This window comes from Corynebacterium sp. HMSC036D02, from assembly GCF_001836165.1.
Taxonomy (GTDB): Bacteria; Actinomycetota; Actinomycetes; order Mycobacteriales; family Mycobacteriaceae; genus Corynebacterium.
In genome coordinates this window covers 57,110-112,604 of record NZ_KV827683.1, presented here as the reverse complement: position 1 = coordinate 112,604, position 55,495 = coordinate 57,110, and the positions used below count along the sequence as shown (strand labels likewise).

The window sequence follows — 55,495 nt, the reverse complement described above, 5'->3', positions numbered from 1 at the left end:
TCGTCGGCTCCGAGCGCACACTGGTACTCGTGTTGCCTTACGGTGAGCGCGATTGGATGGGGCCGGCGCGCGCCGAAATCATCGAGGCCGCAACGACGCACGACAACGTCTATATCGCAGACTGGTGCGGAGTAGCACAGGAAAATCCTGCCATGCTTTACGACGACGGCGTCCACCCGTTACCCGAAGGTGCACACCTCTACGCGGACGCTCTGTACGATGCCCTCGAGCAGTACGCAGACGAGGAGAAAAGCCTCAACACAGTCTGCTCCAGCTAAGTAAATCGAACTTCGAGCCTGAGGATCAGGAAAGCCGCCCAGCTTCTGCTGGGCGGCTTTTGTCTAAGCATGTGCTCTAGACCGAGAATTCAGCCATCTTATCCCATGCCGTCTTACCTGGAATGGAAGTATTGATGATGTCCGGGGTCTCCACCAGGTACTTCGGCAGCTCCTCACAGGAGCGCTTGAAGTGCTCGGTGTTGACGTGGTCGACGTCAGTGCCGTCCTTGTAGGACTCAAGGAGCAGGAAGCGCTGCTTGTCTTCCGGATCGCGGAACCACTTGAAGTCGATGCAGCCGGGCTCTGCCTGGCAGGCCTTGGTGTACCAATCAATCTCTTCCAAGAAGGTATCGGCGTACTCGGGCTTAACGTGGAACTGTACGTTGATCAGAATCATGGGGCCCACTGTAACCCTCTGCGGGAAAACATGCAGAAGGCCCTGCCTAAAGCGGCAGGGCCTTGCTCAAGGGCGACTTTCAATGTGCCGCTCGGAGCTTTACTTATTGAAGAAGTACTCCGCAACATAGACGTGGGTGCCATCAAAAGCCTGGGCGACGCCGAAGCCAGTGCCATCGGCCTTGGTCACGGGCACGTCGCGGTTAAGCCAGTTCACGCGATCCTTAGCTTCCTGCTCAGTGAGCTTGTAAATGTTACCGCTGCCCTCCTCCAGGTGGGTCAGGCCATCGCCAACATTGCCGTGGAAGGTGACCTTGCCGGCCGCGGCCTGGTTTGCCCACTCCTGAGCAATGTTCTTGGCGTTGGCATCCTCGTGGTGGCCCTGCTTCAGCAGGTGGGCGTGGGTTGCACCAACGAGCTCATTCGCCACGGCCGGGGTCGGCTTTTTGATGAAACCTGGCAGCTGGACGTTGTACTGCTTGGCCAAGTCATAAGCCTGCGCGGGCAGCTCGATTTCAAAAGAGTTGATCTGCTCAGCAGCCTGGGAGGACAACTGGTTCAGTTCCTGCGGCTGTGCGGAGGAAAAGTTAGCCGGGGCGGCCTGGGCCGCAGACACCGACAAAGCGGCGCTAAGGGATGCTGCCACGGCTGCGGTAGCGGACAGGCGGGAAACACGACGGAAAGAATTCATGCCTTCCACCGTGCCATACAACGGCGAGCGCAGTGAAGGTCTGCCCGGCTCTATGGGATTTTCGATACCACTTTGTTATCCGCTGCTGGGGTTAGTACCCCGACATGAAAGAATGACCGGAGGCTAGCTTTAACGATTATTCGAAAGGTTGATCACTGTTGCTGGACGTCTTAACCGGCTTCGCCATCATTTTTGTGGTTATCGGCGTGGGCTTCTTCTTGGCTCACCGAGGCGTTATTGGCAAGGGTGAAGCCCGACTGCAATTCAACCGTACAGCATTCTGGGCAGCCACCCCAGCGCTGATTTTTTCCAGCGTGGCCACCTCAGATACTTCTGCCTTCACCTCTCCCGTTGTCGCTGTCATCGCGATTGCTTCAGTCACCACGATGGCATTGTATGGGTTGCTCAGCGCACTGTTCTTCCGGCGAAGCGGGGCAGAAACGATGGCCGGAGCGGCAGCGGCGAGCTATTACAACTCCGTCAACATTGGACTGCCGATTGCCACCTATGTGATCGGTGATGCCACTTTTGTGGTGCCAGCACTCGTACTCCAGATGGCGGTACTCTCCCCCTTCATCATCGCCGGCCTCAACGCACAGGGAACAAGCCTGCGTTCGATTACCAGCTCCGTGGTTTCCGGGCTTACGGCGCCTGTCGTCATAGCGGCCATCGCCGGCTTCATCGTTTCTGCGGCTGGCTGGCAGGTCCCCGACGTCATCATGGCGCCCCTTGAGATCCTCGGTGGGGCTTCCATTCCGATGATCCTCATGAGTTTCGGAGCCTCTCTCACCGGTAAAGGGTTGTTGGCCAATGACCGCCTGCCGACGATTACCGCCACGGTGCTCAAGCTCATTGCCATGCCGGCCATCGCCTTGGCGGCAGGACTAGCCTTGGGACTGAGCGGCAACGAGCTCTACGCAGCGCTTATCTTGTCCGCGCTTCCGACCGCACAGAACGTCTACAACTATGCCGCGACCTACCAGTCGGGAGAAACGGTGGCGCGCGATACGGTCTTCCTCACCACCTTCCTCTCCCTGCCGGCCATGCTGACTATCACTGGCTTCTTTGGGTAGGGCTGGGCCTAGTCCTCAAGCACTAGCCTTCGAGCTTCTCCCCCAGCTCCAGCCATTCCATCTCAAGTTCTTCACGCTCGGCGGCAACGGCCTTGAGCTCGGAGTCGAGCTTCGCTAGCTCACCACTGTCCCCCTCGCCAGAGGACATCTTCTCCGCGGCTTGTGCCATCTTTTCATTCAGCTTCGCAGTCTTGTCGTCGAGCTTGCTCATCTTGCGCTCCAACGCATTCATCTTCTTGGTCAGCTCGCGCTCCTCCTGGGAGCTCAAACGCTTGGCCGGGACGGCTTCCGCGCTCTTCTCGTCGGCGTCCTTGGAGGCTTCTCCTAAGTCGAGAACGCCGCGGGCAGTGGCGGCTTCCATCTCCTGACGGCGACGCAAGTATTCCTCAATGCCACCCGGCAGGTTGGTGAGCTTGCCATCCCCGAACAGCGCATAGGTGTTATCAGCGATGCGCTCGATGAGGTAGCGATCGTGCGAAATGACCACCAAGGTGCCGGGCCACGAGTCGAGAAGAGACTCCAGCTCCTGGAGGGTATCGATGTCGAGGTCGTTTGTGGGCTCGTCGAGAAGCAGAACATTCGGCTCTGCCATGAGCACGCGGGTCAGCTGCAGGCGACGGCGTTCACCACCGGAGAGATCGCCAACCGGCGTGCGCTGCCGTTTCGCGGAAAAGCCCAGGCGCTCCGCCAGCTGCGAGGCGGAGAGCTCTTTCTTTCCCAAATGGACGTAGGTGGCGACGTCCTCCACGGCATCGAGAAGCCGGCGCTGTGGATCCAGGTCATCGAGTTCTTGGCGCAACCAGCCCAGGCGCACGGTCTTGCCCTCGATGCGCTTGCCCGCGGCAAGCTCTGATTCCCCAGCAAGGGCGCGCAGCAGCGTGGTCTTGCCCGAACCGTTAACGCCGACGAGACCGATACGCTCGCCCGGCGCCAACCGCCAGGTGAGGTGATCCACCAGTGTGCGACCATCCGGGGTGGTGACCTTTGCATCCTCAAGCTCAATGACAACTCGTCCCTGGCGCTGCTTAGAAAAGGCCATGAGCTCAACCTTGTCGCGCGGCGCAGGAACATCCGCGATGAGCGCCTCAGCCGCCTCAATGCGGTAGCGCGGCTTCGAGGTACGTGCCGGTGCCCCGCGGCGCAGCCAGGCCAGCTCCTTTCGCGCCAGGTTCTGCCGGCGCTGCTCGATGGCATCGGCTTGGCGCGCGCGCTCGGCGCGGGCAAAGGTCCAGTCGTTGTAGCCACCCTCATAGGCGTCGACGACACCGTCGTGCACCTCCCAAGTAGTGGTGGCAACGGTGTCGAGGAACCAGCGGTCGTGCGTGACGACGACGACCGCCAGCTTGCGTGAAAGCAGGTGGCTGGCTAGCCACTGCACGCCTTCGACGTCAAGGTGGTTGGTCGGCTCATCGAGCACCACGATGTCGAGGTCTTGAACGAGTGCGGCAGCCAGGTTGACGCGGCGCCGTTCACCACCAGAGAGCGATCCCACAGGGGTGTCTAGCCCTAGGTCAACGATGCCGAGGCCGCCGAGGACATCGCGCACCTTGGCATTAGAAGCCCACTCGAAGGTTTCCAAGCCCAGTGGTTCGATGATGACCTGGGCGATGGTGAGGGACTCCTCCAGCTCAAAGCGTTGGGTCACCACTGCCATGCGCAAATCCGAATTGTGGGATACACGGCCCGAGTCCGGGGATTCGATGCCGGTGAGAACTTCCAGCAGTGTAGTTTTGCCGCCGCCGTTGACGCCGACGATACCGATGCGATCACCGGTTTGAACGCCGAGGGAGACCCCATTCAGTAGGGTCTTGAGCCCGAAGGACTTGGTTACGTTTTCGAGGTTAATGAGGTTCGCCATATCGAGAGTTCATCTTAGTGCTTCAGCACGGTTACCCCCGCACCATTACCTTTATTGCTATTGATTTTCACTTCCAATACTGTGGCGCACTATGAAAAAAGAACGTCTCGCCTTGTGCGCCGCACTATCCGCCACCATTCTCACCATTACCTCTTGTTCCTCCCCTGACAGCGAAGAAGCTTCACCGCCCTCCAGCGCTGAAGCTAGCAACGCGCATGCCGAGCACGGCGAGGGGCACAGCCATGACGGTTTCGAAGCTTCTGCTGGTGAGACTGAGGTAGCCGAACTACCTCCCCGCATCCTCCTATCGCACAAGAATGGTCTCACCACTCTCGACGGCGAGACCGGTGAGGTCATCGACAACGAAGAACTGAAAGCATTTCTCCGGCTTAGCGATGCCGGCGATAACCGCCACATCATGGTGACCAAAGGTGACAGCTTCCTCACCTTCGACACCGGGCGCATCACGAAGCCGCACGGAGACCACAAGCACTATTACGCGGCACAGCCTCAGCTTGGGGACGCTTCCATCGACGCACCTCACGCCGGCCACGTGGTTCACCACGACGGCTTTACCGCGCTTTTCTCCGACGGCGACGGCGTGGCAAAGATCTACAAAACCGAGGACATCGGCAAAGAAGACGCCGCACCCGTCAACACCATCGAGACAGGTGCCGCCCACCACGGAGTAGCCGTCCCGCTGAAAGACGGCTCCGTAGTCACCACGAAGGGTACCGAAGACGAACGCCACACCATTCAGCACTTAGACCAGTCTGGCAAGGTTCTTGCGGAAACCACCGAGTGCCCAGGTGTCCACGGCGAAGCTGCCGCTGGTAATGGCTCCCTCTTCTTCGGATGCGAAGACGGGCCCGTTGTCTTCGACGGCACCGACTTCCATAAGATCGACGTATCCACTTATGCAGGCAAAGACGGCTACCAGCGCTCCGGCAACTCTGCAGGTTCGGAGGAATCCAACGTCATCCTGGCGGATAACAAGACCGACAAGGATGCTGAATTCGAGCGTCCCACCTCAGTGACCCTCATCAATACGGAGGACTACTCTGCCAAGAAGGTCGAGCTCGGCGAGTACTACTGGTTCCGTTCTCTGGCCCGCGGCCCTTTGGGCGAGGCACTGGTGCTCACGACCGACGGCAAACTCAACGTCATCGACCCGGATTCCGGCGAGGTAACAAAGCAGATTGACGCTATCTCCCCGTGGAAGGAAAACGAGGAGTGGCAACAGCCGGGACCAATTCTGAAGGCGGCAAACGGCTATGCCTATGTCACCGATGCCAACAAGCAGGAACTGGTGGTTCTTGATCTTCTCGGTGACCAGGAGCCGCAGCGCTACAAGCTCGACTTCAAGCCTGTGGAGATGGCCGTCCTCTAAAACCGCCGCCTAGTACAACGCGGGCGCTAGACCAGTATTTGGTGCTAGACCAGTGTTGCGCCGGTGGCTGGGCCGCGGGTCACCAATCCGCGAGTACCGCGGTTATCGGCGCAGACTTGGGCCACCACTTCCTGGGCGGTCTCCTCGTCTTCACAGAGGAAGGCGCAAGTCGGTCCAGAGCCGGAGACGATCCCTTTGAGGGCGCCGGCGGCTTCACCAGTATCAAGAATCTTGCGGAGGTCCGGGCGTAGCGAGAGGGCTGCCGGTTGGAGGTCGTTGTGCATCACCGCAGCGAGCTCGCGGGGGGTGCCACCCACGAGGGCTTGGCCCACCGCTTCAGTGTCGAGGTGCGGTGTGCTTCCGCGGCCGGCAGCCCGCAATTCGTCCAGCTTGCGGAAGACAGAGGGCGTTGACAAGCCCTCCGCATTGGTGATGATTGCCCAGATATAGCGCCCACGCGAGAGCATCGGCGTCAAGAGCTCACCGCGCCCGCGCCCCAAGGCCGTGCCACCCATGAGAGTAAAAGGAACATCGGATCCCAGCTCCGCGGCGAGCTCGTAGAGCTTCTCCATGCTGAGCGGCTCGCGGCCAAACTCGGTACTCAACGCCTGATTAGCTAGAAGCAGGGCCGCGGCAGCATCGGCAGAACCTCCAGCCATGCCGCCGGCAGCAGGGATGTTCTTTTCCATCGTGAGTGTCCCGGCAGCCGGCAGCATGAGGTTCTGTGCCACCAGCTCCACCGCGCGCCATGCCAGGTTCTCGGTTGATGCCGGAACGCCCTTCGCATGGTTACCGGTGACTTCCACGGTGCTTCCCTCGCCCCAGCGATAGCTCACACGATCGTGCACATCGAGGGACTGGAAGACGGTGGCCAGCTCGTGGAAACCATCCGCGCGGGCCTCACCGACGCCCAGGTGTAAGTTGACCTTGGCGTGGGCGCGCGCCTGCCAAAGCTGTGGGGACTCGTTTACTGGTTTGCTCATGAGACTTCCGCCAATCGGACGAAGTCCTCCACGCCCAACTTCTCGCCGCGCAGGCGCGGATCGATTTCCGCCGCGCGTAACGCCTCCTCGGCTGCCGCGGCGGAACCGAAAAAGCCCGCTAAGGCGGCGCGAAGCGTCTTCCGGCGTTGGGCAAAGGCGGCGTCGATCAGCGCAAAGAGCCGTGGTCGCAGCTCCTCGTCGAAGGGGCGGGTGCAGTCGATACGCACCAGGCCTGACTCGATCTTGGGTGCCGGCCAAAACACGTTCTTGCCAATTGTCCCGGCCTGGCGGACCGGGCCATAGAAAGAAGCTTTCACACTAGGAATGCCATAGACCTTGCTGCCCGGCGCGGCGGCGAGGCGCTCCGCTACCTCAAGCTGCACCATGACCAGGACACGGCGAATCGATGGGTAGACCTCCAGCAGGTGGAGCAGCACCGGCACCGCCACGTTATAGGGCAAGTTGGCCACCAAGGCGGTCGGTTCCCCCAGCTCCCCTACCTCAACGGTGAGAGCATCCTTCTCCACCACGGTGAGACGATCCGCAAAGTCGGCTGCCCGTGCGGCCACGGTGTCCGGGAGCTTGCCGGCTAGACGCGGGTCAATCTCCACGGCCGTGACGTGCTCGACCTCTCCCAGCAACCCCAAGGTCAGCGAACCCAGACCAGGGCCGACTTCCACCACGCGATCCTCCGGACTCAGGTCCGCAGCGGCAACAATGCGCCGGATGGTGTTGGGGTCATGGAGAAAATTCTGGCCCAGCTTCTTCGTCGGCGTCACGTCGAGCTCAGCGGCGAGCTCGCGGATCTCCACCGGGCCCAGCAGGAGAGGTTGTGTCATGACATCCAGACTAATACGCGCAGCGCTGAAGCTTTAGCGCAGGCCAAGCTTCGAGGTGCAGGCAGGCCATGCGCCCCAACCCTGTGCAGCCTGAACCTTCTGCGCCACGGCAATTTGCTGCTCGCGGGAGGCCTGCCAAGCCTGCGGGGCGTACTCGGTGCCGCCAAAAGCAGCCCAGGTCGACGGGGTGAACTGCAGACCACCGGAGAAACCATTACCGGTGTTGATGGACCAGTTGCCAGTGGCCTCACACTGCGCCAGGGCATCCCACACGGAACCCTCAGCGACGGCTGGGGCGGTGGACTTGGGCTTGGTGCCGCGCGCGATCACTGCGGCGACGGCCTCATTGCGGACGTCTTCCTTGATGATCTCGTTGGACTCCTCCTTACCGTTGACCTTCACAATCTTGCGGGTCACGGTACGGGAACCAGGTGTGCCTTCCTCGCGAACTTCCTCGGTCCCCTCTTCTAGCTCGGGATCATCGACGAAGTTGGCGGGGGCGTCGAAGTCTTCCGTCTTTTCTTCCTCGGAAATCTCGACACGGTCCACAGTGATGGCCGTGCCGACCTTAACCGGGGTATCCAGTGCTGGGGACACTCGGTCATCCTTATCTACGGTGATCCCGCGGGCTTCCAGCACGTCTTCCACGGTTTTAGCGGCAACGCTGGCGTAGGAGACGGAACCGCCGTCAGAAAGCTTGATGATCTTCGGGGACGTAACCTCAAGGTTCATGCCCTCAGTCACCGTTTCATCCTCCTTCACGGTCTTGGAGCCGGAAGTGATGGCAGCTCCCGGGACGATACCATCGAGGCCGCCCAACAAGTCAGAGACCGTGAGATCAGTGGAGGAAAGCTGCTTTTCAACACCATCGATGGTCACCGCAACCGGCTTAGCGGTACGAACGGTGATCGAATCACCGTCGGAAACCTGCTCTGACAGCGCGGGGTAAACAACGTCTTCTCCCCCAACGTTGACGCCCGCAGCCTCGAGAGCGGCGTTGACATCGCCAGCGAAGGTAGCGAGCTCGGTGGTCTCACCGTTGACGTCGAGCGTGATGTCCTTCTGGGCACCAACGGCAACAACACCGCCCACGGCAAGGGTGCCGAGCACACCGCCAGTGGCCATGCGCAGCGGCAGGGAGCGGGAGTTATTGATTCGCTTGATCTGCTTCTTCGGGGACATAAACCTTTACTCGTCTCTGCGATGCTTCGTGCCCGAAAGGTGGATTCCCACCCTCGGCACCTGTCATGGCGCGCTGCAGGCGCGCCGGCCGGCAACATCAAGGCCGGACTAACTTTGAATAACGATACGGTAACAGAACTAAACATTCGAGACGCATTTACACGCCACGACCACTAGCAACACACTTGTCACAACAAGCACGCGCGCCACCCATGAGCAGCGGATTTGCACTTAGTGAAGATCATCACACCCCGAAGACCTGCGCGAAGGTATCAGCAACCTCCGCAGCCAAGTCCTCTACTTCCTGGCCACGCGCCTGGGCCACGCAGCGATACGTGTGCCCGATAAGGGAAGGTTCGTTGCGTGCACCGCGGAAAGGCTCCGGTGTCATGTACGGCGCATCCGTCTCAATAAGCAGCTGGCCGGCTGGGGCAAGCGCTGCGGCCTGGCGCATCTCTTCGTTACGCTTAAACGTCACGTTGCCGGCAAAGGACAGAATATATCCGCGCTCAAGGGCTTCCTTGGCCACATCAAGTGGTGAGGAGAAACAGTGCAGCATCACCTTCGGTACTTCAGAGCACTCCCCCAACACACGCATGAGATCCTCATCGGCCTCACGGTTGTGGATCATGAGCGTCTTCCCCACCTTCGCTGCCAACTCAGCGTGCCAACGAAGAGCCTCTTCCTGCACCTCGAGGGGCGCGGTGGTTTCCGGCTCGTGGTGAATCCAATAGGTATCCAGGCCCGTTTCACCAATAGCCACGCAGCGTGGGTCCGCCGCCATCTCGCTCAGGCGCGAACGGGCGGCCTCATCCAGCTCATGAGCCTTTGTCGGGTGAATCGCACACGCGGCATACACGTTGTCGAATTCGTGTGCCGCGGCCAAAGCTTTCTCCGCCTCCGCTAGGCCATCACCCACGGTAACGATGCGCTCAACACCAGCAGCACGAGCGCGCTCAACGAGGTCGGCATCAGCATCACGGCAGGAGGCGAGGTGCGTGTGGGCGTCGATAAGCTGGCTCAAACCTTCGGCGGGAACGGGCGTGGGGCGTGGCTTCTTCTTAGACATGGCTGTGAGTGTAGTCTTGCGCGCATGATTATCCGTGAAGCGACGGACGCCGACGTCCCCGCGATGACCGCCACCCTGAATTGGGCCATCCGAGAGACCCACTTCATTTTTCGCAGCGAACCCGCCACCGTGGAGGAACGCACCGAGTACCTTCATCAACTACGCCGCGACAATTGTCCCTGTTTCGTGGCCTTCGCTGACGACGGCACGTACTTAGGCTGGGCACTCTACCGTCCCTACCGCGATCCTAAGGTGTGGCTGGGCTGCTACGAGACAACAATCTACGTTGATCCCACCGCCCACGGCCGCGGGGTAGGCACGCGCTTGCTCGGTGCTGTCGTTCAGCATGCCCGTGAGTCGGAGCAGGTCCATACGCTGCTGGCGCTCATCGTGGCGGACAACGCCGCATCCATCAAGTTGCATGAAAAGTTCGGCTTTGCCACTGTAGGAACGTTAAAAGAAGTCAGTCGCAAAGCTGGGCGCTGGATAGACCTCACCCACTTGCAACTCATGGTTTAAGGAACATCATGCACGTTCGTCCCGCAGAGCTTGCCGACGCCCCCACAATCTCCGCCATCTACAACTCCGCCTCCGCCGCGAAACCGGCCACCAACCTGGTGACCTGGCAAGAATCCGTAGAAGACCGAGAAGAGTGGCTGGCACAGATGGACAAGGAAGGCTATCCGGTCTATGTCGCCGTGGACGACGATGAGATCGTTGGCTGGGCCGCCTACTTCCAGTTTGTCACCCCGGCTATCTACTACGGCACAGCGGAGGACTCCATTTATATTGCGGAGTCCGCACGGGGCAAGGGCGTGGGCAGCGAGCTCATGGACACGCTCATGGATCACGCGAAGGAAAATGACTACGTGGAGACGATGATTACCTATATCGTGGACACCAACGAGTCCTCCATCGCCCTGCACAAGAAGTTTGGCTTCGTGGAGACCGGCCGCATGCCCAATATCCACACCAAGGACGGCGTGCGCCTCGGCTTGGTCCACTTGCAGCGCGACTTCGACCGCTCCTAAAGCGGCTTACTGGCCACTAACTAAGCCGACGCAGCTTGAAGCGGCACAATATCGTCCAACTCAGCAAGAATTTTGTCTTCTGCGACATCCAAGTCGTAGTGAGTCTGCAGCCCCAGCCAGAACTGTGGGGACATCCCAAAGTACTTGGCGAGGCGAAGAGCCGTATCGGCAGTAATAGCCCGCTTTCCGTGGACGATTTCGTTAATACGCCGAGGCGGGACCCCTATCGAAACAGCGAGTTTGTGTTGGGTAATCCCCATGTCCTTGAGAAAATCTTCCATAAGGATTTCACCTGGGTGTACCGGGGGGAGCTTGTTAGTGGTAGTCAACGATTTCAACCTCCTCTGGCCCTAAAGCGGTCCACCGGAAGCAGATCCGCCATTGGTCATTGATACGAATACTATATTGACCCCGCCGATCGCCCTTCAAAGCTTCGAGCCTATTTCCCGGAGGAATCCGAAGCTCATCAAGCCTCTGCACACAGCCCAATTGCCTCAGCTTGCGGAGGGCTACCGAGTGAATACGTGAATCAATCGAGAGCACCCTCTCTCGATTCCATAGACGCTCAGTGGTCCTATCCGCGAACGACTGAATCATAAACGCACCATACCCCCCATAACGCAACGCGTCAATAACGTGAGACGTTAATTCTACCTAACGCTGTAATACAAAACTACCGCAACTATCGAGAACCAGCTATGCAGCAAGCTCGTCGTCAATGTAGACACGCGTCGTCGCACGCAGGCCCGCGACCAGCATGCAGAAGCTAAGCACCATAAGACCAATGAGCACAGCGGTCCAATTGCCGGTGGCGTCCCGCACCACTCCCACGGACAGCGGCACGAGGCCCGCCAAGACGTAGCCACCAGGCTGAACAAAGCCAGACAGGCGCGCGGTCGTCAGCGCACTTCGCGTGCGCGCGGTGAGCAAAGCGAGCGCCAACGGGAAGCACATGCCACCGATCCCCATCAAAGAGGCCCAGGCCAACGGGGCGGCGTCGGCAGCCACGAGCACTCCACCCCACCCGGCGCACGTGCACAGCGCCAGCACCACGGGCACGGGGGCAAGACGGTCCAGTCGCGAGATAAGCCACGGCATGACCACGCCGCCGACAATGTTGAAGAAACCGATGACAGCAAGTGCCACACTGGCGGTATTTTCGCTCACGCCCTTCTCCACCAGCATGCGCGGCAGCCACCCCATCTGGACATAGGCCATCGTAGATTGCAGCCCAAAGAAAAAGAGCATGGCCACCGCCGTGGGCGAGGTGTACATGGGGCGCTGCACGCCCGCACCGGCAATCGTGCCGTGAGCGACATCCTTGCCAGCCTGCGGAAGGACCACTATCCAGGCCACCAGCTGTGCGACGGCCGGCAGGCACCAGATCCACAGAGCACCTTGCCACGTACTCTGCGTCACCGCGGACAGGGGGCCGAGAGCGCTGGAAACACCCAGCATCGTGGTGTAGGTGGTCATCAATGCCACCAGTGCGCGGCCTGAACCATGCTGCTTGATCCATGCGGGAAGCAGCACGTTCGCCAATGCGATGCCGGCGACAACGCACAAGGTCAGTGCCACAAAGAGGGGGAAACTATCGACCCACGGCCGCAGTGCCAGCCCCACCGCCAAGGCCAGCGTACCGCCGGCCAAGGTACGGCTCAGCCCAACCCGCCGAGCAATGGGTACGGCGGCCAACCCCATGGCAGCAAAACACAGGCCAGGAAGCGCGGTCAACAAACCTGCCTGTCCAGAACTAATCCCAAAGAAATTCTGGATCTGGCCCAGCACCGGTGCCACCGAAGCGATACCGGATCGCAGGTTCAGCGCGGTGAGGCAAACAACGGAAAAGAGCAGGAAGGGCGCAAGCGAGCGCCGAAACGCCGAGCCCACGCCTTTACTTCTGAACCGGGGCCCACTCCGGGCCGGTCTCACCGAGCTCCGGGTCAAGCTTAGCCACCAGTGGCTTCGGCTTCTGCAGCGCGGTGCCCGGCGTAATGTCGAAACGCTTCCACGCAGCCTGCTGCGCGGAGTAGTCACCGGTGATGATCGGGTACGGGTGGTTTTCCGGCGGGAGGTCTACACCAACGAGCTCGACCGGCATATCATCCACCACCTCTTCGACTCGCGGCTGTGCGGCCCACACGCCCTCACGGCCCAGAGTTTCGTGCACCTTCTGCGCGGTAAAGGGCAGGAACGGCGTGAGCATCACGTTGCAATCGGAGACCACCTGCAGCGCGGTCCACAGCACGGTGGCCAGACGCTCCCGCTGGGTCTCATCCTTGGCCAGCTTCCACGGCTCCATCGCCGCGACATAAGCATTGGCCTCGCCGACGACGTGCATGATGGCCGTCATGGCCTGCTTGAACTTGGACTGTTCGAGGAATTCCGCGGCGGTAGCGAAGGTTTCCTCTGCGAGGGAAAGAATATCCTTATCCGCCTGCTCCAACGCTGCAGGAGCCGGGACCTCGCCGAAGTTCTTGTGGGCCATCGACACGGTGCGGTTGACCAGGTTGCCCCAGCCGTTAGCGAGCTCGTTGTTGATGCGGCGCACGAACTCGTCCCAGGTGAAGTCGGTGTCGTTGTTCTCCGGGCCAGCCACGGCGATGAAGTAGCGCAGCGCATCCGGCCCAAACTCCTCCAGGAAGTCCTTGACGTAGATAACAACGCCCTTGGAGGAGGAGAACTTGGAACCGGACATGGTCAGGTACTCCGAGGACACGATTTCCGTCGGCAGGTTGAGATCACCATAGGTGTGCAGCTCACCGCCCTTGGAGCCCTTGCCCGCGTAACCCAAAAGCTCAGCCGGCCAGATCTGGGAGTGGAAGGTGATGTTGTCCTTGCCCTGGAAGTAGTAGTGGCGCGCCTGCGGGTTCTGCCAGTAGTCTTTCCACGCATCCGGGTTACCGGTGCGGTGGGCCCACTCGATGGAGGAAGACAGGTAACCAATCACCGCATCGAACCATACGTAGAGCTTCTTCGCGCCGTTATCCTCCCAGCCTTCGACCGGAATGGGAATGCCCCAGTCGATATCGCGGGTCATGGTGCGTGGGCGCATATCCTCCAGCAGGTTGAGGGAGAACTTGAGAACGTTGGGACGCCAGTCCTCGCGCGTCTTCAGCCACTCTTCGAGGACATCCTTGACCGCAGGAAGGTCCAGCAGGAAGTGCTCTGTATCGATGAACTTCGGGGTTTCGCCGTTGATCTTGGATACCGGGTTGATGAGATCCACCGGATCGAGTTGGTTGCCGCAGTTATCGCACTGGTCACCGCGCGCGCCATCGGCGCCACACAGCGGGCAGGTGCCCTCGATGTAGCGGTCGGGCAAAGTGCGCCCTGTGGACGGCGAGATTGCGCCCTGAGTGGTCTCCTTAATCATGTAGCCGTTCTCGTACAGGCCCTTGAACAGCTCCTGCACCACCGCGTAGTGGTTGCGGGTGGTGGTGCGGGTAAAGAGATCATAAGACAGGCCGAGACCAGCCAGATCAGTGACAATCTGACGGTTGTAGCGATCCGCCAATTCACGAACCGTCACGCCTTCCTTGTCCGCCTGTACCAGCAACGGGGTGCCGTGCTCGTCGGTACCGGAAACCATGAGGACGTCGTTGCCACGCATTCGCTGGAAGCGGGCGAACACGTCGGAAGGAACGCCGAAACCCGCCACGTGTCCGATGTGGCGGGGTCCGTTGGCATAGGGCCAAGCAACATTAACGACAACTGTCTCAGTCATGGCCCCTACTCTATCGAACACCCCCTCACCGGCAATGCAGTGAGGGGGTGTAAGGAAGAAATGCTCGCGCACCAGAGCAAGATGCTAACTAGTGCTTGTGACTGTGCTGGCGACGGCGGGCCTTGTAGGCCTGCTCGCGCTGGAACTCGCGGTGCAGGCGACGCTCACGCGCCAACTTGCGCTGGAAGGCCTGGGACTCACGGTACTCGCGGTAAATCACATCGTTGCTCAAGTCCTTAAAAATAGCGAACATGAGCCCGATGAGGATGAAGAGGAATGGCAGCGCCGCCACAATGGTGACGTTCTGCAGGTTCGACAGGGAATCCTCACTCGACAGAAGCAGGGTCAGGCCGACGGCTGCGGTGAGCACACCCCACGCCGCGGATAGCCACGGCTTCGCGGTGGTTGCACCGGACTGGGACATCGAGCCCATGACTGTCGACGCCGAGTCGGCCGACGTAATAAAGAACGTAGCCAGCAGCAGGGCGGCAACGATGCCCGCAATGAAACCACCAGGCAGGCTCTGCAGAAGATTGAATAGCTCCTGCTCGGCAGACTCACCGGAGATGGAGTTACCCTTCTGCTCCATGTGGATAGCGGTACCGCCGAAGATGGCGAACCACACAGTGGAGACACCCGCCGGGACGAGAAGCACGCCAACGCAGAACTCGCGGACGGAACGGCCACGGGAGATGCGGGCGAGGAACATACCCACGAACGGCGACCAGGAAACCCACCAAGCCCAGTAGAAAATCGTCCACGTCGACAGCCACTCGCCGGCAGTTCCGTTATCGGACTCAGCGGTACGAGCAATCATCTCGGTGAAGTTCGCCAGGTAGTTACCAATGGAACCCGGAATCTGGTTCAGGATCGACACCGTGGGGCCAAAGATGAACACGAAGATGGCCAGCAGAGCCGCCAGAATCATGTTGGCATTGGAAAGGTACTGAATGCCCTTGCCCACCCCAGACATGGCCGACAGGATGAAGGCCAAGGTCAGCACGAGAACGATGCCGATGACGACGTTCTGCGTGGGGTTCTCAATAATTCCGGAGGCCTGCAGGCCTGCCTGAATCTGCATGGCACCCAGACCCAACGAACAAGCAGTACCAAAAACAGTGGCAAAGATGGCCAAGATGTCAATGATCTTGCCCACGGCACCGTCCGCAGCGCGCTGGCCAATGAGCGGCACGAAAGCCTGGCTCAACAACTGCTTGCGGCCAATACGGAAGGGGGAATAAGCGATGGCAAGCCCCACGATGGCGTACACGGCCCATGGGTGCAGGGTCCAGTGGAACATGGCCGTGGCCATTGAGGTTCCTACCTCATTCTCACCATGGCCCGGAACGCCGTTCTTAAAGTAGTTGAGCGGCTCGGAAGCGCCGTAGAACATCAGGCCGATGCCCATGCCGGCAGCGAACATCATCGCGATCCAAGAGACCGTGGAGAATTCCGGTTCTTCGTTGATCTTGCCCAAGCGGATAGTGCCAAACTTAGAGGCAGCAATGCAGATGACAAAAATAACGAAGACTGTTCCGAAGAGGACATAGGCCCAACCAAAGTTATTCACCACGAAGCTCAGAGCATTGCTGGAGAAGGTGGCAAAGCTCTCTGGAGCGGCCAAGCCCCATGCCACAAAGGCGGCAACGAGCAGGCCGGCGATTCCCACGATGGTCCAGTCGATCGGCGAATCGATGCCACCGGGCCCGTACTCGTCGTTTTCTTGTTCCTCAACTGGTGCAGGTTCAGCCGCAGGATCGAACGCCTTGTTGGTGAGCATGTCCTGGAGCTGGCTCGTGGCTGAAGATGCCTCGAGGCGCTCGTCGACAGTGCGGTATTCTTCCACCGCAGCCGGCGAGCTCTGTCCTTGAGAGGCAGCCGAGGACACCTCCGTGTCCTTCACATTGTCTGAATTAGTCGAGTCTGTCATACCTACCGACCTTGGTGCTGTCTCATCAACTAGTCAAACTAAATCAGAAACAAAAAGACTATTCGCCACATGTATTTCGGGCATATAGCGTTCCTCAACCGGCTGTCACGAGCTTCTTGGTGCGACCGTTATTCCACTACAGCTGCTAAACGTGTACCGCAACTGTGCAGCTTGCCAGCTTGTTCGGAGGCTTTTCGGAGGTATAGCTCCCCTACTGCGCATGCCACGGCCACACCGAGCGACATAACGATGCCATAACGATTGCCACAAAAGAGACGGTCATCACTTTTTCTTATTCATGCAGCTCAGCCACGGGCAGCAAGGTAGGCATCATAAAGCTCACGATTAGACCACGCCGTTCCCGCGGCGGCCTGCTTGCAGGCATCCTTGGCCCGCACGCCCCGTTTTACCTCTGCGCGGACCTGCTCCACAAGGGTCTCCAACGACACGGGTGCGGCATCACCGCCCTCGATGACTACGGTGATTTCACCCCGCGCATTCTCTTGCGCCCATTCGGCAAGCTCGCCCAAGCAACCGCGCTTAATCTCCTCGTATGTCTTCGTCAGCTCGCGGCAGACTGCAGCGCGACGGTCGGCGCCGAGGATCTCAGAGGCGTCGCCAAGCGTCTGCGCCAAGCGGTGCGGGGACTCAAAGAAAGCAATAGCGCGCTGCTCCCCCACCAAGGACTCCAGCCACGCCTTACGCGGGCCGGGCTTGCGCGGTGGGAAGGCATCGAAGAGAAAGTGGCCTACTCCTAAGCCCGACAGGGCGAGAGCAGTCGGCACCGCCGAGGGCCCGGGGAAACACGTCACCGGCACGCCCGCCTCCACGGCGGCGGTCACGATGGAGTGTCCCGGATCAGAAACCAGCGGCATACCGGCATCCGACACGACAAGTACAGTTCCTGTCCGGGCAGCGGCAACCAGCGTGCGCGAGCGCTCTTCTTCGTTGTGGTCAAAGTTGGAGACCACCTTGCCGCGGATTTCTACTCCTAATGCCTGGGCCAGATTGCGTACACGGCGAGTATCTTCCGCGGCAATCACATCTGCGTGGCCCAAAGCCTGCATGAGACGGGCGGAAGCATCACCGGGATTTCCCAGCGGCGTGGCGGCGAGGATGACACCGCGAGGCAGGGGTTCAAGCTGAAGACTCATACTCCCCAGCATTGCACATGCAAGCTAGACTCTTCCGGGTGAGTATCGCAACCCCTACAGATCGATCTGGGCGCCGCAAGCGCACGCGCCTCTCCGCCGCGCGTGGCGCCCATACCCGGCCGGCTCCGCCTGCCCCGCGGCCCTACACCTGGACCCGGGCCGACACGATCAGCACCGCGATCATTGGTGTCTTAGCTTTTCTCACACGATTCATTGGTCTAACTGCACCGGTTTCTGAAGGCACACCCGTCTTCGATGAGAAACACTACGTGCCGCAGGCCTGGGACATGGTCACCAGCTGGCACAACCTTTTCCTAGGCGGTATTGAATCTAATCCGGGCTACGGCTTGGTTGTCCATCCGCCGCTGGCCAAGCAAATCATTGCGATATCAGAAGCGCTTTTCGGCTATACCCCACTGGGATGGCGGGCCATGGCCGCGCTTTTTGGTGTGGGCACAGTAATGCTCACCATGGCGCTGGCCCGCCGCTTGTCTGGTTCGTGGCAGGTGGGATTCCTGGCTGGCCTGCTCGCCGTGTGCGATGGTGTACTGCTCGTGGCCTCCAAATTCGGAATGCTCGACATCTTCCAAGTCTTCTTTGTCGTCGCCGCCGCGTGGGCTTTGGCGCGCGATCACCAGCAGATGCGTGAGCGTCTCCACTCCGCTTTCGTGTCGGGCACGATGGGTGACTCCGACTTCGGGCCCCGCTTTGGTTTCCGGTGGTGGCGTTTTGCGGCCGGTGTTTTCTTGGGGCTGACGCTTGCTGTGAAGTGGTCCGGCCTGTACTACATCATGTTCTTCGGTCTGATGAGCGTTTTCTCGGATCTCGCGCTGCGCCGTCTCTACGGCGTGCGCCGCTACATTGTCGGCACGCTGGTACGCGATACACCAGCGGCCCTCGCCTCCATCGTCGTGGTTCCCGTTGCCCTGTACACCTGGTCCTGGCGTGCGTGGTTCGCTGACGAAACAGCCGTTTACCGCCACGCCAAAGTGGACGGAACCATTGAGGAGGGCTCTTGGTTGCTTCACCTCCCCGAGCCACTCGCCGGCTGGTTCTACTACCACTCTTCAGTGCTGGAGTTTCATGCTTCTTTGACCACCTCCGGTGGGCACAGCCACCCCTGGGATTCCAAGCCGTGGGCCTGGCTGGTGGCCGCACGCCCTATCCTCTATTACTCCTCCACGGACATCTCCTGCGGTGACGGCGGCTCCTGCCGCAAGATGCTGTACCTCTTCGGTACTCCCGCCATTTGGTGGCTGGTCGTCCCTGCAGTGTTGTGGGGACTGTGGTCCCTGCTTGTTCGCCGAAACCGGGCCTTCCTCATCCCACTCGTGGGTGCTGCCGCAGGATTCCTGCCCTGGCTGGCAGTCTTCGACCGCCAGATGTATTTCTTCTACGCCACGGCGTTCATCCCGTTCATCATCGTGCTGATTTCCTTGGCTTTGGGCCAAATGATCGGCCGCGGACGGCTACTGCAGTGGCGCAGGCTCACAGGACTCTTTGGTTCCGCGATGCCGTTGGGCACCTTCCTTACGGTGTGCTATGCCGCACTAGTTGTGGCAATGTTTGCCTACTTCTCCCCGATTCTTTATGGCTACCTCATCCCTGATTCGTGGTACAACTCCATGATGTGGCTGCCGTCCTGGTCCTAGCGTGGGCTAGCGGAAATCGCCCGAAAGACGTCGTGCAACAGGAATCCCCGGTCCGCTGCCCAAGCCCAGCCCAAGCTGACGGTGGCCAGGCCCGTCCCGATGAGGATATAAACCTGCCCCGCAGCGACGCTGCCTAAGGCAAAGTCGCGCATTGTAAAACCGCACAAGAACGCGAACATCGTACAAGCTACCGGCAGCAATCCAGGGGCCGAGGCTGGGCGCCATGCCGCAAAAGCCAAGCCACTTGCTAAACCGAAACGCAGCGCCGCAGCCTCCATCAGCAGGTGTGCGCGCCCTGGGTCAGCCCCTTCCGCGAGGGTTCCTTCGCTCGATAAGGTGGTCAAGCCTGAGGCACTAACGACGACCACGACCGCCCACACCAAAAACGCCAGAGCCAACACCCCCAGGGATACTCGCGCCAACGTCAGCGACGCCTGCCGCGTGCTGGAAGCGCGCTGCCATTCCGGCTCCACGCCGGCGAGGATGACCTCAGACAGGTCTTGCGGCGGAGCGCCAGCCGGTTCCACGAGGCTCAACGAGTGTGTTAGGGCTGCCGCCTTATCTCGGAAAGCCGCGCACTCGGGGCATCCCGACACGTGCGCTTCAATGACGTCCGGTGAGAGCTGCGGAGCTTCCCCATCGAGCTGTGCGGAAATCGCCGCCTGCACCTGCTCATGCGTCAGCACGGCTCAACACCCCATCCACACTGGCCCGGCCGGAGCCAAAGACGACAATCATGAGCAACGACACGATGAGAACCAGCGGATACTCGACGCCACCATCGGCTGCAAAAAGGCCATTGCCCATGTGCACGAAATACAATGCGCAGGCCATCAGGAGAGCCAAAGCACCCGCGACAAAGGTGGTGAGCAGGCCTACGACCAGCGCCGCCCCTCCCAGCATTTCCGCGAAAGCAGCCAAGTACGCCGATGTTTGTGGCTGTGGGACGCCCATGGCGGAGAACTGCCCGGTTACTTCGTCCATTCCGCTAAAAAACATCTTGTCTACACCGTGCGCCACGAAGATGACTCCCAGCACCGCGCGAAAGATGAGAAGCGCGGCATCGCGTACGGCGGGTCTATTCATGGTTCATAGACTACCCTGGATGGCCACCGCCCTCCGAAAGGACTCCCCTCCCAACATGCACATGTGGACCTCTCTGGACACTCCCCTCGGCCGTCTCACCCTCGTGGGATCTGCACAGGGTTTATCTCACGTATATTTCGACGGCGAATCTCCGGATCTCGGAAGCATGCAACGCCTCACGGATGTCACCGAACCTGGCTCTGCGGGCGCGGTGCTTGTCGACGCCTCTCAACAAATTGCCGAGTACTTTGCCGGTACCCGGAAGGAATTTGAGTTGCTTCTCGCCGTCCCGGCGACTCCTCGTGCCTTCCGCGACCGAGCACAACGCGCGCTTCGCGACATCCCCTTCGGCGAACGTTGGACCTATTCGGCTCTTGCCACCGCCGCCGGTAGCGCTCAAGCTGCCCGTGCCGCGGGTAGCGCCTGTGCCAGCAACCCGCTTCCCATTGTGGTGCCGTGCCATCGCGTCGTGCCAGCCAGCGGCGGCCTAGGCTCCTATCGCGGGGGTGTGGCCGCAAAACGGCTACTGCTGGAGCACGAAGCAGGGAACCAATAGCTAGATTTTGCAGTCTAAAAAGGCATGACTACTACACACATGGCAAACGATACGAAACTTGTATATGACTCTGCGGGCCTTGGCCGCCCCGCGTGGGCAATGACTTCTCCACTGCTCAAGGAGTATTACGACACCGAATGGGGCATGCCCGTCCATGAGGAATCCGCTCTGTTGGAACGGCTCTGTCTGGAAGGCTTCCAGGCCGGGCTGAGCTGGGAGCTCGTGTTGCGCAAACGCGAAGCCTTCCGCGCTGCTTTCGTCGGCTTTGATGCTGACCTTCTGGCCAGCTTTGGCGAGGAAGAAGTCGAACGCCTCATGAACAATCCAGAAATTATCCGCAACCGCCTTAAGATCAACGCGGTGCTCGCCAACGCCAAGGCCACGCTGGCCCTGCGCGAGCAAGGCGGGCTGGATGAATTCATTTGGAGCTTCTTGCCGGCAGAAACGATTGCGCCAGAAAGCGAAGAGGACATCCCGAAATACACAAAAGAAGCCTTGGACATGTCCAAGGCTTTGAAGAAGGCTGGGTTCAAGTTCGTCGGCCCAGTGACCTGCTTTTCACTCATGACGGCCATCGGGATGGTCGACGCCCACCTTATGGGCTCGCATCGCCGCGGTAGTTCGGGAGTGTGGTCGGCCTAGCGCTCAGCGCGCTTGAACGAAAGGCACATTCACGTGCTGCTTAACCGACTCGCCGTGCCGCGAGGTCATCACGCCGCTGGCGCGGGGAAGGATGCGGCCCATCGAAACCGCCGTCGGAATCATCCTCTGAGTACACCGGAAGGTAATCAAAGTCCGGGCTTTCATCATCGATTTCCAAGATGAGCGCGCCCGGGCGGCGCAGGTTCGGCGGCAGTGACTCAGCAGGGTTCTCCGCGTTGCGCACACCCAAGCGCGCACGGCGCAAGTGGTAGACGCGGCGACGAAGTAGCTCCTGCTCGCGGCGCACCTGGGCGCGCAGCGCCACCAGGTAGACCGTGGTCACAACACCAGCGATGCCCGCCAACCACCAGGTCCAACCGCCCACGACGATGCCCAGGCATACCGTTGCGACCACCGCCACGGCTAGGCCGATGAGCGTGCGCTGGCGGCGCTGGTACCGCGTGGCCGAAGCCTCCTTCTCCTTCACCGGATCCCAGCCGCCGCGGCCAAGACGGCGCTGCGCAAAGGCAAGCTCTTCCGCGGAGAGCTCGGTATCGCTGCCGTTGTTTTCAGCGTCCTCAGCGGAGTTCGTATCTGCGACATCAATGCTCTCGCCCTCAACCGCCGTGGTTTCTTCCTGCTCCAGAGCATCATAAGCGCCGTCTGCCTCCTCGGCGATGGTGTCCTCCGGAGTCTGGTCCACAGAGTCAATAGCACCCGGGTACATCAAATCGACCGGAGAGGTATAGGAGTCATCCAAGCTGTAAGCATCTTCTGCGACGCTAGCGTTGGCCGGAGCCGTGAAAACCTCAGCTGCGTTCGCTTCAACGCTCTCAATATCATTATCGAGGTCGTGCTCATTTTCGGTATCATGCTCAGGTTCCGCTGCTAGCTCGAAATCCTCTTCCGCATCTTCAGCCTCGAGAACTTCGCCGTCAATCGTGTCGGCGACATCTGGCTGCTCAGCAGCATCAGCCGCAGCGCGGCCGGATTGAGAATCCTCACTGACGCCTTCGGCCTCGACCAACTCGTAGCCTGCCTCCTCAGCATCAGCCTCCGCCCCTGCCTGGGAACTCAGGCGGACATCTTCCTTGCTCAAGCGCGGCTTAGGACGGCCCGGCACGGAGCCGGAATCGCCTTCGAAGAGCACGCGGGTCTCTTCAAAGGCCTCACCTGTATGGCTCATCGGGCGTTGCGAACGCAAAAGCAACGGGGCGAGGATGAAGAGCCACAACACGATTACGAGAATGATCGGCACGGCAGTCATCATGCGGCTGTGTCCCACTTTCAGGGGTCGACGAAAAAAGGGAATATAACTAGGCCCCTACTCTAGCCGCCCAACCCCAGCCTGTGGGCATCAACGAGACCATAAATTACAAGGTTGTTACTTAAGTGAAAGCAGAGGTAGTTGACCTAAAATATCTGCTGGAATATCTGCTGTCTCAGCATCGGCTAAGCACCGCTGAGGCGGCCCGTCGCGCGCAAGCGCTCCACCGCCCCGGAAGCAAAATCCTCACGATTCAGTGCCAAGAAGTGGTGGTCCCTCCACGCGCCGTCGATATGCAGGTTGCGACGCAGGAAGCCTTCATCCCGAAACCCGTTGCTGTGCAGTACCTTGCCTGAAGCAGGATTCTCCGGCAGATAGGTGGCTGTCACACGATGCAACCCTACACGGTAAAAAGCATGGTCCACGCCGAGAGCGCAGGCGGCAGTAGCCACGCCAGCTCCGTGCACCGCGGAATGAACCCAATAGCCAATCCAGCACTCGCTGACCCCACCATGCTGAATATTCCCTAAGGTCAACTGCCCGCGGAACTGACCATCGACGTCGATAACGAGCGGCACCACAGTTCCAGCGCGGGCCGAATCACGCAAAAACATCAGGTGATTCCACCATGCCGACTGCGAATGTGCCGCATCCCACGACGTCGGCAGAGTCGGCTCCACAGATTTAAGGAAATCCTTATCCTCGATGCGCTGCCGCCGCCACGACTCACCGTCCCGGCGCAACAGGGGGCGCAGGCGCACCGTCGCCCCGCGCGGGAAGACGCGAGACGCTCGCAACTGAACCGCAGGCGTAGCTTCTGGCCATCCAGGGTGGCCGGGGTTGACCTCGCCGCTGGCGGGAGTAGAAAAGCGCCCCGCGGCGGTACCGAAAGGATCAAGCATGATGTCGGCGGTGGCCAGCTAGCTGCGTTGGGTCAGGAACAGGACGTCCACCACGTCCCCGGGGCGGATCTCTGTCACTTCCTCCGGGATGCGAATCATCGCGTTGGCCTCGGATAGTCCGGCGAGCAAATGCGCCGGCGCGCCAGCCGCGCCGCCCAGTCCTTCCACCAGGTAGTCGGAGGTGTCTGCATCCCGCATCAGCCGGGCACGAATATAACCACGGCGCCCCGGGCGGGATTCCATGTGGTTAAGCACGCGTGCACGCACCACGCGGCGTTGGCCGCTGCGCTTGCCCAGGGAGAGCCGGATCAGCGGGCGCACAAAGACCTCGAAGATCACCAACGCGGATACCGGGTTCGAGGGCAACAGGAAGGTCGGGATGCGCTCCTCCCCCAACAGACCAAAGCCCTGGACCGAGCCTGGGTGCATCGCTACGCGTGAGGTATCCACATCTCCCAACTCATCGAGGACCTCACGGATTTCTTCCGAACCTGCGCCACCCACGGCGCCGGAGATCACCAGCACCTCGCTGCGCGCCAGATAGGTTTCCAAGGCCTCCCGCATGCGGCGCGGCTCGCCGGCTGCGATACCGACGCGATGCACATCGGCGCCGGCCTCCTTCGCGGCCGCCGCAAGCGAATAAGAGTTCACGTCGAAGACTTGACCCAGGCCGGGTTCACGGTCGACGTCGACAAGCTCCTTACCATAGGACACGATGGTCACGCGTGGACGCGGATACGCCAACACCTTTGAGCGTCCCACTGCCGCGAGCAGGCCAATTTGTGCGGGGCCCAAGATGGTTCCGGAAGACACGGCAACATCCCCGGGCTGAATGTCATCGCCCACGCGGCGCACGAAGTCGCCCGAACGCACCGGGCGGTGCGAGGTCACACGCTTGCGGCCGCGGTCCGTCCATTCGAGGGGAAGGACGGCGTCGGCAAGCGTCGGCAACGGCGCACCCGTGTAGACGCGCACCGCTTGCTTGGGCTGCAAACGCAAAGGCTGGCGCGAGCCTGCCGGAACCTCCCCTACCACCGGAAGCGAGCGCTCAATTTCAGTCTCCGAGGCAGGAGCATCAGCATCCTCGGAGTCGTGGCGCGAGCGTGCCTTGAGAGCTTTTTCTCCCCCGACGTCCACGGCACGCACGGCATAGCCATCAATGGCTGCTTGCGGAAACCCCGGGAGCGGCTGGTTTGCCTGCACCTCCTCCGCGCACTTGAGACCTAGGGCATTCGCGATGGCGATGCGTACCGGCTCGGGAGTCATCGCTGCATCAAGAATGAACGCCATCTGGTCATCGACCGAACGCATGTACCGCCTGCCTTTACTCTGGGGTATGTGGGGTCTAAAGGGGTGGAAGTTACTGGAGTAGAGCTTAGCGCGCTAGGCGTGTGAAGGCTTAGGCCTTCAGCCCTTTTTCTTCTTCGTAGTCCTCCACAATCTTCTTGATTGCCTTGTAGAGCGCGGGGCCGTACTTCTCATTGCGCAGACCAAAGTCAACGTTGGCTGGGATGTAGCCGCCCGGGTTGCCCAAGTCGTGACGCTTGCCTTGGTGGACTACGACGTGAACGGGGTGGCCTTCCTTAATGAGGAGCTCAATGGCGTCGGTCAGCTGCAGCTCCCCGCCCTTGCCTGGCTTGATGCGGCGAAGGGCATCAAAAATCTTCCTGTCGAGCAGATAGCGCCCAGTGGCCACGAGGTTCGAAGGCGCATCTTCCGGATCCGGCTTCTCCACCATGCCCACAACCTTCTTCACGCCCGGCGCGTTGGTGTCCTCGACATCGAAGACGCCGTAGTTATAGGTCTCTTCGCGCGATACCTCGAAGGCGCACAGCACGCTACCACCCAGCGCTGCACGAACGCGGGCCATCTCCCCCATGACGGTGGCCGGCAGGACAATATCATCCGGGAGCATGACGGCGAAGAATTCTTCGTCATCCTCCAGCACAGATTCCGCCAAGCCCACCGCGTGCCCCAGGCCCAGCGGCTTTTCCTGCTCCACGGAAATCGGGTGAATCAACTGGGCAGCGCGCTTGACCTTGGCTACTTGCTCATCTTTGCCGCGAGCGTCGAGGGTCTCAACAAGATCAGGGAACTCATCGAAGTGCCGCATCACTTCCTGCTTGTTCGGCGCGGTGATCACCGCGAGGCGCTGGGCGCCCACGGACGCGGCCTCTTCCGCGATGAGTTCAATGCCCGGCGTATCAACGACGGGGAGCAGCTCCTTCGGTACGGTCTTGGTGGCGGGCAAAAAGCGTGTGCCCATGCCAGCAGCGGGGACAACGACCGTAGCGATCCCGGTATGGGAATCCTCGTGTGCAATAGCCATAAGTTCCACTTTACAATGCATCCCCCGCGCTCCCGTGCTGCGCTACGCCGTCCCGCTATGATTAAAGCCTATGACGACCTCCCCCAAGGACGCCTTAAGATCCTTACTCCTGAACGCTCGGCGCGAGCGCAGCGCCGAGCAGCGCGCTGATGACAATGCTGCGTGGTGCGCCGGTGTGGGTGAGTTACTTACTCCCGCGATGCGGATTGCCGCCTACCACCCCCTGGGCACAGAGCCCGGCGGGCCCAACTTCGTAGAGACCGTGGCAGCGCTTTGCAAGGAGGTCTACCTGCCCATTTCCGGCAAAAACGGTGAGCTTTTATGGACGCTGTATGGCGGGCCAGAGGCCATGCGCCCGGGGGCATTAGGAATTGCAGAGCCCGTCGGGCAACGCCACAGTAGCAATGTCTTGGCGCGACTTGATCTCATCCTCGCGCCCGCGATGGCAGTGAGCGAATCTGGCATGCGCTTGGGCAAGGGAGCGGGGTACTACGACCGCGCGCTCACTCCCCTCCCCACTGGACGCCCGCCTGTCGTTGCCTTGGTGCATTCCAGCGAGGTCCGCGATGTCCCCTTCGATGAGCACGACCGCCCAGTCGATGGCGTCCTCACCGAGCGCGGGATGCGCTGGCTTTAATCGCTTTCGGGCCCCGCCCGGGAACCACGCGGCGCCACGCGCAGTCTAAGAAGGTATGGATTTTCTACATGTTCTGCGCACCCCGGGACATCGCCGCAGTGTGCTCCTGCGCCGCGTTATCGCAGCTGTCCTGCTCGTGACCGCCGCAGCCAGTGCGCTCGCTTCCACGCGTGAGCAGCCCCACGTCGTGGTCATGGCCCGGGACGTGGCGGCCGGGGAGACGCTAACGCTTGGCGATGTCTCCGTGGCCCGCGTCCCCTCCTCCGCTCTTCCCGCCACGGCGTTGGGAAATAACCCAGAGGATGCCGTGGGACGCGTGCTGGTAGCGGCCGCGAGCGCTGGCGAAATCTTGACCACCACTCGCCTACTCAGCTCAGATCTCGTCGCAGATTTCGGGATGGACAACGGCCACCTCATCCCGCTTACGCTGGCTGAGCCGGAGATTTCTCGTAACCTCCACCACGGCGATACGGTCAATATCGTCGGCACGGCCGAGGGTGGCCCCGACGGTACCGCCCCCGCACGCGGAACGACTATTGCCCGTGGCGCTCGCGTCGTGTCGGTGGGAACAGGCGAAGATGATACACGCACACAATCGCTGCTCGTTGCCCTCCCCGCCGAGGCGGCCGAGGACGTCGCTGCCGCTTCCCTTGCGCAACCGCTCACGGTCGTCATCGTGGGCGACCGTGCCCACAATTAAGATGACACTGTGAAGATCGCCGCGTTTGCGCATCAATGGTGCCGCGGGATGTTGCCACCACCAACAATCTCTGCCTAGTATGGGCGCATCCACTCAGGCGCTAATGTTTGTGCGTCTCTCCTGTCTCACAACGTCGTGGCAACGCATGCCGTAAGCGCTCAACAGTGGTCTTTTCTATTCCCCGCAAGTTTCCCCCGATGTTTCTTCCCGAGGAAGCACTCCTATGCTTCAAGACTCTCTCTCAATCGGGCTCCTTCAGGTTATAAACGTGCTAGGTGCCACCTCCCTGAACAGCGTTAGAGCACTCACCGCGCGCACTGCGACGCAGCCGCGCGCTACCGAAGAAGCAATTACTCCGCAGAAAAGGACATATTCCCATGCTTAAGGGCTTTAAAGATTTCATCTTGCGCGGCAACGTCATCGAGCTAGCCGTGGCCGTCATCATCGGTGCTGCATTCACCGCAATCGTCACCTCCATCACGGACCACCTCATCCAGCCGCTGATCAACTCCTTCGGTTCCCCGGACTTCGGTGGCCTGGGCTTCGCGATTACCGACAATCCCGAGACCTTCCTTGACTTTGGTGCGGTCATCACGGCACTCATCAACTTCCTGATCGTCGCCGCCGTCATCTACTTCGTCATTGTCGCTCCGCTCAACGCCGTCACCGAGCGCACTAAGCGCCGCCAGGGTGTTGACCCGGAGGAGCCGGCTCCGACCGCCGAGCAGCTGCTCGCTGAGATCCGCGACCTGCTCGCTGCTGAGAACGGTGGCACCACCACTGAGAAGCCAGGTTCCAGCTTCTAATTCACAAGCAAAACCTGCAATCCCGCAGAGCCTGCACAATGCTGAAGCTCTGCGGGATTTCCTTATGCGCTCTAGGCCCTCGACGCGCTACTGCGTAGTACCAAAGTGCGGCGGCATATTCTCGCGGTAGAAAGCCTCACCGGTGACATCATCGTCACCGTCGCCTCCGGGCACCTGTGTGTCCCCGTCGAAATTCACGGTGCGCAGTTCGTCGCTACCCGCAACAGCGGAAGCAGCATGGGGTACCGGCCCGCTGGGGACATCGAAACTGCGATCGTAATTCTCAGCGGTCGACGGACGCTGAGCTCGACGACGGCGCGGACGCGAGGAGCGTGGCGTGGGTTCGGCCATTAGACGCTGGATTTCTGCAGCTGATCAACGAGGTGGTGCACCAGCGGCGTCAAAGTGGCCATGCCATCGCGCACCGCCGCGCGGGACGACGCGACGTTAACGATGACCGTTGACCCAGACACTCCCGAAATACCGCGGGAGATGCACGCATCCACCGCGCCACAAGCCTGGCCGGAAGAGCGCAACGCTTGCGCTACGCCCGGAACCATTTGGTCCAGCACTGCGCGGGTTGCCTCCGGAGTCTTATCACGCGGGCCGACTCCCGTGCCGCCAATCGTGAGCACCAAGTCGACTCCCCCGACCACGCCGGTCTCGATAGCCTGCCGGATCTTGGACTTCTTGGAGCGGACAATCACTGCGCCGTCAACGGTGAACTCGGCTTCAGCCAGCAGTTCACCAGCCAAGCGCGATGTGTCCTGGGCCGCCTCATCCGGGTGATCGGTGACGATCACAACGAGCGCGCGGCGTGGCGCTTGAACGCTTTGTTCTTGTTCGCTGGCAATGAGGAAGGCGTCATCGGGTTCGGTAACGTCATCGAGTTCGCGTGAGGCATCGCGCCCCAACAGCTCGGTTGCGTCGGTGTTGTCTGCCACGGAGGTTCTCCTTAAAGGTGGGACGGAATCTTCCGGAAGTAGTTTCTTGAAAAGGTGTCTGGGTGCGAGGCTCACGCGGCGCTGGCGCACCGCCCAAGTATTTGTAAACTTACTCGCTTGCCAGCGTTACCTCTACCTTTCTCGCATCTTCACTATCGCGACTCTTCACCTCAAGGGTGACGGTTGCACCAAACTCCTGGGAACGTGTTGCCGCGATCAGGGCATCGGAGCTTTCAATGAGGCGCTCATTAACGCGGGTGACCACGTCACCGGACTTCAGTCCTGCCTTATCAGCTGGGCTATCAGGTTCCACGTCGACAATCTCTGCACCTTGGGTCTCGCTCTGCGCGCGAACCTTAACACCCAAGGTGGGGTGCTTGACCCTGCCGTTATTAATGAGCTCATCGGCCATGCGCTTAGCAAAGTTCGAAGGAATTGCGAATCCCAAGCCAATGGAACCGCCTTCGGAACTCGAGCCACTCGACAGCGAGGCGATCATCGAGTTCATGCCAATGATGTTGCCCTCCATGTCCACCAAGGGGCCGCCGGAATTACCGGGGTTTACGGCTGCGTCGGTCTGAATGGCGTCGATCAACGAGGACTCCCCACCTTCCTGCGAGGCACGAACAGGGCGGTTCTTGGCTGACACAATTCCCGACGTCACCGTTGCGTTCAGCCCCAGCGGGGAACCAACGGCGACTACTTCTTGCCCCACTGCGGTAGCGTCCGAATCACCAAACTGGAGATAGGGCAGGTCATTGACATCATCAATCTTGATGACGCCTACGTCCGTCGTCGCATCCGACGCAATGAATGTAGCGCTATGACGCGAGCCGTCATTCATTGTCACTTCCAGACGCCCTCCTTGGTCTGCACCGGCAACCACGTGGTGATTGGTCAGCACATAGCCATCCGGGGAAATGATGGACCCGGAGCCCTCGGCACCGCCCGAGCGAGTTATGGAGTAAATGGAGACCACCGCTGGGAGAACCTTCGACGCCACGTCCTCCACAGAACCATCAGCTGGCTCTTGGCCGGTGCTATTTGCCACCGGCTGACGTTCCAATACTTCGTTGACGGTCGAAGTGGAAGACTTATCCTTGCCCGCTGCGCCGACAACCGCACCGGTGACACCGCCAGCACCAACGGCTGCGACGAGCATCATTGCCAGCGCAGTGCCCAGACCTATCTTGCGCTTATTCTTCTGATCGGGGCCCGGCTGCACGCCGTGCACGCCCGCACCTTGTTGTCCTGCATAAGGCTGCGTTGGATTCTGCGACTGCGGGCTGCTCTGATTGGGTTGGCCGAAGCCGTAGCTCGCTCCGCTATAAGGCGCTTGCGCGCCGTAAGAAGCCTGGGAGGGCTGAGCACCAAATGAAGGTCGGCTCCCCTGCCCTGGCTGGCCCCCATAAGGTGCCTGCCCGCCAGACTCCCACGAGTTGGTGCGCGGTTGATTCCAACCATTCGATTCGCTTCCCGCCGAAAATACCTCGCCGCGCTGTTGCGCCTGTCCCCGCCCATCAGAGTTCTGCGGGTTATCCATGGGACTATCCATGTTCGAATTCCTCATATTCATGTCAGGTAGTGTGCTCTTTCAAGCTGGTGCGCATCTGTCTCTGCTCTGCCAGTGTGCTAGGAAAAGCTGGACGTTTCCTGTGTGCACTGAGCTGGGGTGATCCATCGCACGTTAACCTTGATTGAACCACCGCTCGGCAAAGATTTTGCCGCGGTCATTGTGGTTCCCCGAATGTTCTCCGGAAGTCTCCTGTGCCTGTCCCGTCGCTTGTTGCGCAGCGGTCGAATCGAACTGAAACTCATTCGGCTGCTCTTCCAGGCCGTCCACCATGGCATCGCCCTCGGTAGGATGTCCCGGCAGGATGACTTCCATGCGCGTTCCCCCATCTGCAGATTCCTTGATGGTGATGGCTCCGTTGTGCCGCTCGAGCACGGATTTCACGATGGCCAACCCCAACCCGGATCCCGGCATCGCCCGGGCTTCCGCGGAACGGTAGAAGCGCTCAAAGACCTTGTCTCGTTCCTCCGGGGCAATACCGGGGCCGGAGTCATCCACGCGCAGGCGCACCTTATCTTGGGCCACCTGCTTCATCGATACGCGCACGGTGCCCGTCGCTGGAGACCACTTCGCGGCATTGTCCATGAGATTGAGCGTGGCGCGGCCCAAGGCAAACGGATCCCCGTCAAGGACCCACGGGATAAACCGCACACGGAAGTCGACGTCCGGGCGGCGACGCTTAGCTCGGTTGAGGGAATGCTCCAAAACCTCGTGCAGCTCCACCGGCTCGGGTTCCTTTTCGGTGGCATCTTCACGCGCCAAATCCACGAGGTCACCAATCAAAGTCGACAGCTCGGACATCTGAGCCATCACATCCTCTTCCAAATCACGCCGGTCCTCCTCACTGATGCCAAAGCCGCCACCGGACTTATTCAGCATCATGAGGAGCTCAATGTTGGTTCGCATGGACGTCAGCGGTGTTTTCAGCTCATGGCCGGCATCGGCCACGAATTGTGATTGCTGCACGCGCGCGTGTTGGAGTGCGGACAGCATTCGGTTGAAGGACACCGTCAGCTGCGACATCTCGTCGTTGCTCTCGACCGCAATCGGGCGCAGATCATTGGTTTGCGTCACATAATCAACCGCGCGCTTCAAGCGAGCGATGGGCTCCATGCCAGTCTTGGACACCACCATGCCGGCGAAGACGGACAGCAAAACGCCAAAGGCCACGATGATGAGCAGGGCCGAGCCTACTGCGGAGACGATGTCTTCGGTAGGCCCCAAGTCCTTAGCTAGGACTACCGTCGCACCGCCTTCTTGATACTTAGCCAGTACGCGCTCACCACCCAAAGTGCGGATGGAGCTTTCCATCCTGTCCCCATCCGACTTGAAGTCACCACCCACGGGCAGTGCATCACCGTAAGAAAACGCAACTGCAGGCGGAGAGACGGAGACCCGAGTCGAGGGGTTATAGAGCTTAAATGTCGCGATCTCTTGATCGATATTCTCTACAAAGGCCGGGTCCTGAGCTTGCTGCATCAGCACATCCGCTTGCTGCATGATCTGCCTATCGACGCTCGCCGTCATCGACGCTGCAACCAACCAGTAGGTCACAAAAGTCATTACTGCTACCGCAACGGCGACAACGACACCGGTAACTAGAGAAAGGCGCCACCGAAGCGGCGCCCGCGAAGCCCAGCCGCGACGGCCTGAGAGGCCCAGCCACGCAGTAGTATCTAGGGCTTCAGAAGGCACCGCGTCAGGCGCGGGCCTCCGCAGAATCACGCGATAGCCTCCCTCATGACGTAGCCAACGCCACGCACGGTGTGAATAAGACGCGGCTCGCCATTTTCTTCCGTCTTCTTACGGAGGTAACCGATGTAGACCTCAAGAGCGTTGCCGGAGGTCGGGAAATCATAGCCCCATACCTCTTCCAAGATGGTATTGCGGGAGAGCACCTTGCGGGGGTTCTCCATGAGCAGGCGCAGCAGGGCAAACTCAGTACGGGTCAGAGAAATCTGACGCTCGCCGCGGGTCACCTCACGCGTATCGGCATCGAGCTTGAGGTCCTCAAAGCTCAACTGGGTTTCAACCGGCTGCTTCTTTGCAATCGACTCCGCAGCGGCGCGGCGGACCAAGGAACGCACGCGGGCTAGCAACTCTTCCAGAGCGAAGGGCTTGGGCAGATAGTCATCGGCGCCGGCGTCTAGACCTGCAACGCGGTCAGACACTCCGTCGCGAGCCGTCAATACCAAAATGGGGCGGTCCCAACCTTCGCTGCGCAGGGTGCGACAGACCTCCAGACCATCCATGTTCGGCATCATCACATCGAGGATGAGAAGCTCTGGGTGCTCGCTGTGCACCATTTCGACAGCCTGTACGCCATCAGCGGCCAATATGACCTCGTAGCCATTAAACTTCAGAGAGCGGCGGAGCGATTCGCGTACAGCCTGCTCGTCATCGACGACAAGAATCTTCATAGTCTCAATTATGTCCTATCGGGGTTGAATTCTCGAAGTAGAACCCAGCCTGTCGCCCCCCTAATATTCACCCTTTAAGCACCACAATGGTCTACACGCGCGCCAAACAATTGGCCTACGCTGCACAAACAGTGGACACGACAACAAAACGAAAAATTTTCACGGATAACAAAAATCCCCGCGAATTCACGCAGAAAAGCGAATTCGCGGGGCAACAGTGGCGGCCCTAAGACCTCAACGCTACAAGCGCCTCAGAACTTAGAACTGCTCGACGTCTACCAGGCCAAGCTTGGCAGCCTTAACCAGGCGGCGCGGAATGCGCACGGTCTGGCCATCGATGGTGACTTCCTGGAGGGCGACATTGTCAGCCTTCCACTGGGAACGGCGAGAGTGGGTGTTCGCGCGGGACTTCTTAAACTTAGGAGTTGCCATCTTCTTCTATCCTCCTTACGCGTTCTTCTTCTTGCGGCGAGCCATTGCACCGAAGCGCTGGTTGAACTTCTCAACACGGCCAGCGGTATCCATAACGCGCTGTGCACCGGTCCAGAACGGGTGGGACTCAGCAGTCACGTCAACGACGATGAGCGGGTACTCGTTGCCGTCTTCCCACTCAACGGTGCGATCGGAGGTAGCGGTGGACTTGGTCAGGAAGGAGTGGCCGGTACCGGCGTCCTTAAAGACCACCGGGTGGTAATCCGGGTGGATATCTTTCTTCATATGTCGATTCCCTCAGGGTTGAACTACGGGTCGGTTCCTTCCGCAACGCTTCCCTTTTCGTACTATCGCACACCGTCGCTATGACGGCACCCGATGGCATATGGGGGCGTGAAAGGATCGTGCCCGAGTTGGGTCTCTATACTTACAAAATTGTGCGGCTCGCGCCGACAACTCGAAATATCCTACAGGCCAGCGGCATTAAAATCGAAATCGCCGCAGGACGCAGCCCGCGGGGCTAGCTATAGGATTCCCTCTCCAACGCCCTCGCCTGCACCTTCACCATGGAACAGTCGTCGACTAGACACAGACAATAGGCGCCAAAGCCCGCCAATATTTCAACGGTGATTAGGTTCTACAGTCCGCGGCATGTAAGATTTCCCCTTGCTGTTGTCAAAGTAATCGTTTTACGCCCTCATCAACTGGTGTTCAACGGATATACGCCTCCTGCTCAACCTCACTTTTTCGAGCGCCGCGCCTCACCGCGGAATAGGCACTCCGTTAGTCGCTTTCGATGTGGGCGGCTAGGAGAAAGAAGACCCATGTCGGCTATTTGCCAGGTAACGGGCCGCAAGCCGGAATTCGGCAAGCAGGTCTCGCACTCGCACCGCCGCACCTCGCGCCGTTGGAACCCCAACGTGCAGCGTCGTCGGTACTACCTGCCCTCTGAGGGCCGTACCATCACCCTGACCGTTTCCACCAAGGGCATGAAGATCATCGACCGCGATGGCATCGAGTCCGTCGTGGCTAAGATTCGCGCACGTGGGGAGAAGATCTAAAGATGGCACGTAATGACATCCGTCCAATCATCAAACTGAAGTCCACTGCGGGCACCGGTTACACCTACGTGACCCGTAAGAACAAGCGCAACAACCCGGATCGCATCACCTTGAAGAAGTTCGATCCGATCGTCCGCAAGCACGTCGAATTCCGCGAGGAGCGATAATTTATGGCTAAGAAGTCAAAGATCGCCAAGAACGAGCAGCGCAAGGAAATCGTCGCCCGCTACGCGGAGCGTCGCGCTGAGCTCAAGGCAATCATCAAGAACCCGAACACCCCGGACGAAGAGCGCCTCGAGGCGCAGTTCGAGCTGAACCGTCAGCCGCGCGACGCCGCCCGCGTCCGCGTCCGTAACCGCGACTCCGCTGATGGACGTCCGCGCGGTTACCTCCGCAAGTTCGGTCTGTCCCGTGTCCGTATGCGCGGCATGGCTCACCGTGGTGAGCTGCCGGGCGTTCGCAAGTCCAGCTGGTAAAGGGGTACCCATACAATGGCTGTCAAGCGTAATAATCACAAGAAGTTCCGTATGGAGCAGACCCGCCGCCCGAAGAAGAACCCGCTCAAGGCCGAGGGCATTGAGAAGGTTGACTACAAGGAGATCAAGACCCTGCGTCTGTTCATCTCCGACCGCGGCAAGATCCGCTCCCGTCGCGTCACCGGTCTGACCCCGCAGCAGCAGCGTCAGGTTGCTACTGCCGTCAAGAACGCACGCGAAATGGCTCTCCTGCCGTTCACGTCCCGCTAAACACTAGCTGGTTTCAACAGCGCACTTTTGCCGCTGTACTCGTGACACACTAGGACAGGACAAAAGAGCTTTTAGCCGCCGCCTACCTCCCCTGCTAAAAAGGGGAAGGTAGGCGGCGGCTTTCGTTTTCCTACCAGCAACCTTGTGCGCCCGTATCCACCCTGTCATGTTCAGTGCGCCCGTCCAGAGTGATAGATTGAAGGGCTAGAACGCCCCTGATGGAAAGGGAAACAAGGACCTTATGCCACTGCACGAATCCCTCACCGATCTCAGTGAACTCGCCACCCATTGCCACTCCCCTGCCCATGCCCGTGGTCTGCTGGAGGAGGCACAGGACCTGCTGCGCAACGCCACGGCCCACCGCGGAGATGGAGTTGAGCTCGCTGCCTGGTTTTCTCGCGTGGTCACCGATATTGTCCGCTCTCCCGGTCTGGCGAGCCCTGTGCGGCTCACCGGCGCCGCTGCCCGCGGCGATCTTCTCCCCTCGCTCCCCATCACGTGGCTGGGCACAGACGAACAGCTGGAGCAGATCATCACTGAAGCCGGCCTATCCTGTGGTGCGGTGCAAGACCTAGCATCGACGCGTGCGGATGCCGGCCTTCCCTTAGGCACGGGCGGCGAGGAGGAACTCTATGCCGAGGCAGTGTCTCAGCGGCCGGCACCGCTGAAACTCGTCGACGGTCTCCCCGACCGCTCTGCCGACGTGTCCATTCGTCTCTCCTTGCTCGCACCGGTGTCTGCCATCGCCCGCTGGGCGGCGCCAGCACCCCGCCCCACTCCAGACCGCCTCGCCATTGGCGTCGAGCGTGAGCTTCTTACCTCCGCCGAAGCGGAGGGGCTGAGCTTAGCTTGGGGCACGGGCATCGCCCTAGAGTTGGGTCGGTGGTACGAGGGCGTCGATCAGCACAGCGTTGTGCTGGCTGATTTGCCGCCTTTGGACCGTACCGCCTACGGTTCGGCGTGCCGCACTGTCTCTGCTGCTATCGAATCCATCGTGGCTAGGCACGGTAGTGTGGTTAGCTGTAGTCAAAGCTAAGCCGTGACGATCGCCGTTCGCGGCAGGGTGTAGGATTACTGACTTGCCGTCAGTTATTACATGAATTTTATCGAAGGGAGTCCGCCTCATGGCAGGGAGCGTTGGCAGGCCACGGAAGAATAGCCCACGCCGCCGGGGAAACACCGCGCGCGAGGAAATCCTGGATGCTTCATCCGAGCTCTTCACCACCCAGGGCTTTGCTACAACCTCCACGCACCAGATTGCCGATGCCGTCGGCATTCGGCAGGCCTCGCTGTACTACCACTTTCCTTCGAAGACGGATATCTTCCTCACTCTGCTCAATTCCACCATCGAGCCTTCGCTGGAACTCGCGGATGAGCTCGCTGCCTCAGACGCTGCGCCGGCACAACGCTTGTGGTCTCTCGTAGCCGCAGAGTCCCGCCTGCTGTTGACCTCGGCGTGGAATGTAGGCCGCCTGTATCAACTGCCGGTGGCAAACTCTCCGGAATTCGGCGAGTATCACGACCAGCGTGACCGCTTGAAGGAGCATTTCCGCACTGCTGCCGCGGAGATTGTGGGAGAGGATGATCCGCGCCTCGAGCTGCCCTTCCACATCGCGCTTTCCGTCATCGAGATGCGCCCCAACGATGGCAACGCACCATTTGATGCTTCGCAGCGCGTGCCGGAGCAGTCTGCCATGCTTGCCGACGCCGCCCTCGCAGTCCTCGGCGCCACCCCGCCTGAGGACGCCGAAGCGACCACGTTGGAGCTGCTCAAGAACCGCAACGACTCTATTTCCTCCGCCGCCGCGGCCGCGGCAGATCGGAAGAAGTCGACCCGCTAGCGGCTGTGCCAGATGTCTTAGCGGCCGTGCCGGATGGCATAGTGCGCGAGGAAGGTCTTATAGGGCTTATACGCCTTTTCACCGTCTGCTCGGAGGCTGTCCACTAGGCGATCCATCTTGTGATTCGTCTTCTTTTCCGTCCACCCCAGCTCCTCGGCGATCTCGCGGACCGAAGGGATATCAGCATCGGTGGAGCCCGGCTTCTTGAGGTAGCTGGCTAGCAGGCGCAGCAACTCTTCTTGCTCATCATTGGGAACGTGGCGGGTGCGCGTGCGCTCCTCATCGACATCCTGCTCGCGCTTTGTACGGCGCGAGTAGTTGCTGTTTTCCACGTCGATGTACAGCTCATAGGGGCATTCGGGGGTCTCAAAGGTAATCCGCGACGGCCCCGGTGGTACGGCCGCTACTGAGCGCGGGCCCAAGTCGATGCGCGAAAACCCCGTGACACCGCGCAGCTCGATGCGCAGTGGGATATGGCTGCCCACGTTGCAAATCATCCAGCCCTGCCCGCCGTACCACAGCTGAAAGAGCTGGCGGTGCAGGCTGAGGTCCTCCTCGCCGACCCGGAAGTCACCGGCGCGGCCGACAATGATTTCTTGGCCTGGGGACATAACCATCACGCCGCCGATCAAATCATCAATGCGCAGCCGCGGCCCCTGAGGAGCATTCTGCGGTGGGAGTGGCTGTTGCTGGCTCATAGACACCTCCGGAGGGCTGGGAAACGTGCGCACATCGCCATCCATCCCGGCGAGGTGCCTTCAAACAGTGTCTTTCAGTGTAACGGCACTCACTTTAGTTCCGCTCGCTAAGTTACTCCCCCACCCCGCTGGCGCTAGGCCACGATAGCCCACGTCACCACGAAGATGAGAATGATGACAACGACGGTCACCGTAATGATGAGGGCGTTTGAATTGTCCTTCGCAGGCGGCCTGTGGTTTGCTCGCTGCGGCGTGGAGCGGCGTTGCACGGTGGACCCCGGCATCGCCGGCGTAACCGGTGTAGAGGGTGAGACAGTCCCCGGGGACGCGATCGGATTCGAGGGGGCGACGAAGCCAGTGGGCCTTGCCCGCTCCACGGACCCGAAGGACGCGGAGGGTTCCTGCCAGCGTTGGGAAGCTTGAGAATGTTGGCCAAACTGGCTCGGCTGCCCGGCGCTTCCGGCATTTCGCGGCTGCTCCGGCCGTGGCGAAGGCTGCGGCGTGGGCGCGATACGCGGAGCATCGGCGGCGGGGGCCGATGCACGCTGGGCGGGGTGGGACTGGGAGACGTCGCCAAGCGCGGCGATGAAGTCCTGGGCCCGCGCATAGCGCTGCATGGGCACGCTGTTGAGCGCTTTATTCAGTACGGTCTGTACTTGCGATACCACTCGGCTTGTGTCCCCTGCCAGGAATTCGGCGAAGGCATCACTAGACAGATCCGGGATGCGCCGCTGCCCTTCCCACTCGCTGCGCGGCATCGTGTCCTTGAGGTGATGAAGAGTGAGCATCTCGAAGGCGATGAGCGCCAAGGAGTAGTCGTCCGCGCGCGCCGACATATCATCATCGCCATAAGCATTGCCGTTGTTCTCCGGGGCCAAGTATTTCTCAGTACCCACAATGTGACCGATTTTGGTCAGGCGAGATTGGCCTTCCTCAATGCTGATTCCGAAGTCACTTAGCACAGCCGGTGGCAAGCTGCCGGGGTTCTTGCGCAGCAGAATATTAGCGGGCTTGATGTCCCGATGCACCCACCCGGGATGCAACTCATGGTGCATATAATCCAGCGCCGAGGCAATTGGTTTGAGGTAATACACAACCTCAGCCACGCTAAAACCCCGGCCTTGGTGGGCCCGCTCACGGATAGCATGCCCCAGGGTTTTGCCATCGATGAAGGCCATGACCATCACGTCATCTCCGCGCGGGGTGGACTCCTTGGAATAAAACTGAACTACCCCTGGGTGGCTGCCGATCTTGGTGAGCGCCTTCATTTCATTATGGAAACGGGCGCGAGAAGCTTCATCACGGACATCATCCAACAGCACCTTGACGGCGAGCTCACGGGAAAGGTCCGGATCCGTGGCATGAAAGACCTGCCCCATGCCGCCTTCACCCAGCAGGTACACGTTGGTGTAGCGCTTCTGCTGGGTCAGCCATTGCACGAAGTAGGAATTAGTCACTGCCCCATTGGACCATATGCACTGGGCAGCATGATGTTGCCATGTCCCATCGCCCCCAAATGGAGGGTACTTAAGCGCGGTTCCGTCCGGTATTGCAAGGCCGGTTATGCTACGTGTTGTTCTCTACTGTTTTCCAAGGACCCTATGACGACCCCAGGATTTAGCACTAACTATCACGAGCATAAGACCCCTACACCGGTGTCGGGTCAGTCTCGACAGCCCCAATCGGAACAACGCAACCTCGTTCCGTTCATCTGCGCGATCGCAATTCTCATTGCGCTGGTGATTGCAGGCCTCGTGATCTGGTACGACGTCCGCTCCACCAGCCAACAAACGTCCAGCACCAGCGACACCTCAGAGCAGACAGCCCCGCAGGAGGAGGCAACCACCCCGGAGGACTCTCCTGCACAGAAAGATGGAAAAGCAGACGAGACAGAAGCACCGAGCGAGCAGGCTCCAGAAACATCAGTGAGCACCGGGGCTGCCGACGTCCCAGAGGGGCTCACTGCTGCCGGTTGGTCCGATTATCCTGAGGCACGCTGCCAACAGGGTGAGGATATGATCTTCGCCGCGCATGGCACCGATCCCGATTCACACATTGTGGTCTGTGAGAAACAGGACTCCCTCTTCTACCGCGGTGTCTGGTCCAGCGGCGCTGCCTTTGGCCCGGCGCGTGGTGAAGGTGATTCCTTCAGCGCCACGATTCTTGATCCAACCAGCAGGAAAGACACCGGCTCCGTGCTGAACATCCGCGGCACGGACTATGACATCGACGGCGAGGCCGGCGAATTCGAGGATTACTGGCCGCGCTAGCGCCTTAACATCGCTCGTGCTTCTTAAACTGCCCCCTGCTGGCATCCCGCATCGGGCCACTCGACCTCTGCGGTGGCCAGCTGTGTGACCACACGGCTCAGCATCTGCTGTGCTTCGCCATAATCGCCGGAAGGCGCTGCGGCATAGATCGCCACCGCCACCGTGTGCCCGCCTAGGGTGATTAATCCCATCTGGCGGGCTTCATAGGAGCCGTCCTCGGCCGGCCCCCAGCCGCCTTTCATCACCGCGCCCTCTAAAGTCCGGAGACCATAGTTCTGCGCGGGATCCGGCTGCCCCATGGCTGCAAGGATTGGATCCGCGCCTTCTTGGCACCCCAGCGCTGCGATGAATTCTGCCTGCTCGGACACCGACCACTGGGTTTGACCGAAGGCGCTGAAACCGGGGCGCGGTGGCGTAGCGGGGACCGTGGTTGTGCCAATGATGGCCTGGGTGGCTTGTGCGGCCTGTTCTCCCCCACCGAGGGCCTCCCAGAGAGAATCCGCCGCGGCGTTATCGGAATACGTGATTGCCCGGGATACAGTATCTGGGTCCGCCACCCCGGCGCGTTCGGCGGCGATGGCCAACGGGACTTTCACGGTGGACCACGCAGGCAGCGGGCCGGTGTTGCCGGCCGCTGCGACGGTTCCTGAGCCGGCCACCGCGATTCCGGTACCGGGGTTGTCTGCGGCGATGGCGTCGACGGCTTCCTGAAGGTCGGTAGCTTTAATCACGGTTGGTTCCTTGTCAAGGGCTGAGTCAGCGGCGGGTCCATCAGATACCTCTGCCCCGGAATCAGGCAGCGTGGGCTGTGGGCTGCTCGCCGGAGCGCTGGGCTCAGGTGTGGAGACATCACCAATGGTGCAGGCGCTTAGCGACGCCCCCGCGATCCCCACCAGCGCTGCTAGTACTGCCCTCCGGCGCCGCGGCTGTGCAGGGCTGTGACGTCGCTGTGCTACCTGTTTCATTGTTGACCGCCTAAGCATTAGAGGATGAGCACAACCGCGTTGTTGCCGCCGGTACAGGTGACAAATTCACCGTTATCGGAGCAATCCATGGTGTAGGTGATCTTGGTAACTGGGCTGAAAGCCTTAATGGTGGCATCAAACTCGTGGGTTTCCACGTAGTGCTTGACGTACTCATCGCGCACAACGTTGGCAAAGGACTCCGTCGTCACCACAGTTCCACGGTAGACGCTGTTGAAGTTGCCGCCCGGTTCGTTGTTGCGTGCGGCGTCGTTTGCCGGAATCGCCCCCTCAGGCAAGTCAGGGTGCTCGGGGCGCTTTGGTGACTGCGAGGTCGTCGTGGGCTGCTCTGTCGTCTTTTCAGAGCTCTCCGCGTTCGACTCTTCTTCCTGTGCGCTCTCGTTCTGCTCGGTGAGTTGCGCGGTGGTCAGGGGCGAGCCGGCTTGGGAATTTGAGTCGGCATGTTTGAAGAAAAAGATGTAGGCCAGCGCAGCCATAACGAGGACGACCGCCAGGATCAGCACGGCGATAAGCACAAATTTGCCAGAGTTAGAAGAGCTGCCGCTTCCGCCACCCTCCTGAGAATAGCCAGCGGGGTACCCTGTTGGCTGCTGGTTATACTGTCCGCTACCGTCCTGCGGTATTTGCTGGGACGAGAATTGCTGCGTCTGGAACTGCTGTTGTTGGCCGTACTGGCCCGATGCGCCGGGGGCGACAAAGGGGTTCGAGTAATTGCGTTCTCCGGATTGCGCATAATTCTGATTGTTTCCCGTGTTCTGCGGGTAGCTCTGGGGCGGCAGGGGGCGCTGTTGCGTCGGCGGCGCTTCAAAATCCGCGGTTTCCGGGTGGGTATCTTTACGGGAAGGCTGCGGCTGGCCGCTATTTCCCTGCGGGTGCTGCGCGCCGAATCCATGGTTGCGATCTGAATCAGTCACCGAAGCCTCCGTAGATCTAGACGTTCTGGGTATGCCCTATAGGCGTTTTCTATCTTTCTTATCTTTGCACAGGTACTACGGTTGCGGTGAGGTTCGTGCATCGTTCTTCAGTCACGACGCCGTGTTTCCACGACTTTTTCGATTCTGGTGGGGACTATTCCCACGAGTTTGCATCTCTGCCCGCGCGGGCAGCGGTAGAGGGTTTAGATTATTAGAGGTATCTCAATGCTCTATCTCCCCTGTGCACGGAAAGGTTGTTATTCTCCCAGCCATGACGTTTCCTACCGGCCCTTCGGGCACTCCGCCACGCAATTCCGGTTCCTCCGGCTTCGGTTCACCCGCTCCGGGGTTTGGCCTCCCCGGCACCCCCGGCAGTGCTAACGGCCCGGGTGGCGGTTTTGGTGCTCCGTCCGGCCCACCCAGCCCGTCTGGGCCACAACAGTCCGGCCCGGGCGGTCCTCCGGGCGGGTTCGGCAACACTCCACCGTTTGGCGGGCAATCTGCTGGCCCCAGCTCGCAGCCTTTCGGCGGGAGTGCTCCAACTCCGCCGAGTCCGCCTCAACCCACAACGTACACCGCTCCGGAACCGCCGAAGGGCAAAGGTCGTTTCAGCGGTGCCATCGCCGAGCTGATTGCTCTGCTCGTCATCCTGGCGGTCATCCTCGGCGTCGGTGCATGGTTTATCTGGGGACGCGAGTCGTCCGACTCAAGCCACACCGGTGCATCCTCTGAACCGACCTCAACAGCTTCGCTTTCGGGATCTCCTCTTGCCACCAGCGGCCGTATCGATACCGACCTGGAAGCTGACGGCGTGGTCATTGCCCGCACCTTCTTCCCGGATTCCTATGTCTCGCGCTCCGGCAGCACCAACATCGCTGATGTACAGATGGCCGAAGGCCATAGCCAACTCAACGCGGTCTTTGGTTTCAGCGATGACCGGGAAAATACCGATGTTGCCAGCGCCACCGTTACCGTCAACGGTGCTGACGGTACTGAGTTGGCCTCCTTCGAGGTCCCGGCAGAGGAAGCTCTCGAGATGCCCATCAACATCGCAGACCACCAGGACCTGCGCTTTACTTTTACGTATAAGGACGCCAACGGCAATCCCGCGGACAACACTGGCTTCGCGGTGGCTTCCCTCCACGCGCAGTAGCGCCCCCGGCGGGCCTAAACGCAGTGGTGCCGAAGCTGCCCGAGTTGCCAAAGTTATAGCCGCTGACCGCCGCGTTGGCGGCGCATAACTTCGTCGTTTAGGGCAGTAGTTTTCCTCTAGGGACAGCTCCCATGTATGCGAAAGCCGCCTCCCGTTCCCACGCAGTGACGCGCGCGAATGAAGACGGCGGCAGTGCGCTGCACACGGCAGCGCCACATTTACGCTCTAGTGGAAGAAGTGGCGAGTACCGGTGAAGTACATCGTCACCCCGGCCTTCTTGGCGGCCTCGATGACTTCCTCATCGCGGATGGAGCCACCTGGCTGCACCACGGCCTTCACGCCGGCTTCGAGGAGAACCTCAAGGCCATCGGCAAACGGGAAGAAAGCATCGGAAGCAGCGAAGGAACCTTCGGTGCGGTTGGCGCCGTCGGCCAGCGTGTTAGCGCGCTCCACCGCGAGCTTGGCGGAATCGACGCGGTTGACCTGACCCATGCCGACACCCACGGTGGCGTTGTCCTTGGCCAGCAGGATGGCGTTGGACTTCACCGCGCGCACGGAGCGCCAGGCGAATTCGAGCTGCGCCAAGTCAGACTCGTTCAGTGCTTCACCGGCAGCCAGCGTCCAGTTGGCCGGGTTATCGCCCTCTGCCTGGTAGGTATCCGGCTCTTGGGTGAGCATGCCACCGGAGATAAACTTAACTTCCTCCTTAGGCGCTTCATGCTCTGCCTGCAGCACGCGCAGGTTCTTCTTGGCCTTGAGAACCTCGATGGCGCCTTCCTCGTAGGACGGAGCCACAATAACCTCGGTGAAAATCTCCTTGACCTGCTCGGCCATCTCCACGGTGACCTCGCGGTTCACAGCGATGACTCCGCCAAAGGCAGACATCGGGTCGCAGGCGTGGGCCGCGCGGTGAGCAGCAGCAATCGACTCCTCAGACACCGCGATGCCGCACGGGTTGGCGTGCTTGATGATGGCCACGCACGGGCGCTCGTGATCCCAGGCGGCGCGCCAAGCGGCGTCCGCATCCTGGTAGTTGTTGTAGCTCATCTCCTTGCCGTTGAACTGCTTCGCATTGGCCAAACCAGTGGTGCCGATGCGGGTCACGGTCGCGGACTGGTGGGAGTTCTCGCCGTAGCGGAGCGGGGTGGTCACCTCGCCCTCGCTGAGCTGCTCGACGAACCATGCGGACACCGCGGCGTCGTAATCAGCGGTGTGCAGGAAAGCATCGCGGGCGAGGCCACGACGCTCTTCCAAGGTGAAGCCGCCGTTGGCCACAGCGTCAGCCACATCGCCGTAGCGGGCTGGATCCACGACCACAGCAACAGACGGGTGGTTCTTGGCAGCCGCACGCACCATGGACGGTCCGCCGATATCGATCTGCTCCACGCAGCCATCAAAGTCTGCGCCGGAAGCCACAGTCTCGCGGAAGGGGTACAGGTTAACCACGACGAGCTGGAAGGGCTCTACCTCCAGCTCCTCCAACTGCTTCAGGTGGTCCTCCTTGCGGGTATCCGCGAGGATTCCTGCGTGCACGCGCGGGTGCAGGGTCTTCACACGGCCTTCGAGGCACTCCGGGAAGCCGGTGAGCTTCTCGACGGGCGTGACATCAATGCCCAAGTCCGCGATCTTCTTCGCGGTGGAACCGGTGGAAACAATCTCCACGCCAGCGTTATCAAGTGACCGGGCAAGGTCTTCCAGACCGGTCTTGTCATAAACACTAATTAGCGCGCGCTTGATGTTCTTAGGATCTTCGCTCATGGTACGGGGACTTAAGCCTTCCTTGCGGTAATGAGATAGTTAGAGCTGAATGCTGAGTTCCTCGCCCTTTACGCGCGTGGCGCGAAGGACGGCAACGATGAGTTCTCTTTCGACCACTTTGATGCGCTCGTGCAAACTGGCCTCATCATCCTCTGGCAGGACCCGGACGGGTTCCTGGGCAATGATGGAGCCGGTATCGACACCCGCATCAACGAAATGGACAGTCGAGCCTGTGACCTTGGCGCCATAAGCCAGCGCATCGCGCACGCCATGCGCGCCTTTGAAGGCAGGCAAGAGCGCAGGATGAGTATTGATGGTGCGACCTTCGAAGCGATCCAGAAAATCCTTCCCCAGGATCTTCATAAACCCTGCTGAAACAACAACGCCTGGTTGCGCAGTATCCACTGCAGCAACCAGACGCTTATTCCATTCGGTGCGGTCAGCACCCATCTCTACAACCTCGGTGGCGATTCCCGCCGCCTGTGCACGCTCAATGCCTTGGCAGGGCACGTCCGCGATGACTTTCACAACGCTGTAGTGCTCATCCTGGCCATCCAAGATGGCCTGCAATAAAGAGCCGGTTCCAGAAACCAGAACCACAACGTTGAGGCGGGCAGTAGCAACGGGCTGATGCGGTGTAGTCACGCGCTACAGCCTAGCCGCTACCGCCGCGAACCGGAGAATTTTCACTCTTTATTGGAGCCTTCGGGCTCTTCGCTCTCCTCTGTGTCTGGAGCATGCTCCGCATTGCCGTCCTCATCCGCTACTGCTTCGGCCTCGACTTCAGCTTGGGTGTCGACGTCAACATCGCTCGTCTCCACGATTTCTGCATCACGCACATCAGCCTCTGGCACAGCCTCCGATTCAGCGTCACCCTCGACTTCAAAATCGGCTTCCTCCGTATCAGCCTCCGCTTCGGCATCAGCTTCATCCTCGGCGTCAGTCTCATCCTCGGCGTCAGTATCGACCTGAGCCTCTGCGTCGGTGTCAGTCTCGGTGTCAGTTTCAGTATCGGCGTCGGCGGCTGTCTCGGCACCGGTGTCGTCGCCAAGCGCTGCCTGCTCCTGCTCGTGTTCTTCCTGAGCCGCGCTGGTGGAGTCTTCAGTGGCCTCCTCATCGCCCTCGGCTGCAGCCGATTCTTCCGGCTCAGCAACCGGGGCGGTGGCGCGGCGCGCACGCCACGCCGTCACTGCCTGTGCAGCGGCAAAGGCACATCCCACGACAAGGCACCACAGGGAGCTCAAGCCTACCGCGGTCCACACCTCAGGTCCTGTGTACCCGTACACTCCCAACGTGCCGGAAACACCGTAGATTGCCACGAGGGCGGTCACTGCCACCGTGATGGTTGCAACGAGCACGACCTGGAAAGACACCAGGGCGCGGCGCCGAGCAAATGCCGCCACGGCTGCGATTGCTGGAATCACCAACAGCACCGCGAACCAAGGGCTAATGGAAGGCGGAACCGCGGCGGCCAAAGGTAGCGGAGGAAGTGGAACTACATGGCCGCTAAAGAGGCTCACACTGGTTCCCTCACCAATGTGCATCTCCGAGCCGCTCAGCACTGCGCCGGCTGCCACCGCGGCGTTGGGAAGGTAGAAAATACTCACCAGAAACAGGCCGATTGTTCCCAGCGCATTGAGCACCGGATAGCTGGCAAGTATTTCGGACTGGCGCGACCAGCCGAATCCCCACAGAACCACCACGAGAATAAGCCCAGCTGCAACCAGGTACCCGAGGTAGCTCAGGCCGATGCGGGCGGCATCGACGAACACGTGCGGAACGCCGCTGCGCTTTGCCAAGGCCTTCCACAGGCGCGGGCCCATTCCGCCAATAAGGGCAACCGCATGCAGCAGGAGCATGCGGGGAAGAACGCGATAGAGCTCCGGAGGAGAAACGTCATAGACCTTCCCGGCATCCCACAACATCAACCACGCAATGAAAGTCAGGACGAGTGGCACCACCAGCACGCAGGCACTCAAGACAAGCAGGTCGTTGATGCTCACCTTATCCTTCACCGCCTCGCGCACGCGGCGGCCGACCAACCAGGCCAAGAGCAGCGCGGGGAGGGCCGGGATGAAACCCAGATCAATTCCGCCAGCGCGGATAGGCGCAAGATTGAACACCATCCAGGCCTCCCCGACGATGGTGTTTAGCCACGCCGACGGGGAGCTGGTGAGAAGAAGCGCTGCGATGGCAACCACCAGGATGCTGAGGACAACAACGAGGTGCGGAACACCGACGACGATGAGCATGCGGCGAATGCGCCCGCGCAGCGTCGTTGGGGCCTGTACGCGGCGGGCACGTGCCTTGTCAGACTCGATTCCTTTAATACGCTGCGCCGGATCCCGGCGATCCCGTCGGTGCCCTCGCTCAGAGTGCTCAGCGCCATCACCGCGTCCACGCACGTGCGCGCGTGGACGAGCAGACGACCTGGACTGGGGACTCGTGTTCTTATTCATTGGCGTCCACTTTGCCACGCGCACCTCCCCCACCGGGGGTGGCGCGACGAGGTCTGATTTAAAAGGTCGGGCACACCCCCGAACGGATACTCCTTATCAGCTTTATCCTTAGCTGCATCCGCTGATGAGAACTACCCACGCGCACTCCGCTACCGGAGATCTTAAGCACCGCCAGAGATTCACTTCATTCACAGGAATCAGCTACCGCATCAGAACAAGCACATCTGTCGACGTATCAAAAAGAAAAACCGCAATGCGGGTTGCTCCGCTCTCGCCGAGACGCTACTGTTACATCTCGTTGGTAACAGGAAGGTCACAATCGGATAACCAACCAGGTTTAGACGTAACGATTGTTCTGGCTGGACGATAGTGAATTAGGACGGAAGTAGAGTTCATGCGAAGCAAGACTCAGCGAAGCGCAGGTCGCCACCGCAAGATCACCACCTCGCAGACTGCAAAGGGGCGTTTGGCGGTAATGACCGTCGCCGCAGGCGCCGTATCTACCGCAGGTGTTGGCGGTGCAGCAGCCGGCACCATTCAATCCGCTGGCACTGGTGAGACCAAGGCGCAGTCCATCGACTACACCTTGCAGGCAGATACCGATCCGCTCAAGGACGCACAGGCCGCCGTCGAGGATGCCGCACCACAGATCCTCTCCATCGCTGAGACCAAGCCGGTCGCCGACCTGGCTACCCAGCTCGACAAGGCCATTCAGGCAGCCGATGCGCGCGCCGCCGCTGACGAAGCCAACCGTGCACCGTCCGTCGCCCGCCCGGCAGAAGGTACTTTCACCTCGGGCTTCGGCCCCCGCTGGGGCTCCTTCCACTCCGGCATCGACATCGCCAATGCTGTGGGCACCCCAATCCTCTCCGTCATGGACGGCACCGTCATCGATTCCGGCCCTGCTTCTGGCTACGGCCAGTGGATCCGCATCAAGCACGATGACGGTTCTATGAGCGTCTACGGCCACATGCAGACCCTCGACGTCGCTGTGGGCGAGCGCGTTCACGCTGGCCAGAAGATCGCTGGCATGGGCTCCTTGGGCTTCTCCACCGGCTCCCACCTGCACTTTGAAATCCACCCCACCGGTGAGGGCGCAGTTGACCCGATTCCGTGGCTTGCAGAGCGCGGCGTCAACATTTCTTAAGCCCTACTCTCAACCTAGCCTTCCAACAGCTTTCAGGCGGCATAGAGCACTTTTGCTCTGTGCCGCTTTTTGCATCTCACCCACTCCGCCCCGCCTTCGTGCACGCTCCACCGCATACCCCACACTGGGGTACATGGAGGGGGTACTGAAAGATTCCTTCCCGAAAACTCTTGACCACCCCAAAGGTTACCCGGTAACTTACCGGGTATGTACCGATTGTATCCTCCTCTTACCCTCCGAACAGGAGGTGACCATGTCCGTCAAACACTCCGTGCTTGCTCTGCTGAGTGAAGAGCCCGCCACGGCCAGCCACATCAAAACCCGCTTTGCTGAAACCTTTGATCACCTCTGGCCGCTCAACATGGGCCAAGTCGCCCAAACCTTAAGCCGCTTGGAACGCGATGGACTCATCGCCACTGACGGCGAGCTCACCGGCCCCACCGGGCGCCGCGCCACCAGCTATGCCATCACCAACGCAGGCCGTGAGGAACTCTCGCAGTGGTGGATGTCCACCTTGCACAACGACGCCATCGAGCGCGATGAGCTCGTACTCAAAGTGTCACTTGCAGCGCGACGCTCCGATATCGACGTCATCGCCGTCCTTGACGCCCAGCGCTTTGCCACCGTCCGCCAACTTCGGGAGCTCAACCGCCAAGCCTCGAAACTCCCCGCAGAGCGCAGCGCCCAGCGCTTGGCCGTCGAGCGCCAAATCTTCGACCTGGAATCTCTCTCACGCTGGCTCGACCGCGTGGAGTCCCTGTCCAACCCAGCCACCACCGCCACCGAGGAGGAAACCCGATGACCCCCGACTCTGTGCCCACGACCCAGAGCATTCCTTTCCCGCTCGAACTTGAGAACATCACCTGCGTCTTCGGTAGCGGCGCCCGCCAGGTCACTGCGCTGGATTCGGTCAACCTGCAGCTGCAACCGGGCGAGTTGGTCGCCGTTATGGGCCCCTCCGGCTCCGGCAAATCCACGCTGCTCAACGTCGCAGGTCTGCTCCAACCACCAACATCAGGACGCGTGCTTCTCGACGGCGCCGATGCCTCCCAGCTCTCCAAGGCCAAGGCAGCTATCGCTCGCCGCCGACACCTTGGTTTGGTATTTCAGCACTTCAACCTAGTGTCTTCCCTCACCGTCGGAGAGAATGTGTCCCTCCCTCTTGAGCTAGACGGACTCTCGCCTGCGCAATGCCGCGAAGCTGCTGAGCAAGCACTCAATGAGGTCGGTCTCGACGGCACCATCGACCGCTTCCCGGAGGAAATCTCCGGCGGCCAAGCCCAGCGCGTGGCCATTGCCCGCGCGCTCATCGGCCCGCGTAAGGTACTGCTCGCCGATGAACCTACCGGAGCCTTGGATACCTCGACGGGTGAGGAGATCATGAAGGTTCTACGCGCGCGTATCGACGCCGGCGCCTCCGGCATTTTGGTTACCCACGAGCCACGTTTCGCGGGCTGGGCCGACCGTGTCGTCATGGTTCGTGACGGACGCCTGACCGGCGAGGAGGTGCGTTAGCATGTCAGGCATTAATGCTGCCACCCGCCCAACGCGGCGCGACCTGTGGCGCCACCCGTGGCGCACGCTGGCCGCTGTCATGCTCATCGCGCTGCCAGTGGCCCTCGTGGTTGGAATGGCCCTCTTTGATAATTCCTCCGGTCGGCTCTCCGCGGCCTTGAGCTCACCCGAGCGAGCCCTGCAGGTCAGCGGCCCGGGCATTAGCAACGAAGACGTACCGCGCTTGGCTGCCGAGGTGCTTCCTTCGGGCCTCAGCGTCAGCCCAGTCACCACTTTTTCTAGCACGTCACTAATCCATAATGGGAAGTCAACCAACTCCTGGGTAGATCAGTTCGACGCAGAGAATCCGCCGGAGCCGGCGCAGGAGGCCGTCGACAAGTTCAATCTTGGCCCCAACCAGGCAGTTCTATCGCGCTCTACAGCACACAAGATCGACGCCTCCGTTGGAGACGTCATCACGGTGCGCACCAACGCCCTCAGCGGTGACCACCAAGCCACAGTCGCGGCCATTGCTCCCGAAAACTATGACTTCGTCACCTCCCCCACCCTCAATGACGCCCTCAGCGACCCGTCCTCTCAGATACACACCTCCTGGGCCATCGTGGGTGATACACCGCTGACCAAGGAGGATGCCGACCGTGCCCGTGAAGCTGGGCTGGAAATCTGGGCACCGGAACTGCGAGATACGGACCGGCCCGATTCTGAGCCTGATTCCATTGGCGGGACCTTGAGCAGCATTCTTTTCGTGCTCTTCTTCGTCGGCCTCTATGCCATCGCCGGATTGCTCATCCTTTTCCTTCTCGCCCCCGTCTTCACGCTGGCCACTGGACGCAATACCCGCCTGTACGCGCTGATGTCGAGCCAGGGTGCATTGCCACGCCACATCATGTTCGCGGTGATGGCTTATGGCCTGCTAATGGGGCTCATCGGCGCCACTATCGGCGTGGTTGTTGGCCTCACGGCTTCGTGGGTGTGGTGGACAGCCCGCTACCCGGACTTTGCTGCCCACCCGCCCTTCCTAGCTATTGGCCTCGCCTGGCTCGTGGCGGTGGCAGGCTGTGTCATTGTCTCCATCGTTCCTGCGTGGTTGGCGCAACGTGGTGCTTTAGCCACGGCGATCCAGGGCGCCGCACCCGACCGCCTCTTGCGCTTCCGGCGGTGGATGGCCGTCGGCCCCGCATTCCTGCTTCTGCTCGTGTTATTCAGCTTCACTCCCTGGGGAAAGTACATCCCTACGGTGCTGGCTCTCTTCGGAGTCATCGCGGTTGCCGCCTCAGCCCCGGCCTTGGTCTTCTTGTGCTCCCTGCTGTCTCGCCGGGGCCCTCTCTCGCTTCGCCTGGCCGGACGGGGCCTGACCCGGCGCAGCATGCATGCCTTGCCGACGTCCATCGCTCTCGTCTCAGTCACCTTCGTGACCACCCTGTTTGGCGTAGGCATCATGACGGATAGCGCAAAGACCACTGCCGAAGAAAAGCTCGTCATGCCGCCTACTTCTGCACTGATTGAGGAGACGACGTTTGAGCAACCATCGCAGGTGTCCACTCCGGAAGAACGCGCCGCGGTAGAGGCCGTCCTGCAGACCACCTCTGCCCGCACGTATCCCTTCTATGCTTTCCCCTCGTGGACGACGTCCTACAGCCTTCCGGAGGAAGGCACCTTCTATGAGCTCAGTACCGAGTTTGATTACCAGTGTGAACAGGTCGATCTCAGCAAACCAGTTGAGAAGGCAGTCTTTGTGGATAATCAGGGGCGACGCACCGATGAGTCCGAGGAGGCTCGCCAAGAATGCGCCCACGAGCTGATGACGTCATTTCCTTATAACCCGTTGATCTATCAAAGCAGGATGATTCAAACGGATTCTTCCCAGCTTGAGCTGTGGCAGTTCGACTCGGAGGAAGATCGCCGCGCAGCGGCGCAGACATTGGACGCCGGGGGCATCGTGCTTCCCCACAGCAGCCACGTCGGCGATAGCACGCACGGCACGGTGACTCTAAAGTCCTATAGCCGCATTGACAGCCAAGAACCGAGCGGGACACAGGAGTCGGATCTGCCAGTTGTGGAGGCACTACCCACCGCGGCCCGCGACGTGGTCTTGATTAGCCAGCAGGCAGCAGAAAAGCTAAACATGGAGCCCTTCTACGTGGGCCAAGCCCTCGCTTTCGACGAGCCACCGAGCGAGTCAGAGCGTGAGGAGCTGCAAGACCTGGCAGCGAGCGCCTCGCAATCGCAATACTCGCTAAACTTCGCAGTCTCTACTCCCGAGAGCTTCCGCTACTACCTAGGCCTCGGAATGGGGATTGTCTGCCTCATCGTGCTGGCGCTCATCATTGCCAACGCCGCTAGCAGCATGCGCCAGGAAAGCACCGTGCTGCAATCAATCGGCGCCCACCCTTCGCTGATGTCCAAGGTAGCGGCGTGGCAGACCTGGATGCTGGCCACCGCAAGCATGCTCTTCGGCGTGATTGCGGGCCATCTCGGCACGTACTTCTTTGCCGATAGCTCCGGATACGCCTACTCGACGCCGCCCTATGGTCTGCGCCTGCAGGACTATTTCACCCCAGATTGGTGGCAATTCCTCGCCGTGCTTATCGTGCCTCTCCTGGCCGCAGCACTAGCGGCTGCTGTGAATCGCAGCGATAAGACGGCTCCGCTTACCGCACGGGATCGCAGTGAATCACGTTCGCTGACTTAATCCCTTCTGACCTAGTACCTGCACTTCACAGTGCTCTCCTCCCCAGCGCTCTCGGCTGAATGATTGGCCGAGGGCGCTGCGCTTTTCACACCCCCATAACCTACCCCCATTCTTTAAACCTCTACTTTACCCCTGTAACAATTTTCACTTCTTTCACACATGTAACACGCTGGGCTGTTCGATGGGTTTTCGAACAATTCCTGTATTTACCTGCATTTTTAGAGATTGCGCAGGGCGATAGCTCGGGATAGTTTGTATCTCGTTGCCACAAAGCCTCAGCACGCAGACGCAACCACGCCGGCGTGTCGCAGGCTTCAAGGCGCATCGCGGCTGTTATGGCCGCGCCCTATCGCTCACAGGCTTCCTGCCGCCTTCGTCGGCGGAAGCGAGCCACAGCAGGACTTAAGGACGTGAAGTTATGAAGCGCACGCTCAGCGCACTCGCCGCCGTGGCGGTTACCACCGCTACCGTGACGGCCCCAGCGTTCGCCGCCGAACCGGCAGCAAGCGTGGATGTCTCCGACGGGTCCTCCCAGGGCCCTACCGCCGGCGACATCGAAGTCAAGGAAGACTCCAAGGCCGACCTCTTCAAAGCATTCTCCGGGCTAATCGTGTCCACGGCCGGAGCCCTCAACGGGGCCTCCACCCCGGAGATCAACTCCACGCAGGACGGCTTCGATATCGTCCTCGATCCCTCCAGCATTCCTGGTCTCGCCGAGGCCTTCGCCCCACAGGGCGATCACTCCGGTCTCACTCCTACACGCGGCCAGGATGCCAACGGTAATACCGTGGTCTTTCCGACCTCCGGAACCTTTACCTCTGGCTTTGGCCCGCGGTGGGGTTCCTTCCACAACGGCATCGACGTAGCGAACCCAATCGGCACGCCCATCTACGCCGTCATGGACGGAGAGGTCATCTCCTCCGGCGCAGCCCAAGGCTTCGGAAACTGGATCCGTATCCAGCACGACGACGGCACCATCACCGTCTACGGCCACATGCCCAGTGATCAGCTCTTGGTCAAAGTTGGTGACCATGTCTCGGCCGGCGACCAGATCTCCGTCATCGGCAACGAGGGCCACTCCACCGGCCCGCACCTGCACTTCGAAGTGCACCCGGGCGGCGGCGCGGCCGTTGATCCGGTGGATTGGTTCAGCGAGCGCGGCATCCTCATCTAAAGCTTTAAAGCTTTTCCATCGGCACACCGCCGATGAGCATGAGGCGGACCTTGCCCGCTGAACCAAAGTCCACGGTGACCGTCGCACGCGCGCCGGTACCGGAGGCTTCGATGACCGTGCCCAGCCCGTACTTCGCGTGGTTGACACGGTCCCCCACAACTAAATTGAGATGGTTATTCTTCGGCATCGATGTTGCCGAAGCTGGCTTGCGCGAGCGCTGCGAAGGGGAAGACGCAGCGCCCCGCGAGCCATAGCCGCCCCCACGGAAGAACCCACTATCTGAGCCGAAGGTTCGCCCGTATTGGTAGGAATCATCTCCACCCCACGCGCCGGACAGCGAGCTGTCTGGTTCTTCACGGCGCCAGTCGATGAGGTCCTCTGGGACCTCGGCGAGGAAGCGGCTGGCCGGGTTCGTCACCGGGTTGCCCCAGGACGAACGGAGAATCGCGCGCGTGAGGTAGAGCTGTTCCCTAGCGCGCGTAATACCCACGTAGGCAAGGCGGCGCTCCTCACTGAGCTCCTTCGGGTCCCCCAGGGAGCGCATGTGCGGGAATTGGCCATCCTCCCAGCCGGTGAGGAAGACAACTGGGAACTCCAGGCCCTTCGCGGTGTGCAGGGTCATCAGCGTGACTACTCCGGACTCATGATCCGGAATCTGGTCCGCATCAGCCACGAGCGAGACCTTTTCGAGGAAGGCTTGAAGCGAGCCCGGCGCGGCTTCACCTTCCGATAGCTCCGGGGCCTCCTCTGCGTCTGCACCCAAGAAGGCCATCTCATTGGCCGCCTCAGAGCTGAACTCGCGCGCCACCGATACCAACTCGTTGAGGTTGTCGAGGCGTGCCCCATCCTGCGGGTCATTGGAGTTTTCAAGCTCCGCGCGGTAGCCGGTGGCATCGAGAAGCGCGTTGAGCAACTCCCCCAAATCCGGCTGGCCCGTCACCTCATTGACCATGCCCGGAATCTGCGCGCGCACGCCCTCCATCATCTCGTTGAATTTGCTTACGGCATTCACTGCTCGTGTGCCAAGCCCGGCGACCTTGCCCGCTGCCGCATCGCGGAGAGCAGCCCCAAAGCTCACGCCAAGGTTCTCCGCGTGCAGGGCGATCTGTGCCTGTGCCTTGTCACCAATAGCGCGCTTCGGCACGTTGATAATGCGGCGCAAGCTCACCGTGTCATCCGGATTATCCATGATGCGCAGATAAGCCACCATGTCCCGGATCTCGCGGCGCTCGTAGAAACGCGTGCCACCGACCACCTTGTACGGGATGCCCGAGCGCACGAAAATATCCTCCAACGCGCGGGAGGCATTGTTGGTGCGGTACATCACCGCAATATCCGAATACGCCGTGCCTTTATCCGCCAGGGAATCAATCTCCGAGGCGATGTATCGCGCCTCGTCGTGCTCGTTATCCGCCACGTAGCCGACGATCTTTTCGCCTTGGCCGTGGGCAGTCCACAGATTCTTCTCGCGGCGACCCTCATTCTTCGCAATCACCGCATTCGCCGCGTTCAGAATGGTCTGCGTCGAACGGTAGTT

The 55,495-nt window shown here is 60.6% G+C and carries 58 protein-coding genes (2 of these 58 cut by a window edge); 24 read left to right on the top strand and 34 right to left on the bottom strand.

What is annotated here, in order from left to right; genetic code table 11:
• Positions 1-278, top strand: partial view of an acyltransferase family protein gene (locus HMPREF2743_RS12860; RefSeq protein ID WP_210383664.1) — the final stretch only. Its footprint begins 1,564 nt before the window's first position; the window shows 278 of its 1,842 coding nt (coding positions 1,565-1,842); the start codon falls outside the window, past its left edge; it ends in the stop codon at positions 276-278.
• A 76-nt stretch (positions 279-354) separates the two neighbouring features.
• Here HMPREF2743_RS12860 and HMPREF2743_RS07715 read toward each other — a convergent pair whose 3' ends face one another.
• Both HMPREF2743_RS07715 and HMPREF2743_RS07710 read right to left on the bottom strand, forming a co-directional pair.
• Positions 355-675, bottom strand: coding sequence for a putative quinol monooxygenase (locus HMPREF2743_RS07715; protein WP_070529295.1), 321 nt, complete (start codon positions 673-675; stop codon positions 355-357).
• A 99-nt stretch (positions 676-774) separates the two neighbouring features.
• Positions 775-1,365, bottom strand: a complete 591-nt coding sequence (locus HMPREF2743_RS07710) for a hypothetical protein (protein WP_246818782.1) — start codon at positions 1,363-1,365, stop codon at positions 775-777.
• 158 nt (positions 1,366-1,523) lie between these two features.
• On the opposite strand from HMPREF2743_RS07710, the gene HMPREF2743_RS07705 reads away from it, so the two are divergent.
• Positions 1,524-2,438 (top strand): AEC family transporter, encoded by a 915-nt coding sequence (locus tag HMPREF2743_RS07705; protein WP_070818520.1) that lies wholly within the window; start codon positions 1,524-1,526, stop codon positions 2,436-2,438.
• Between the two features lie 22 nt (positions 2,439-2,460).
• On the opposite strand, the gene HMPREF2743_RS07700 is transcribed toward HMPREF2743_RS07705, so the two are convergent.
• Positions 2,461-4,296: an ABC-F family ATP-binding cassette domain-containing protein gene (locus HMPREF2743_RS07700; RefSeq protein WP_070529297.1), complete on the bottom strand. Its 1,836-nt coding sequence runs from the start codon at positions 4,294-4,296 to the stop codon at positions 2,461-2,463.
• Between the two features lie 91 nt (positions 4,297-4,387).
• Here HMPREF2743_RS07700 and HMPREF2743_RS07695 point away from each other — a divergent pair, with 91 nt between their 5' ends.
• A complete protein-coding gene (locus tag HMPREF2743_RS07695) occupies positions 4,388-5,686 on the top strand; it encodes an NHL repeat-containing protein (RefSeq protein ID WP_070818519.1) in 1,299 nt (432 codons plus the stop codon).
• Between the two features lie 44 nt (positions 5,687-5,730).
• Here the strand turns inward: HMPREF2743_RS07695 and HMPREF2743_RS07690 are convergent, their stop codons facing one another.
• From HMPREF2743_RS07690 to HMPREF2743_RS07675, 4 genes are all read right to left on the bottom strand, one after another.
• Positions 5,731-6,669: a 4-(cytidine 5'-diphospho)-2-C-methyl-D-erythritol kinase gene (locus tag HMPREF2743_RS07690; RefSeq protein ID WP_070818518.1), complete on the bottom strand. Its 939-nt coding sequence runs from the start codon at positions 6,667-6,669 to the stop codon at positions 5,731-5,733.
• Positions 6,666-7,508 (bottom strand): 16S rRNA (adenine(1518)-N(6)/adenine(1519)-N(6))-dimethyltransferase RsmA, encoded by an 843-nt coding sequence (rsmA, locus tag HMPREF2743_RS07685; RefSeq protein WP_070818517.1) that lies wholly within the window; start codon positions 7,506-7,508, stop codon positions 6,666-6,668. Before rsmA ends, HMPREF2743_RS07690 begins: the two co-directional genes overlap by 4 nt.
• Before the next feature lie 33 nt (positions 7,509-7,541).
• A complete protein-coding gene (locus HMPREF2743_RS07680) occupies positions 7,542-8,690 on the bottom strand; it encodes a resuscitation-promoting factor (protein ID WP_070818516.1) in 1,149 nt (382 codons plus the stop codon).
• A gap of 244 nt (positions 8,691-8,934) precedes the next feature.
• The gene (locus HMPREF2743_RS07675) at positions 8,935-9,759 is read right to left on the bottom strand and encodes a TatD family hydrolase (protein WP_070529308.1); all 825 of its coding nucleotides are present in this window, start codon (positions 9,757-9,759) and stop codon (positions 8,935-8,937) included.
• A 24-nt stretch (positions 9,760-9,783) separates the two neighbouring features.
• Here HMPREF2743_RS07675 and HMPREF2743_RS07670 point away from each other — a divergent pair, with 24 nt between their 5' ends.
• Positions 9,784-10,278: a GNAT family N-acetyltransferase gene (locus HMPREF2743_RS07670; RefSeq protein ID WP_083299024.1), complete on the top strand. Its 495-nt coding sequence runs from the start codon at positions 9,784-9,786 to the stop codon at positions 10,276-10,278.
• An 8-nt stretch (positions 10,279-10,286) separates the two neighbouring features.
• Positions 10,287-10,790, top strand: coding sequence for a GNAT family N-acetyltransferase (locus tag HMPREF2743_RS07665; protein ID WP_070529310.1), 504 nt, complete (start codon positions 10,287-10,289; stop codon positions 10,788-10,790).
• Positions 10,791-10,810: 20 nt separating this feature from the next.
• Here HMPREF2743_RS07665 and HMPREF2743_RS07660 read toward each other — a convergent pair whose 3' ends face one another.
• From HMPREF2743_RS07660 to rsmI, 6 genes are all read right to left on the bottom strand, one after another.
• On the bottom strand, positions 10,811-11,071 hold the full coding sequence (locus tag HMPREF2743_RS07660; RefSeq protein WP_070520778.1) for a HigA family addiction module antitoxin: 261 nt from the start codon (positions 11,069-11,071) through the stop codon (positions 10,811-10,813).
• Between the two features lie 34 nt (positions 11,072-11,105).
• Positions 11,106-11,387, bottom strand: a complete 282-nt coding sequence (locus tag HMPREF2743_RS07655) for a type II toxin-antitoxin system RelE/ParE family toxin (protein ID WP_070818515.1) — start codon at positions 11,385-11,387, stop codon at positions 11,106-11,108.
• 99 nt (positions 11,388-11,486) lie between these two features.
• On the bottom strand, positions 11,487-12,680 hold the full coding sequence (locus tag HMPREF2743_RS07650; protein WP_070745766.1) for an MFS transporter: 1,194 nt from the start codon (positions 12,678-12,680) through the stop codon (positions 11,487-11,489).
• A gap of 4 nt (positions 12,681-12,684) precedes the next feature.
• Positions 12,685-14,517: a methionine--tRNA ligase gene (gene metG, locus HMPREF2743_RS07645; RefSeq protein WP_070529317.1), complete on the bottom strand. Its 1,833-nt coding sequence runs from the start codon at positions 14,515-14,517 to the stop codon at positions 12,685-12,687.
• Positions 14,518-14,605: 88 nt separating this feature from the next.
• Positions 14,606-16,447, bottom strand: a complete 1,842-nt coding sequence (locus HMPREF2743_RS07640; RefSeq protein ID WP_070818514.1) for a BCCT family transporter — start codon at positions 16,445-16,447, stop codon at positions 14,606-14,608.
• Between the two features lie 305 nt (positions 16,448-16,752).
• Positions 16,753-17,601 (bottom strand): 16S rRNA (cytidine(1402)-2'-O)-methyltransferase, encoded by an 849-nt coding sequence (gene rsmI, locus HMPREF2743_RS07635; protein WP_010187572.1) that lies wholly within the window; start codon positions 17,599-17,601, stop codon positions 16,753-16,755.
• Positions 17,602-17,618: 17 nt separating this feature from the next.
• On the opposite strand from rsmI, the gene HMPREF2743_RS07630 reads away from it, so the two are divergent.
• The gene (locus tag HMPREF2743_RS07630; protein WP_371441232.1) at positions 17,619-19,253 is read left to right on the top strand and encodes a dolichyl-phosphate-mannose--protein mannosyltransferase; all 1,635 of its coding nucleotides are present in this window, start codon (positions 17,619-17,621) and stop codon (positions 19,251-19,253) included.
• Here the strand turns inward: HMPREF2743_RS07630 and HMPREF2743_RS07625 are convergent.
• Positions 19,250-19,939: a zf-HC2 domain-containing protein gene (locus HMPREF2743_RS07625; protein WP_070818512.1), complete on the bottom strand. Its 690-nt coding sequence runs from the start codon at positions 19,937-19,939 to the stop codon at positions 19,250-19,252. The genes HMPREF2743_RS07630 and HMPREF2743_RS07625 overlap by 4 nt on opposite strands.
• Entirely contained in the window at positions 19,926-20,339 is a 414-nt protein-coding gene (locus tag HMPREF2743_RS07620; RefSeq protein WP_070818511.1) for a DoxX family protein, read from the bottom strand. Before HMPREF2743_RS07620 ends, HMPREF2743_RS07625 begins: the two co-directional genes overlap by 14 nt.
• 19 nt (positions 20,340-20,358) lie before the next feature.
• On the opposite strand from HMPREF2743_RS07620, the gene HMPREF2743_RS07615 reads away from it, so the two are divergent.
• Together HMPREF2743_RS07615 and HMPREF2743_RS07610 are read left to right on the top strand one after the other, a co-directional pair.
• Entirely contained in the window at positions 20,359-20,895 is a 537-nt protein-coding gene (locus HMPREF2743_RS07615) for a methylated-DNA--[protein]-cysteine S-methyltransferase (protein WP_246824479.1), read from the top strand.
• Between the two features lie 24 nt (positions 20,896-20,919).
• The gene (locus HMPREF2743_RS07610) at positions 20,920-21,537 is read left to right on the top strand and encodes a DNA-3-methyladenine glycosylase I (RefSeq protein WP_083299026.1); all 618 of its coding nucleotides are present in this window, start codon (positions 20,920-20,922) and stop codon (positions 21,535-21,537) included.
• A 40-nt stretch (positions 21,538-21,577) separates the two neighbouring features.
• On the opposite strand, the gene glpR is transcribed toward HMPREF2743_RS07610, so the two are convergent.
• From glpR to HMPREF2743_RS07590, 4 genes are all read right to left on the bottom strand, one after another.
• Positions 21,578-22,807 (bottom strand): divisome protein SepX/GlpR, encoded by a 1,230-nt coding sequence (gene glpR / locus HMPREF2743_RS07605; RefSeq protein ID WP_070745774.1) that lies wholly within the window; start codon positions 22,805-22,807, stop codon positions 21,578-21,580.
• A gap of 182 nt (positions 22,808-22,989) precedes the next feature.
• Positions 22,990-23,706: a GNAT family N-acetyltransferase gene (locus HMPREF2743_RS07600; protein ID WP_070818509.1), complete on the bottom strand. Its 717-nt coding sequence runs from the start codon at positions 23,704-23,706 to the stop codon at positions 22,990-22,992.
• A gap of 18 nt (positions 23,707-23,724) precedes the next feature.
• Positions 23,725-25,017, bottom strand: a complete 1,293-nt coding sequence (gene glp / locus HMPREF2743_RS07595; RefSeq protein WP_070745778.1) for a molybdotransferase-like divisome protein Glp — start codon at positions 25,015-25,017, stop codon at positions 23,725-23,727.
• Between the two features lie 88 nt (positions 25,018-25,105).
• The gene (locus HMPREF2743_RS07590; protein ID WP_070529339.1) at positions 25,106-26,035 is read right to left on the bottom strand and encodes a UTP--glucose-1-phosphate uridylyltransferase; all 930 of its coding nucleotides are present in this window, start codon (positions 26,033-26,035) and stop codon (positions 25,106-25,108) included.
• 70 nt (positions 26,036-26,105) lie between these two features.
• Here HMPREF2743_RS07590 and HMPREF2743_RS07585 point away from each other — a divergent pair, with 70 nt between their 5' ends.
• The 3 genes from HMPREF2743_RS07585 to mscL all read left to right on the top strand — a co-directional run bounded on the left by HMPREF2743_RS07585 (position 26,106) and on the right by mscL (position 28,178).
• A complete protein-coding gene (locus HMPREF2743_RS07585) occupies positions 26,106-26,672 on the top strand; it encodes a 5-formyltetrahydrofolate cyclo-ligase (RefSeq protein WP_070529341.1) in 567 nt (188 codons plus the stop codon).
• A 55-nt stretch (positions 26,673-26,727) separates the two neighbouring features.
• On the top strand, positions 26,728-27,372 hold the full coding sequence (locus tag HMPREF2743_RS07580; protein WP_070818508.1) for an SAF domain-containing protein: 645 nt from the start codon (positions 26,728-26,730) through the stop codon (positions 27,370-27,372).
• A 377-nt stretch (positions 27,373-27,749) separates the two neighbouring features.
• A complete protein-coding gene (gene mscL, locus HMPREF2743_RS07575) occupies positions 27,750-28,178 on the top strand; it encodes a large conductance mechanosensitive channel protein MscL (protein ID WP_070529345.1) in 429 nt (142 codons plus the stop codon).
• 87 nt (positions 28,179-28,265) lie between these two features.
• Here the strand turns inward: mscL and HMPREF2743_RS07570 are convergent, their stop codons facing one another.
• The 7 genes from HMPREF2743_RS07570 to HMPREF2743_RS07540 all read right to left on the bottom strand — a co-directional run bounded on the left by HMPREF2743_RS07570 (position 28,266) and on the right by HMPREF2743_RS07540 (position 33,832).
• Positions 28,266-28,529: a hypothetical protein gene (locus HMPREF2743_RS07570; protein WP_070529347.1), complete on the bottom strand. Its 264-nt coding sequence runs from the start codon at positions 28,527-28,529 to the stop codon at positions 28,266-28,268.
• Positions 28,529-29,122 carry a MogA/MoaB family molybdenum cofactor biosynthesis protein gene (locus HMPREF2743_RS07565; RefSeq protein ID WP_070818507.1) on the bottom strand — a complete coding sequence of 198 codons (594 nt, stop codon included), beginning with the start codon at positions 29,120-29,122 and terminating at the stop codon, positions 28,529-28,531. The genes HMPREF2743_RS07570 and HMPREF2743_RS07565 overlap by 1 nt, the downstream gene beginning before the upstream one ends.
• Positions 29,123-29,231: 109 nt before the next feature.
• On the bottom strand, positions 29,232-30,698 hold the full coding sequence (locus HMPREF2743_RS07560; protein WP_070529350.1) for a trypsin-like peptidase domain-containing protein: 1,467 nt from the start codon (positions 30,696-30,698) through the stop codon (positions 29,232-29,234).
• Between the two features lie 111 nt (positions 30,699-30,809).
• Complete coding sequence (locus HMPREF2743_RS07555) at positions 30,810-32,258, bottom strand: sensor histidine kinase (protein WP_246824478.1); 1,449 nt, start codon at positions 32,256-32,258, stop codon at positions 30,810-30,812.
• 158 nt (positions 32,259-32,416) lie between these two features.
• Positions 32,417-33,115 (bottom strand): response regulator transcription factor, encoded by a 699-nt coding sequence (locus HMPREF2743_RS07550; RefSeq protein ID WP_070529354.1) that lies wholly within the window; start codon positions 33,113-33,115, stop codon positions 32,417-32,419.
• Between the two features lie 258 nt (positions 33,116-33,373).
• On the bottom strand, positions 33,374-33,547 hold the full coding sequence (gene rpmF, locus HMPREF2743_RS07545; protein WP_010187615.1) for a 50S ribosomal protein L32: 174 nt from the start codon (positions 33,545-33,547) through the stop codon (positions 33,374-33,376).
• Between the two features lie 15 nt (positions 33,548-33,562).
• Positions 33,563-33,832 carry a type B 50S ribosomal protein L31 gene (locus HMPREF2743_RS07540; protein ID WP_005530151.1) on the bottom strand — a complete coding sequence of 90 codons (270 nt, stop codon included), beginning with the start codon at positions 33,830-33,832 and terminating at the stop codon, positions 33,563-33,565.
• Positions 33,833-34,371: 539 nt separating this feature from the next.
• Here HMPREF2743_RS07540 and rpmB point away from each other — a divergent pair.
• From rpmB to HMPREF2743_RS07510, 6 genes are all read left to right on the top strand, one after another.
• Complete coding sequence (gene rpmB, locus HMPREF2743_RS07535) at positions 34,372-34,608, top strand: 50S ribosomal protein L28 (protein WP_010187623.1); 237 nt, start codon at positions 34,372-34,374, stop codon at positions 34,606-34,608.
• A gap of 2 nt (positions 34,609-34,610) precedes the next feature.
• A complete protein-coding gene (rpmG, locus tag HMPREF2743_RS07530; protein WP_010187624.1) occupies positions 34,611-34,775 on the top strand; it encodes a 50S ribosomal protein L33 in 165 nt (54 codons plus the stop codon).
• Positions 34,776-34,778: 3 nt separating this feature from the next.
• Positions 34,779-35,084, top strand: coding sequence for a 30S ribosomal protein S14 (gene rpsN / locus HMPREF2743_RS07525; protein WP_010187625.1), 306 nt, complete (start codon positions 34,779-34,781; stop codon positions 35,082-35,084).
• Positions 35,085-35,099: 15 nt separating this feature from the next.
• Complete coding sequence (gene rpsR, locus HMPREF2743_RS07520) at positions 35,100-35,354, top strand: 30S ribosomal protein S18 (RefSeq protein WP_010187626.1); 255 nt, start codon at positions 35,100-35,102, stop codon at positions 35,352-35,354.
• Between the two features lie 241 nt (positions 35,355-35,595).
• Positions 35,596-36,390, top strand: a complete 795-nt coding sequence (locus HMPREF2743_RS07515) for a hypothetical protein (RefSeq protein WP_070529356.1) — start codon at positions 35,596-35,598, stop codon at positions 36,388-36,390.
• Positions 36,391-36,478: 88 nt separating this feature from the next.
• On the top strand, positions 36,479-37,195 hold the full coding sequence (locus tag HMPREF2743_RS07510; protein WP_070529358.1) for a TetR/AcrR family transcriptional regulator: 717 nt from the start codon (positions 36,479-36,481) through the stop codon (positions 37,193-37,195).
• A gap of 17 nt (positions 37,196-37,212) precedes the next feature.
• Here HMPREF2743_RS07510 and HMPREF2743_RS07505 read toward each other — a convergent pair whose 3' ends face one another.
• Positions 37,213-37,893, bottom strand: coding sequence for a DNA-binding response regulator (locus HMPREF2743_RS07505; RefSeq protein ID WP_246818785.1), 681 nt, complete (start codon positions 37,891-37,893; stop codon positions 37,213-37,215).
• A 134-nt stretch (positions 37,894-38,027) separates the two neighbouring features.
• A complete protein-coding gene (locus HMPREF2743_RS07500) occupies positions 38,028-39,350 on the bottom strand; it encodes a serine/threonine protein kinase (protein WP_070745787.1) in 1,323 nt (440 codons plus the stop codon).
• A gap of 144 nt (positions 39,351-39,494) precedes the next feature.
• Between HMPREF2743_RS07500 and HMPREF2743_RS07495 the strand changes: the two genes are divergently transcribed.
• A complete protein-coding gene (locus HMPREF2743_RS07495) occupies positions 39,495-40,163 on the top strand; it encodes a hypothetical protein (RefSeq protein WP_070529364.1) in 669 nt (222 codons plus the stop codon).
• A 23-nt stretch (positions 40,164-40,186) separates the two neighbouring features.
• On the opposite strand, the gene HMPREF2743_RS07490 is transcribed toward HMPREF2743_RS07495, so the two are convergent.
• Together HMPREF2743_RS07490 and HMPREF2743_RS07485 are read right to left on the bottom strand one after the other, a co-directional pair.
• Positions 40,187-41,128, bottom strand: a complete 942-nt coding sequence (locus HMPREF2743_RS07490; protein WP_246818786.1) for a serine hydrolase — start codon at positions 41,126-41,128, stop codon at positions 40,187-40,189.
• A 17-nt stretch (positions 41,129-41,145) separates the two neighbouring features.
• Positions 41,146-42,060: a hypothetical protein gene (locus HMPREF2743_RS07485; protein ID WP_070745790.1), complete on the bottom strand. Its 915-nt coding sequence runs from the start codon at positions 42,058-42,060 to the stop codon at positions 41,146-41,148.
• 271 nt (positions 42,061-42,331) lie between these two features.
• Between HMPREF2743_RS07485 and HMPREF2743_RS07480 the strand changes: the two genes are divergently transcribed.
• The gene (locus HMPREF2743_RS07480; RefSeq protein ID WP_070818505.1) at positions 42,332-43,213 is read left to right on the top strand and encodes a flagellar basal body-associated FliL family protein; all 882 of its coding nucleotides are present in this window, start codon (positions 42,332-42,334) and stop codon (positions 43,211-43,213) included.
• Positions 43,214-43,438: 225 nt separating this feature from the next.
• Here HMPREF2743_RS07480 and purH read toward each other — a convergent pair whose 3' ends face one another.
• The 3 genes from purH to HMPREF2743_RS07465 are packed head-to-tail and all read right to left on the bottom strand — an operon-like array spanning position 43,439 to position 47,376.
• On the bottom strand, positions 43,439-44,971 hold the full coding sequence (gene purH / locus HMPREF2743_RS07475) for a bifunctional phosphoribosylaminoimidazolecarboxamide formyltransferase/IMP cyclohydrolase (RefSeq protein ID WP_070529372.1): 1,533 nt from the start codon (positions 44,969-44,971) through the stop codon (positions 43,439-43,441).
• 39 nt (positions 44,972-45,010) lie between these two features.
• The gene (gene purN / locus HMPREF2743_RS07470; RefSeq protein WP_070529374.1) at positions 45,011-45,616 is read right to left on the bottom strand and encodes a phosphoribosylglycinamide formyltransferase; all 606 of its coding nucleotides are present in this window, start codon (positions 45,614-45,616) and stop codon (positions 45,011-45,013) included.
• A 41-nt stretch (positions 45,617-45,657) separates the two neighbouring features.
• Positions 45,658-47,376 (bottom strand): cell division protein PerM, encoded by a 1,719-nt coding sequence (locus HMPREF2743_RS07465; RefSeq protein ID WP_246824477.1) that lies wholly within the window; start codon positions 47,374-47,376, stop codon positions 45,658-45,660.
• A 448-nt stretch (positions 47,377-47,824) separates the two neighbouring features.
• On the opposite strand from HMPREF2743_RS07465, the gene HMPREF2743_RS07460 reads away from it, so the two are divergent.
• From HMPREF2743_RS07460 to HMPREF2743_RS07440, 5 genes are all read left to right on the top strand, one after another.
• The gene (locus tag HMPREF2743_RS07460) at positions 47,825-48,577 is read left to right on the top strand and encodes a M23 family metallopeptidase (RefSeq protein ID WP_070529531.1); all 753 of its coding nucleotides are present in this window, start codon (positions 47,825-47,827) and stop codon (positions 48,575-48,577) included.
• A gap of 253 nt (positions 48,578-48,830) precedes the next feature.
• Positions 48,831-49,379 carry a helix-turn-helix transcriptional regulator gene (locus HMPREF2743_RS07455; protein WP_070818503.1) on the top strand — a complete coding sequence of 183 codons (549 nt, stop codon included), beginning with the start codon at positions 48,831-48,833 and terminating at the stop codon, positions 49,377-49,379.
• Entirely contained in the window at positions 49,376-50,092 is a 717-nt protein-coding gene (locus HMPREF2743_RS07450; protein WP_070818502.1) for an ABC transporter ATP-binding protein, read from the top strand. The genes HMPREF2743_RS07455 and HMPREF2743_RS07450 overlap by 4 nt, the downstream gene beginning before the upstream one ends.
• A 1-nt stretch (position 50,093) precedes the next feature.
• Positions 50,094-52,784: an FtsX-like permease family protein gene (locus HMPREF2743_RS07445; RefSeq protein WP_070818501.1), complete on the top strand. Its 2,691-nt coding sequence runs from the start codon at positions 50,094-50,096 to the stop codon at positions 52,782-52,784.
• Between the two features lie 418 nt (positions 52,785-53,202).
• Complete coding sequence (locus HMPREF2743_RS07440) at positions 53,203-53,958, top strand: M23 family metallopeptidase (RefSeq protein WP_070529386.1); 756 nt, start codon at positions 53,203-53,205, stop codon at positions 53,956-53,958.
• A gap of 4 nt (positions 53,959-53,962) precedes the next feature.
• Here the strand turns inward: HMPREF2743_RS07440 and pcrA are convergent, their stop codons facing one another.
• On the bottom strand, positions 53,963-55,495 hold the 3' portion of the coding sequence (pcrA, locus tag HMPREF2743_RS07435; protein ID WP_070818500.1) for a DNA helicase PcrA. 987 nt of this gene lie beyond the right edge of the window; the window shows 1,533 of its 2,520 coding nt (coding positions 988-2,520); its start codon lies beyond the right edge, outside the window; its stop codon occupies positions 53,963-53,965.

Bases quoted from the DNA above. Each gene is read 5' to 3' on its own strand.
- HMPREF2743_RS07715 (WP_070529295.1), bottom strand. From the start codon at position 675: ATGATTCTGATCAACGTACAGTTCCACGTTAAGCCCGAGTACGCCGAT.
- HMPREF2743_RS07710 (WP_246818782.1), bottom strand. From the start codon at position 1,365: ATGAATTCTTTCCGTCGTGTTTCCCGCCTGTCCGCTACCGCAGCCGTG.
- HMPREF2743_RS07700 (WP_070529297.1), bottom strand. From the start codon at position 4,296: ATGGCGAACCTCATTAACCTCGAAAACGTAACCAAGTCCTTCGGGCTC.
- HMPREF2743_RS07695 (WP_070818519.1), top strand. From the start codon at position 4,388: ATGAAAAAAGAACGTCTCGCCTTGTGCGCCGCACTATCCGCCACCATT.
- HMPREF2743_RS07690 (WP_070818518.1), bottom strand. From the start codon at position 6,669: ATGAGCAAACCAGTAAACGAGTCCCCACAGCTTTGGCAGGCGCGCGCC.
- rsmA (WP_070818517.1), bottom strand. From the start codon at position 7,508: ATGACACAACCTCTCCTGCTGGGCCCGGTGGAGATCCGCGAGCTCGCC.
- HMPREF2743_RS07680 (WP_070818516.1), bottom strand. From the start codon at position 8,690: ATGTCCCCGAAGAAGCAGATCAAGCGAATCAATAACTCCCGCTCCCTG.
- HMPREF2743_RS07675 (WP_070529308.1), bottom strand. From the start codon at position 9,759: ATGTCTAAGAAGAAGCCACGCCCCACGCCCGTTCCCGCCGAAGGTTTG.
- HMPREF2743_RS07670 (WP_083299024.1), top strand. From the start codon at position 9,784: ATGATTATCCGTGAAGCGACGGACGCCGACGTCCCCGCGATGACCGCC.
- HMPREF2743_RS07665 (WP_070529310.1), top strand. From the start codon at position 10,287: ATGCACGTTCGTCCCGCAGAGCTTGCCGACGCCCCCACAATCTCCGCC.
- HMPREF2743_RS07660 (WP_070520778.1), bottom strand. From the start codon at position 11,071: ATGGAAGATTTTCTCAAGGACATGGGGATTACCCAACACAAACTCGCT.
- HMPREF2743_RS07655 (WP_070818515.1), bottom strand. From the start codon at position 11,387: ATGATTCAGTCGTTCGCGGATAGGACCACTGAGCGTCTATGGAATCGA.
- metG (WP_070529317.1), bottom strand. From the start codon at position 14,517: ATGACTGAGACAGTTGTCGTTAATGTTGCTTGGCCCTATGCCAACGGA.
- HMPREF2743_RS07640 (WP_070818514.1), bottom strand. From the start codon at position 16,447: ATGACAGACTCGACTAATTCAGACAATGTGAAGGACACGGAGGTGTCC.
- rsmI (WP_010187572.1), bottom strand. From the start codon at position 17,601: ATGAGTCTTCAGCTTGAACCCCTGCCTCGCGGTGTCATCCTCGCCGCC.
- HMPREF2743_RS07630 (WP_371441232.1), top strand. From the start codon at position 17,619: ATGCAAGCTAGACTCTTCCGGGTGAGTATCGCAACCCCTACAGATCGA.
- HMPREF2743_RS07620 (WP_070818511.1), bottom strand. From the start codon at position 20,339: ATGAATAGACCCGCCGTACGCGATGCCGCGCTTCTCATCTTTCGCGCG.
- HMPREF2743_RS07615 (WP_246824479.1), top strand. From the start codon at position 20,359: ATGGCCACCGCCCTCCGAAAGGACTCCCCTCCCAACATGCACATGTGG.
- HMPREF2743_RS07610 (WP_083299026.1), top strand. From the start codon at position 20,920: ATGACTACTACACACATGGCAAACGATACGAAACTTGTATATGACTCT.
- glpR (WP_070745774.1), bottom strand. From the start codon at position 22,807: ATGATGACTGCCGTGCCGATCATTCTCGTAATCGTGTTGTGGCTCTTC.
- HMPREF2743_RS07600 (WP_070818509.1), bottom strand. From the start codon at position 23,706: ATGCTTGATCCTTTCGGTACCGCCGCGGGGCGCTTTTCTACTCCCGCC.
- glp (WP_070745778.1), bottom strand. From the start codon at position 25,017: ATGCGTTCGGTCGATGACCAGATGGCGTTCATTCTTGATGCAGCGATG.
- HMPREF2743_RS07590 (WP_070529339.1), bottom strand. From the start codon at position 26,035: ATGGCTATTGCACACGAGGATTCCCATACCGGGATCGCTACGGTCGTT.
- HMPREF2743_RS07585 (WP_070529341.1), top strand. From the start codon at position 26,106: ATGACGACCTCCCCCAAGGACGCCTTAAGATCCTTACTCCTGAACGCT.
- HMPREF2743_RS07580 (WP_070818508.1), top strand. From the start codon at position 26,728: ATGGATTTTCTACATGTTCTGCGCACCCCGGGACATCGCCGCAGTGTG.
- mscL (WP_070529345.1), top strand. From the start codon at position 27,750: ATGCTTAAGGGCTTTAAAGATTTCATCTTGCGCGGCAACGTCATCGAG.
- HMPREF2743_RS07570 (WP_070529347.1), bottom strand. From the start codon at position 28,529: ATGGCCGAACCCACGCCACGCTCCTCGCGTCCGCGCCGTCGTCGAGCT.
- HMPREF2743_RS07560 (WP_070529350.1), bottom strand. From the start codon at position 30,698: ATGAATATGAGGAATTCGAACATGGATAGTCCCATGGATAACCCGCAG.
- HMPREF2743_RS07555 (WP_246824478.1), bottom strand. From the start codon at position 32,258: ATGACTTTTGTGACCTACTGGTTGGTTGCAGCGTCGATGACGGCGAGC.
- HMPREF2743_RS07550 (WP_070529354.1), bottom strand. From the start codon at position 33,115: ATGAAGATTCTTGTCGTCGATGACGAGCAGGCTGTACGCGAATCGCTC.
- rpmF (WP_010187615.1), bottom strand. From the start codon at position 33,547: ATGGCAACTCCTAAGTTTAAGAAGTCCCGCGCGAACACCCACTCTCGC.
- HMPREF2743_RS07540 (WP_005530151.1), bottom strand. From the start codon at position 33,832: ATGAAGAAAGATATCCACCCGGATTACCACCCGGTGGTCTTTAAGGAC.
- rpmB (WP_010187623.1), top strand. From the start codon at position 34,372: ATGTCGGCTATTTGCCAGGTAACGGGCCGCAAGCCGGAATTCGGCAAG.
- rpmG (WP_010187624.1), top strand. From the start codon at position 34,611: ATGGCACGTAATGACATCCGTCCAATCATCAAACTGAAGTCCACTGCG.
- rpsN (WP_010187625.1), top strand. From the start codon at position 34,779: ATGGCTAAGAAGTCAAAGATCGCCAAGAACGAGCAGCGCAAGGAAATC.
- rpsR (WP_010187626.1), top strand. From the start codon at position 35,100: ATGGCTGTCAAGCGTAATAATCACAAGAAGTTCCGTATGGAGCAGACC.
- HMPREF2743_RS07515 (WP_070529356.1), top strand. From the start codon at position 35,596: ATGCCACTGCACGAATCCCTCACCGATCTCAGTGAACTCGCCACCCAT.
- HMPREF2743_RS07510 (WP_070529358.1), top strand. From the start codon at position 36,479: ATGGCAGGGAGCGTTGGCAGGCCACGGAAGAATAGCCCACGCCGCCGG.
- HMPREF2743_RS07505 (WP_246818785.1), bottom strand. From the start codon at position 37,893: ATGAGCCAGCAACAGCCACTCCCACCGCAGAATGCTCCTCAGGGGCCG.
- HMPREF2743_RS07495 (WP_070529364.1), top strand. From the start codon at position 39,495: ATGACGACCCCAGGATTTAGCACTAACTATCACGAGCATAAGACCCCT.
- HMPREF2743_RS07490 (WP_246818786.1), bottom strand. From the start codon at position 41,128: ATGAAACAGGTAGCACAGCGACGTCACAGCCCTGCACAGCCGCGGCGC.
- HMPREF2743_RS07480 (WP_070818505.1), top strand. From the start codon at position 42,332: ATGACGTTTCCTACCGGCCCTTCGGGCACTCCGCCACGCAATTCCGGT.
- purH (WP_070529372.1), bottom strand. From the start codon at position 44,971: ATGAGCGAAGATCCTAAGAACATCAAGCGCGCGCTAATTAGTGTTTAT.
- HMPREF2743_RS07460 (WP_070529531.1), top strand. From the start codon at position 47,825: ATGCGAAGCAAGACTCAGCGAAGCGCAGGTCGCCACCGCAAGATCACC.
- HMPREF2743_RS07455 (WP_070818503.1), top strand. From the start codon at position 48,831: ATGTCCGTCAAACACTCCGTGCTTGCTCTGCTGAGTGAAGAGCCCGCC.
- HMPREF2743_RS07450 (WP_070818502.1), top strand. From the start codon at position 49,376: ATGACCCCCGACTCTGTGCCCACGACCCAGAGCATTCCTTTCCCGCTC.
- HMPREF2743_RS07445 (WP_070818501.1), top strand. From the start codon at position 50,094: ATGTCAGGCATTAATGCTGCCACCCGCCCAACGCGGCGCGACCTGTGG.
- HMPREF2743_RS07440 (WP_070529386.1), top strand. From the start codon at position 53,203: ATGAAGCGCACGCTCAGCGCACTCGCCGCCGTGGCGGTTACCACCGCT.